This window comes from Polaromonas sp. AER18D-145, from assembly GCF_002379095.1.
Classification (GTDB): Bacteria; Pseudomonadota; Gammaproteobacteria; order Burkholderiales; family Burkholderiaceae_C; genus Polaromonas.
On record NZ_NBZV01000005.1, the window covers coordinates 55,091 to 112,761 of the forward strand.

Consider the following 57,671-nt stretch of genomic DNA (forward strand, 5'->3'; position numbering starts at 1 on the left):
TCACGATCACCACGGGCAATGTGGATGCCGAACTGGCCAAACAGGCCGGCCCGCAACTGGTGGTGCCCATCCTGAATGCGCGTTATGCGCTGAACGCGGCCAATGCGCGCTGGGGCTCGCTGTACGACGCGCTGTACGGCACCGACGTGCTCTCCGAAGACACCGGCGCTGAAAAAGGCAAGGGCTACAACCCGGTGCGCGGCGCCAAGGTGATCGAGTACGCACGTTATGTGCTGGACCGCACCGCGCCGCTGGTCAAGGGCTCGCACATCGATTCGACCGGGTATGCACTTCGGGGCGGCAAGCTGGTCGTCGCCCTCCAGGGCGGCAAAACCACCACACTGGCCGACGCGAGCCAGCTCGTCGGTTACCAGGGCAAGGCCTCGGCGCCGTCGTCGGTGCTGTTGCAGCACAACGGCCTGCACATCGACATCCGCATCGACCGCAGCACGCCGATCGGCAAAAGCGATGCGGCCGGCGTGAGCGACCTGGTGGTGGAAGCGGCGCTCTCCACCATTCTGGATCTGGAGGACTCGGTGGCGGTGGTCGATGCCGACGACAAGGTGCTGGCCTACAGCAACTGGCTGGGCATTCTGCAGGGCACGCTGACCGAAAGCGTCACCAAGGACGGCAAGACCTTCACCCGCGGCCTGAACCCGGACCGCGAGTACACCTCGCCCAAGGGAAAACCCGTCACCCTGCACGGCCGCTCGCTGATGTTTGTGCGCAACGTCGGCCACCTGATGACCAACCCGGCCATCCTCTACACTGCCGCCGACGGCTCGACGAAAGAAATTCCCGAAGGCATCCTCGACGCCGTCGTCACCACGACGATCGCGATTCACGACCTGAAGCGCAAGGGCAAAAAAGGCATCAAGAACTCGCGCAAGGGCTCGGTCTACATCGTCAAGCCCAAGATGCACGGCCCGGCCGAAGTCGCCTTTGCCGCCGAGCTGTTCAGCCGTGTCGAAAAAATGCTGGGGCTGCCCGACAGCACCGTCAAGCTCGGCATCATGGACGAAGAGCGCCGCACCAGCGTCAACCTGAAAGCCTGCATCGCCGCGGCCAAAAGCCGCGTGGCCTTCATCAACACCGGCTTCCTGGACCGCACCGGCGACGAGATGCACACCGCCATGTACGCCGGCCCCATGATCCGCAAGGGCGACATGAAAAGCAGCGCCTGGATTGCGGCTTACGAGAAGAACAACGTGCTGGTGGGCCTGTCCTGCGGCCTGCGCGGCAAGGCGCAGATCGGCAAGGGCATGTGGGCCATGCCCGACCTCATGAAAGCCATGATGGAGCAGAAGATTGCCCACCCCAAAGCCGGCGCCAACACTGCCTGGGTGCCCAGCCCGACCGGCGCGACGCTGCATGCGCTGCACTACCACCAGGTCAAGGTCAGCAAGGTACAGAAAGACCTCGAAAAAGTCGGCGCCAACAAGGAGCGCAATGCCCTGCTGAACGGTTTGCTGCAGGTTCCCGTCACGGCCACGCCCGACTGGAGCGCCGAGGCGAAACAGCAGGAACTCGACAACAACGCCCAGGGCATCCTCGGTTATGTGGTGCGCTGGATCGACCAGGGCGTGGGCTGCTCCAAGGTGCCCGACATCCACAACGTCGGCCTGATGGAAGACCGCGCTACCCTGCGCATCTCCAGCCAGCACATGGCCAACTGGCTGCTGCATGGCGTGGTGACGAAAGCGCAGGTGAAGGAAACCTTTGAACGCATGGCCGCCGTGGTGGACAAGCAGAACGCCGGCGACCCGCTGTACCAGCCCATGGCCGGCCACTTCGACACTTCAGCAGCCTACAAGGCAGCGTGTGACCTGGTGTTCAAGGGCCTGGAGCAACCGAGCGGCTACACCGAGCCGCTGCTGCATGCGTGGCGCCTGAAGGTGAAGGCCGGCAACGCTTGACCCGCTACTGAATCAATAGCTGCCTCCGCTCTATCAGGGCCGGGGCAGGATTTGATACACAAACCCATCTCCACGGCGTCTTCGGACGCCGTTTTTCATTGCAGGGCTGCAACGGGCCCGGACCAACACCCTCCCACCACAGCGCGATGCGCTGTGGTTGTCACCTCACCGCAACCGGCCTCAGCCAGCCACAGCCCGCCGCTGACCGCTCAGCGCACCGTCCGGTCGCGCATCCAGCCGCTGTAGTCCTTGTCGGTTAGCAGCGTCCACAGGGCCAGGACGGCAATGGCCAAGCCGGCCGCCACCGCATTGAGTGTGGCCTGTTCATGCGTGGTGAACCCGAGAACCCAGGGCGAGACGACCAGCCACAAGCCCAGCGCTCCTTCGGTCCACTCCTCCCAGGCGCGCGGGACAAAAATGGCTCCCAGTGCCACGGCGACCAGCGCCGCGCCGACGATGACCGCGTTCAGCATGATCATCCGCTCATCCTGGAAACCCAGCGCCCAGGGTGAAAGAAGGACCCAGAGACCCAACAAGGCATTGACCGGGTCTTGCCAGTGTTTCAGTTGCTCCATGGTGACACCTCCTGACAGCGGGAAAAAAAGCTCCGCTGCAAAAACTTTGACCTCACCCGGCCCGATTTTGTTCCCTGGGGCGGGTCCACGGCGCTGTGAAGATTGACCCTTGAATCCAGCGGGGCATTCCGGGCGTATTCCTTCCAGGCGGACAACACGCTGACGCGCTGTGGCGGATTCCACAGACCAACAACCCTTAACAGGAGTCTCACTATGAAAAAACTACTGATTGCAGCCGGCGTTGCCGTTTTGCTCAGCGCTTGTGCCGGTGGCATGTCCGGCAGCCAGATGTCCGGTGGCCCCTCGGTCATGGTCGGCGGCGCCGCCATGTTCCCGACCAAGGACATCGTTGACAACGCCGTCAATTCCAGGGACCACACGACACTGGTGGCCGCCGTCAAGGCTGCCGGCCTGGTCGACACGCTCAAGAGCCCCGGCCCGTTCACCGTGTTTGCACCGACCAATGCCGCGTTTGACGCCCTGCCGGCCGGCACCGTCGCCACGCTGCTCAAGCCCGAGAACAAGGCCCTGCTGACAAAAATCCTGACGGCCCACGTGGTGCCCGGCAAGCTCGACGCTGCTGCCCTGAGCCAGCGCGTGATGGCCGGCAATGGCCGGGCTACCCTGACCACCGCCAGCGGCGACAGCCTGGTGGTCACGGCCAGCGGCTCCAATGTGATGGTGACCGACGAAAAAGGCGGCACGGCGATGGTCAGCATTGCCAACGTCTACCAATCCAACGGCGTGATCCACGTGGTCAACAAGGTGCTGGTGCCCAACTGATCCCGGGTTGAACCGACCCACGGGCGGGGCTGCCAGGCCGGCAGCGCCGCCCCCCTGCAAAGCCACAACAAACTGCAACGGTTTGTTGTGGCTTTGGCCGTTCGGGCCCGGCCACGCACCAACAGTGAGCGCCAGCCGAAAGGCTGCAGCAACTGCACGGGTTGCCCCCGATTCGCTATGCAAAACATAGCTGCAGGCGACCGTTCCTGTTGGGCTCATGGCGGATTTGCCTGCACACCCCCGCCGCCCGGGTCATCCGCGCGAAAAGCGGCCCCCGGAAGGCACCGGCGGTTGCGGCCAGGCTGTCGGAATGTAAGCAGCGTCTCTTTGCTGCGCAGTGCGTTAGAAATCGTTACAAGATACTTCTGCATTTCCAGCAGCATCCCGCCAGTTCAGACCACACTTCGGGGTCGGGTGAACCGGGATTTCCCCCCCACCATTGACTTGACAGCTCTTCAGGCCCACGCCTCTCTCTTAACCACATCGCCCTCCACCATGGCATCGCAACAAGCCGACGTCTTACTCCGCTGTCTGCAGGAGGCTGCCCAAGCCGCCAAGCCGGCGCTTGAACGTTGTATTGACCACGCGGTGGCGGCGCTGCAGCTGACAGACACCCAAAGCCTGAAAGTCGCTGAGCGCGACGAGGTGGCACTGGCCTGGCGCGAACTGCTGCGCCACCGCGACGGCTGGTGTGCGCAATACCCCGCGGCCCTGCTGGCGGCCTTCCACCAGCCCGCAAAGCCGGCTGCGCAGCCGGTCGCGACGCGCACCCCGGTGCCTGCGCTGGCGGGCGCCGACAGGTTCTCGCTGATTGACGACACCGAGGTCGAGCAAGGCATCGAGTCCGCGCGGCTGCTGCAGCAGGTCGCCCCCACGGTCGAGCAGGTGCTGGCCGAACTGGATGGCCTGATGAGTTCGGCGCAGGGGCTGGTCACTGTCCGCGCGCAGGCCAACCCGGTGCGGCCCGAGGTTTTTGCGCAGACGCTGCGCACCCTGCTGCTGGGCGCGCCGGTGGCGCCCGCGATCAGCACGCTGTGGATCAAGCACCTCGGCGAGCCCCTGGGGCGCGAACTAAAACGCATCTACGAACGCCTGATCAATGTGCTGGAACTGGCCCAGGTGCGGGCCGCCAGTTACCGGGTGCTGCAGACGCCCGCCCGCGCCGGCAAAAAGCCGGGCAGCGCCGCAGCCGGCACCCCTATTGGCGACAACAAGCCCGGCGCCGGGCCAGGCGTGCAAGGCGGTCCCGCCGGCATCGGTTACGCCTCGGACGAACCCTTCACCCGGGTGCCGTCGCAATACGCGGACCTGTCCAACGACGACGTCAAGGACGCGCTGCTCCAGGACTTCCTGTTTCGCGGCGGCAGCAAGGCCGACCATGGGCTGGCGCCGGCCTACTACGCCACCATTGAAGAAGAACTGATCGCGCTGAAGGGCACGCCCGACTCGGCACAGGCGGCGCTGCAGGCCGAGGCCGAAGCTGACGACCGAAGCTACTGCGGCACCCGCAGCGACCCGCGCCGCCCGGCGCTGCCGGCGCAGGACGCCGACGAGGAGCCGGACAACCCGTCACGCATCGTGGACGTGCTGAGCCAACTCAGCTCGCAGGTCTGGGGCGTCTACGGCCGTGCCCGCGAGCGCGCGATGGTGCGCACGCAGCTCCACAAAGACGCCACCCGTGTCGGCCAGGTGCTGGGCATGGAGGTGGTGAAAAAACTCGTGACCCAAGTCGCGCAGGACCCGCGCCTGCTGGTGCCGGTGCGCGAGGCGATTGTGGCGCTGGAGCCTTCGCTGCTGCGCCTGGCCATGGTGGACTCGCACTTTTTCAGCGAGGAAAACCACCCCGCGCGTCGCCTGATGGAACGTGTGGCGCAACGCAGCTTCAAGTACAACGACGAACACAGCCCGGCGTTCGACGTTTTTTTCCATTCGCTGACCGAGGCCTTCAACGGGCTCAACGCCCTTGAGATCGAGGACGCCCGGCCCTTCGGCGCCGCGCTGGGCGAACTGCAGGCGCTGTGGGACGAGCAGGACCAGCACGAGCGCGATCTGCGCGGCACCATGCGCCAGACCATGCAGTTTGCCGAAGAGCGGCAGGCGCAGGCCGACCAGATTGCGCTGGACATGAGCCTGCGCGCCGACCTGGACCAGGTGCCCGGGGTGGTGCTGGACTTCCTGTTCGGGCCGTGGGCGCTGGTGATGGCGCATGCCCGGCTGACCGACACCGCGCGCCAGATCGACCCCCAGGGTTACGGCTCGCTGGTGACCGACCTGCTGTGGAGCGTCAAACGCGAGGCCACGCTCAAGCGCCCGGGCAAACTCATCGCCATGATTCCCGGCCTGCTCGGCAAGCTGCAGGCCGGCCTGGCAGCACTGGGGCTGGACCCGGGCGAGACCGGGGCGTTTTTCGACGCCATGGAAAGACTGCACCACCCGGTGCTCAAGCTGCGCCGCGTCCGCAGCCGGCGCGACGCCGTCGAATCGGACAACGCCCCACTCGAAGTGGGCATGGGCGAAACCGACTTGTCCGACCTGAGCGACCTGAGCGACCTCCTGCCCGCCACCCCCGAGCAGCGCAAAGCCAAGGCGGCCGGCCAGCCCTGGCTGGCGCCGCAGGAACTCGACAAGGCCGGCTTTGACAATACCCTGACGTCCGGCCCGGCAGCGCTGGGCGCCACGCCGGAGGATGACATCCCGGCCTCCGAAGCGCCCGACAGCGGCGCTGCTGACACCCCGGCAGACGCCGCCGGCGATGGCGCGCGCCAGCCCGAAGATATCCTGATGGGCCTGCGCGAAGGCAGCTGGGTGGATATCTACTCCCGGCGCCACTGGCTGCGCGCGCAGCTGATCTGGGCCAGCAACCGCGGCACCCTGTTCATGTTCGTCAGCCACGGCGGCCAGCCCCACTCGATGACCAAACGCAGTTGCGAACGCCTGATCAGGGACAGGCTGATGCGTCCCGTCGATACCCACGGCGTGGTGGCCCACGCGCTGGACCACCTGGTCAAGGACGCCGCGCCGCTGGACCCGCAAGGCCGTGCCGCTTAGCGCAGGCTTGCCGGCCCATCCCGGGCCCCACCCCCGGTACGCTACAAATTCAATAGCACCCTGCGCCCGCCATTTGCGGGCCGGAAGCCGATTTCACAAAAAATCTTGCAGCCAGCGCCGGCGTCGGCGGTTCCCCGCACCATAATGTCCACTGTCATGCTTCTTGCATGGCAGAGGTCCATCTTGTTCAAATTTCTGCTTCGACTCACCGCCAGGGAACGCACGCGCCGCAGCAACCGGCAGTTTGGCGGCATCCTGGCGTTTGTGGCCGGGGCCATCAATGCCGGCGGCTTTCTCGCCGTGCAGCGCTACACCTCGCACATGACGGGCATCGTCTCGTCCATCGCCGACGACCTGGTGGTCGGCAGCATCGGCCTGGCGCTGGCCGGCCTGGTGAGCCTGGCGGCGTTTATCGGCGGGGCCATCACCACCACCTTGCTCATCAGCTGGGCGAGGCGCCAGGAACTGCGCAGCAAGTACGCGCTGGCCCTGCTGCTGGAGGCGGTGCTGCTGCTGATGTTCGGCCTGGTGGGCGCCAACCTGAACTCCTTTGCCACCCTGCTGGTACCGACGGCGGTGCTGCTGCTGTGCTTCATCATGGGCCTGCAAAACGCCATCATCACCAAGATCTCGAACGCCGAGATCCGCACCACCCACATGACCGGGGTCATCACCGACCTGGGCATCGAGCTGGGGCGCCTGATCTACTGGAACCAGTCGAAAAAGGCCAACAGCATCCAGTTTGTCGCGGCCAACACCGACAAGCTATTCATCCATGCCACCCTGCTCGGGCTGTTTTTTTCGGGCGGCCTGTTTGGCGCCGTCGCCTTCAAGGCCATGGGCTTCAGCGCCACCCTGCCGATCGCCCTGCTGCTGGTGGCGATGGCCCTGCCGGCGGTTGCGCTGGACCTGCGCAAGATCGCGAGGTCGCTGTGACACTGGCGTCCGATGATTTTCAGTCGCTGCAGTACGTCAAACCCTTTGTGCGGGAGGACGGCGCATCGAAGTCGCTGCATTTCACGCTGGGTGAGCTGCAAAGCCGCATGCTCATGCACCAGCCCTGGCGGCTGGACCTGGACTACACCCGGACCATGATGGGTTTTCTGCTGTTCCAGCCCGCGCCGGCCCATATCGGCATGATCGGGCTGGGCGGCGGCTCGCTGGCCAAGTTCTGCCACCGGCAGTTGCCGGCCTCGCGCATGACCGTGCTCGAGATCAACCCGCATGTGATCGCCCTGCGGCGCGAGTTCCAGATTCCCGACGACGACGAACGGTTTGCGGTGATCGCCGCCGACGGCGCGCTTTACCTGCAGGCCGCAGCGCCGGCCTTCGATGTGCTGCTGGTCGACGGTTTCGACCAGGACGGCCAGCCTGCGGCGCTGTGCTCCCAGCGTTTTTATGACGACTGCTTTGCCGCCCTGGGCGAGGACGGTGTGCTGGCGGTCAACCTGCACCACGACCACCCCGATTACCCGGTGCTGGCCGGCCGCATCCACCGCAGCTTCAGCGGCAACGCGGTCGAAGTCATGGCCGCAGAAAAAAGCAACGCGATTGTGTTTGCCTCCCGCGGCCCGGCCATTTCACCGCGCCGCGTGAACCTGGCCAGAAGCCTGGCCGGCTTGGACGACGCGGCGCGCCTGCAGCTCAAAGCCGAGCTGGGGCGCATCGCCTGGGAAATGAAAGACCTCGCCGGGGAAGCTTAGGGGAGCCAGGCCGCCGACGGCAGGGCGCGCCCCTGTCCCACGCCAGCGGGTCGGCGTGCAGGCACACTGGAAGCTTCCCGACGGACACGAAGGATCAGGATGAGCCAGAAAACCAATTTTTCGTTTGACATCCACTACCCGGCCGACACCCGCGCCCAAGGCACAACGCACGCAGCTGATGGCCTCGCTGGGTCCGACGCTGCAGGCGCTGTTTGCCGCTGACGACAGCGCGGCCACGGTGGCCGTCAGCGACAGCCACCAGGGCAGCGGCCACAAGATAGTCGAGCTGGTAACCAGCTTGCAGGACAGGCAGATTGCAAGCATCCTGAAGGCGTTTTCCGAACAGCACGGTTTGTCCGTGCAGGCGCTCGAATAGCTGCCCCGGGCCGCATCGGCCAGCCGATCGCTATGAAATCAGGAGCTGCTTGCGTCCACGGATACTGGGCCAGAGCGTTTTTTGATCAGGGCCGGCTTTGCTGCTGGCCCTGATCCTGTCCCTGTCCATCGCCTGCCCCGTCGCGGACGGAAGTCACCACCAGGTGGATGAAATGCAGCTTGGCCACCACTTCGCGCGGCAGCACAAAGGGGTAAAAGTCGGGCTGCCCCATGGCGCGCGACATTTCGTTGAGCAGCGTGGTCAGCCGGGTCCACTGGTTCAGGAAGTCCAGGAACACCTGCGCCCCCGGGTGATCCGGCTGGTACAGCGCATCCAGCGTGAAGGGCGTGAACTCCAGCTGGGCGCTTTCGGCCGACAGGCCAAAACTCAGGGCCGTGTCGACGGTGTCGCGCATGTGCAGGTAGTGGGCCCAGCACTCGGCCCAGTCTTCCCAGGGATGCACGCTGGCGTACGCACTCACGTAGTGCAGCGCCCAGTCCGGCCGCGGCCCCTGCTCGTAATTGGCCTGCAGGCTGGCCAGGTAATCCTGGCTTTCATCGCCGAACAGCGCCCGGAAATCCTGCTGCCAGGACGTGCCGGCAACCAGGCGGTCCCAGTAGTAGTGGCCGACCTCGTGGCGGAAGTGGCCCAGCAAGGTGCGGTAAGGCTCATGCATGGCCTTGCGTGTGGCCTCGCGCGTGGCGTCGTCGGCTTCGTTGAGGTTGAGGGTGATGAGCCCGGTGTCGTGCCCGGTCATGATGTGCGGACCGAAGTCGGGGGAACGCAGGAAGTCGAACATCAGGCCGTGTTCGCTGTCCTCACTCGCCCGCGACGCCACCGGCAGGCCCAGCACCAGCAGCGCCGACACCAGGCGCCGCTTGGACAGCTCGATGTTGCCCCACAGTTCGCCGTTGTCCGGGTGCGCCGGGTCGTTCAGGTCGGGAATCGTGCGGTTGAGGCGACAGGCCTGGCACAGCAGCAGTTGGGGCTGGTCATGGCTGACCGGCACCAGCCAGTTGCAGGCCGCCGGGGTATGCAGGTTGGCGCAGCGGAGGTATACCGCCGCTGTGTCGGGCTGCGCAGCGCCGTCCGGCCCCGGCGCACGGCCGCCCTCGGACTGCCACGCGACCCAGGTGTCGGGCTGCTCGCCCGGCATCAGGGGCAGGAGGCTGGCCTGCGCCGGGTCGTAACCCAGCGCCGTGCCGCAGGCCAGGCAGGTGCTGTTCCTGAAAAACACGGGACAGCCGCACTGGCAGTGGTAGGCACGGCCGGCCAGACGCGGCAGATGGGCGGGGGCGGAGGAAGGGCTGTCGTTGAACAAGGGAATTTCTCGAAGCGCCTGACGCGGTGAACAAGGGCGACAGGCCGGTGGTGCCGGCGGGCCGTTTCCTTTGAAGTTTCCCATGTTCGCCAAGCCGTCCGGGCACCCGCCCGCCTTGTCCTTCTGTCAGTCTTTGCCGACAAAAAATGGCATGCGCCCGCCTGGCTTTTATCATCAGGGCACCGGTTCACATCAATTCAAAGGAAAACCATGCCCACCTACCACGTCGAAATGATGGAAGGCCGCACCATCGAGCAGAAGAAAAAGCTGGTCGCCGAGATCACCCGCGTCAGTGTCGACATCCTGGGCGGCGCGCCCGATTCGGTGGATGTGATCATCACCGACATCAAGCGCGAGAACTGGTCCACCGGCGGCAAGCTCTGGTCCGAACCGCGCGACTGATGCCAGTTCGTTGCGCCGCGGCGGAGCAAAGCCGGTCGTGAGCCGCCCTTCCACGCTGGACGAGATGCAGGCGCGTTACGGCGCGCGTTACCGCTGGCTGCTGCTGCTCTCGGTGATGACAGGCACGATGGCCTCCATCATGTCCTCGACCATCGTCAACGTGGCGATTCCCGACATGAGCCAGCACTTCACCCTGGGCCAGGAGCGGGCGCAATGGGTCACCTCGGGCTTCATGGTGGCGATGACGGTCTCCATGCTGACCACGCCCTGGCTGCTGGCACGTTATGGCTACCGCCGCACCTATGTGGGCACCATGCTGCTGCTGCTGGCCGGCGGCATCGTCGGCGGCTTTGCCAACAGCTTCGCGCTGGTGCTGGGCGCGCGTGTGGCCGAGGGCCTGGCGGCCGGCGTGGTGCAGCCGATTCCGGCCATCATCATCATGCGGGCCTTCGCGCCGCACGAACAGGGGCGCGCCAGCGGCATCTTCGGCATGGGCGTGGTGCTGGCACCGGCCATCGGCCCCAGCCTGGGTGGCGTGCTGGTCGACTTGTTCGGCTGGCGTTCGATTTTTTTCATGGTGATCCCGTTTTGCCTGGCCTCGTTGTGGATGGCCTACCGCTATGTGCCGGTCACCTCGCCAGGCGGCGTCGCGCCGAACCGCAAGGGCGCCACCCTGGACTGGCGCGGCCTGCTGCTGGGCGGCGCCGGCACCCTGTGCCTGCTCAACGGCATGGTGGCCCTGCATGGCGGCTCGGCGCTGCAAGCGGCCTTGCTGCTGGGCGGCGCGGCGCTGGCGCTGGTGGCGTTTCTGGCCTGGCAGCGGCGCATGGCCGCCACCGGGCGCGAACCGCTGATGAATCTGGCGCTGTTCGGCTACCGGACGTTTGCGATGGGCAGCATCGTGGCCTTCATCTACGGCACGGCGCTGTTTGGCTCCACCTACCTGCTGCCGGTCTACATGCAGCTGGGGCTGGGCCTGTCGGCCTCCTATGTCGGCACCATCCTGCTGCCCGCCGGTTTTGTGCTGGCGGTCACGATTGCGCTGGTGGGCCGGCTGGCCGACCGCCACCCCACCTATTTGCTGGTGAGCATCGGGCTGGCGCTGCTGGCCCTGTCGTTTGCGCTGATGCTGACGGTGACGCTGACCAGCGCCATCTGGGTGCTGGTGCTCTGGGCCATCCTGGGCCGCATCGGGCTGGGTTTCATCTTGCCGTCGCTCAACCTCGGCTCCTTGCGGGCGCTCGACCACAGCCTGATTTCACAAGGGTCGAGCGCCATCAACTTCGTGCGCATGCTGGGCGGCGCCATCGGCGTGAGCCTGTGCGGCATCGTGCTGGAATGGCGGCTCGCGGCGCATGGCGATTCGCTGACGCAGGCCGCGACCAGCCCGGCGCGGCTGGCCGCGTTCAACGAGTCCTTCATGATGCTGGCTGCGCTGTGCGCGCTGGCGCTGGTGGCGGCCTGGCGCCTGCGCGAAGTGCCGCTGGCTTCTTCCAACAGGTCCTGAATCATGTGCCAACTCCTCGGCATGAACTGCAACACGCCGACCGACGTGACCTTCAGCTTCAGCGGTTTTGCGCAACGCGGCGGCAACACCGGCGAACACACGGACGGCTGGGGCATCGCCTTTTTTGAAGGCGACGGCAGCGGCGGCGGCAGCGACAAGGGCCTGCGCCATTTTGTCGACCACCAGTCGGCGTGCGCCTCACCCGTGGCCGAACTGATACGGCGCTACCCGATCAAGAGCCGCAACGTCATTGCCCACATCCGCAAGGCCACGCAGGGACGGGTGGCGCTGGAAAACTGCCACCCCTTCGTGCGGGAGCTGTGGGGCCGCTACTGGGTGTTCGCGCACAACGGCGATCTCAAGGATTTTTCACCGCGCCTGCACGGCAGCTTCCGGCCGGTGGGCACGACCGACAGCGAACGCGCGTTTTGCTGGATCATGCAGGAGCTGGCCAAATCCCACGCCGGTGTGCCCAGCGTGGGCGAGCTGACCCTGACCCTGCGCGAACTGGCGGCGCAGATCGCGCCACACGGCACCTTCAACTTTTTACTCGGCAACGGCCAGGCCTTGTGGGCCCATGCCTCGACCAGCCTGTACTACGTGGAACGCAAACACCCGTTTGCCCACGCCACGCTCAGCGATGAAGACCTCAGCGTGAACTTTGCCGAACACACACAGCCGACCGACCGGGTCGCGGTGGTGGTGACGGCGCCGCTGACCACCAACGAGCACTGGGTCGCCTTTGCGCCGGGCGAGCTCAAGGTCTTCGAAGACGGCGCCCTGCGCGCCTGAATTGCTATTTAATCAGGAGCATTGCCGCATGGGCAGCGTGGGCCAGCGCCGTTTTTGCCTGTTTTAGAGGGTGGCTTCGAGCGCATCGACAAACATCGCCGCCACGTCGAAACCGGTCTGGTCGAAAATTTCCTGGAAGCAGGTCGGGCTGGTCACGTTGATCTCGGTCACGCAGTCGCCGATCACGTCGACCCCGGCCAGCAGCAGGCCGCGGCTGTGCAGGATGGGGCCCAGCGCCTCGGCGATCTCGCGGTCGCGCGCCGACAGGGGCAGCGCCACGCCTTTGCCGCCAGCCGCCAGGTTGCCGCGCACCTCGCTGCCCTGCGGGATGCGCGCCAGGCTGTGCGGCACGGGCCGGCCACCGATGATCAGCACGCGTTTGTCGCCCTTGACGATCTCGGGCAGGAACTTCTGCACCATCAGGCTTTGCGCGCCGTGGCGGTTCAGCGTTTCGGTGATGGAGCCCAGGTTCAGGCCGTCGGGCCCGACGCGGAAAATGCCCATGCCGCCCATGCCGTCCAGCGGCTTGAGGATGATGTCCTGGTGTTCGGCGTGGAAACGCTTGATGTCCTCGGGGTCGCGCGTCACCAGCGTGGGGCCGATGAACTGCGGGAACTCCATGATGGCGAGTTTTTCCGGGTGGTCGCGCAGCGCGCGCGGCTTGTTGAAGACCCGCGCGCCGTCGCGCTCGGCCTGCTCCAGCAGGTGGGTGGCGTAAAAATACTCGCTGTCGAACGGCGGGTCCTTGCGCATCAGGATGGCGTCGAAGTCTTTCAGCGCGACCTGGCGCGTGCCGCGCTCGGTGAACCACTCCTGCGTGTCGCCGGTCAGCGTGATGTCGCGCACATGGGCCATCACGGGTGCGCCGCGCTGCCACATCAGGTCCTGCTGTTCGCAGGCGCTGATGCGATGGCCGCGCCGCTGCGCCTCGCGCATCATCGCGAAGGTGGTGTCCTTGTAGATCTTGAAAGAGGCCAGCGGGTCGGCAATGAAGAGAATATCCATGAGCGGGGTCCATCAGTAAAAGGGGTGGTGACTGCTCAGGCAGCGCGCTGCCGGTATTGTTGTACAAATAGCGCCATCGCGCCGGCCACCACGCCCCAGAAGGCCGAGCCGATGCCGGCAATGGCCACGCCCGACAGCGTGACCAGAAAAGTGATCAGCGCGGCCTCGCGGTGCGACTCGTCGCGCACCGCCAGCGCCAGGCCGCTGCCTATCGTGCCCAGCAAGGCGAGCCCGGCAATTGCCACCACCAGTTCCTTGGGGAAAGCCGTGAGCAGGCCGGTCACGGCAGCGCCAAAAATGCCGATCACGACGTAGATGGCGCCACAGGCCACCGCTGCGGTGTAACGCTTGCGCGGGTCCTCGTGCGCTTCGGGGCCCATGCAGATGGCGGCCGTGATGGCGCTGAGGTTCAGCGCAAACCCGCCAAAAGGCGCGAGCAGCAGCGTCACCAGGCCGGTGAGCGTGATGACCTTGGACACCGGGATGCCGCCGTCCGGCGCGTCGGGTCCGTACCCCGCGGCCCGAATGGCCGCCACGCCCGGCAGGTTTTGCGAGGCCATGGTCACCACGAACAGCGGCAGCGCCAGGCTGACAATCGCCGCCAGCGTGAACTGCGGCGCGACAAACACCGGCAGGGCCAATGAAAAGTTCATCGCCGACCAGGCCATCTCGCCGCGCGCGGCCACGAACACAATGGCGCCAAACAAGGTCAGCACCACCGCGTAACGCGGCATGAAACGCTTGCCCAGCAGGTAGATCGCCAGCATCAGCAGCACCAGCGGCAAGGCGGTCTGCGCTGCGGCAAAAGCCTGCAGGCCAAAACGCGCCAGCACGCCGGCCAGCAGGGCCGACGCAATCGCCAGTGGAATGCGGTTCATGACTTTTTCAAACCAGCCGGTCACGCCAAACAGCGTGATCAGCGCCGCACTGACCATGAAGGCCGCCACCGCCTCGCCCATCGAAAACCCGCCCGCCAGCCCCGCCGTGGCAAGTACCGCCGCGCCCGGCGTAGACCAGGCCACCATGACCGGCTTTTTCAGCCACAGCGAAGGAATCGCAGAACACAGCCCCATGCCCCAGCCCAGCGCCCACATCCACGAGCTGATCTGTTCCGGCGTGGCGTTGAAGGCCTGCGCCGCCTGGAAAACAATGGCGACTGAACTCGTGAAGCCGACCAGGACGGCGACGAAGCCTGCGGTGAAGGCGGAGAGGTTGAGGTCTCTGAAAAATTGCATCCGGGGATTTTGGCAGGGTTGCGCAAAAAACATGAGGCATCACGCTGCGTCCGCGGTCTGCCCCGGACAGTAGGACGGACTCCCCACTCCCACCCCTATCCCCTGCCCTCGCCCCGCTGGGCGATGGAGGGGGACTTCATTTGGCCGCGTGTGCTGCGCCCGCGTGCAAACATCACGGCCGCTTGGCTCCGACATGACGCGCAACGCGTGTCATGTCTCCCCGCACCCGCATTTGTTCCTCCACCCGTCGGGCTGGGCCGAGGAGCGCAGCCGAAAGTGGATCAGGGCGAGCGATTGTTTGAGCCGAAGGCGAGTTCGAGCTCGACCCCACTTTCGGCGAGCACCGGAGGTTGCCCCGGAGCGCAGCGCAGGGGACCCAGACCATCGGGTCGCCTTTTCTTTTGCTTACTTTTCTTTTGGCGACGCAAAAGAAAAGTGAGTTGCCGCCGGGCAACCCCCGGCTTGCTGGCAAACCACCGCCCCCGGAATCAACAGACGGCTTCAACCCTTCGACAGGCTCAGGGCAGGCCGAGCTCCGCCCGAACGGTGCGCTACAACGCTATTAATTCAATAGCTGCTTACGCTCATGGGACAAGGGCTGCAACCATAAAATACCAGGGTCAAATCTCGATCTTGCTACCCAACTCCACCACCGAGTTGTTCGGCAAATTGAGGAAGTCCGCCGCGCCGCTGGCGTTGTGGTGCATCTGCGCAAACAGCTTCTCGCGCCACGGCGCCATGCCGCTGCCTATGGTGGGCACCACCACGTCGCGCGAGAGGAAGTAGCTGGTCGTCATGACGTCCAGTTCGCAGCCGCGCGTGCGCATCTGCTCCAGCGCCTTCGGCAGGTCCGGGTCATTCTTGAAACCGTAGTGAATCACCACCTGCCAGCAGTTGTGGCCCAGCGACTCGATCGCGAGCCGCTTGTCCATGCCTATCCATGGCACCTCATGGTTGCGCACCGTGACAAACAGGTTCTGCTCGTGCAGCACCTTGTTGTGCTTGAGGTTGTGCAGCAGCGCATTGGGCACGGCGCCCGGCTCGGCGGTCAGGAACACCGCCGTGCCTTCCACGCGGGCCGGCGGGTTGATGAACACCGCTTCCAGGAAGCTGGGCAGGTCGATCGCATCGGCTCGCAGTTTCTCGTTGAGCAAGGCCCGCCCCTGCTTCCAGGTCATCATCAGGGTGAAGATGATCCCGCCAATGGCCAGCGGGAACCAGCCGCCGGCAAACAGCTTCATCAGGTTGGAGGCGAAGAAGGCGAAATCCACGACGAAGAAGACACCGGTGGCGGCGATACACAGCCACAGCGGGTATTTCCAGGCGTGGCGGATGACAAAGAAAGTCAAAATCGTGGTGATCAGCATGTCCAGCGTGACAGCGATGCCGTAAGCCGCCGCCAGGTTGCTCGACGAGCGGAACATCACCACGGCCAGCACGATGGTGACAAACAGGCCCCAGTTCACCAGGGGAATGTAGATCTGCCCGGTGTCGCGTACGCTGGTGTGCTGGATGTTCAGGCGCGGCAGGTAACCCAGCTGGATCACCTGCTTGGTCACACTGAAGGCCCCCGTGATCAACGCCTGCGAGGCGATCACCGTCGCCATGGTGGCCAGCAGCACCAGCGGCAACAGCGCCCAATCCGGAGCCATCAGGTAAAAAGGGTTTTTCACGGCTTCCGGGTTGCTCAGCAACAGCGCGCCCTGGCCGAAATAATTCAGGGTCAGGGCAGGCATGACCACGGCAAACCAGGCCAGGCGAATCGGCTTCTTGCCGAAGTGGCCGAGGTCGGCATACAAGGCCTCGGCGCCCGTCACGCACAGCACCACCGCGCCGAGAATGATGAAGGTCGTCCCCGGGTTGAACCACATGAACATCACGGCGTAATGCGGGCTCAGTGCCTTGAGAATGATGGGGTTGGTGATGATCTGCGCCGCGCCCAGCACTGCCAGCACGGCAAACCAGACCAGGGTGATCGGGCCAAAAAACTTGCCAATGCCGGCGGTACCGCGCTTTTGCACGGCAAAGAGCGCAAACAGGATCACCAGCGTGGCCGGGATCACGTACTGCTTGAAGGCCGGCGAGATGATCTCCAGGCCCTCGACCGCCGACAGCACCGAGATGGCGGGCGTGATCACGCCGTCGCCGTAAAACAGCGAGGTGCCGAAAATGCCGATGATCAGGAGAACACGCCGCAGCTCCGGCTTGTCCTTGACCGCCTGCGAGGCCAGCGCCAGCATGGCGACCAGCCCCCCCTCGCCGTTGTTGTCGGCACGCAGCACCAGCAACACGTACTTGATCGAAACAATGACGGTCAGCGTCCAGAAGAAGATGGACAGGATGCCGTAAATGTTGTCAGGGGTAAACGCGACGTGCCCGGAGCCGAAGACTTCCTTGATGGCATACAGGACGCTGGTTCCGATGTCGCCGTAGACGACGCCGATGGCGCCCAAAGTCAGCGCCGCGAGAGATGATTTATTACTGGACACAAAAAAATTCCCGCTTGGGCTGGATCAGTCAGGTGCCAGCGGCGGGAAGGGTTGCCATGAGGAACACTATTTTGCGCCTCGTCCGGCACTTGGCAAGTCAGCGCAGACCCCTAATCGCGAGAATGCTGTATTTTGTTGCACTGCAACAACTTGTAACAACGGCGCGAAGCGGCCGGTTTCCTTGCCGGATGGAAAGGGCACGAAATTCGCTTCGTTTTTGATAGCTGCCAGCGCCCGTCCATCAAGGGCTGAAGGCCAAAAAGCCTTCAAGACCCGGATGGGAGGCGCGGGTAGCAACTGCATCTTCCTTTTCCCAGCAGCCGCGGGCAGGCCGGCTTTGCCGGATGCCTCGCGGCGTCCCCTGCAAGAGGAAACGGCACTACACGCAGCGCAGCGAAGTGAGAACGATAGGGGTGAGCTCAGTCATACACCTCGGCGTCCGGGTCGGTGGCTTCCAGCTCGTAACTGGCGGCCAACATGGCCAGCCGGCCAATCACGCCATACATGTAGAAGCGGTTCGGCCCGCTGGAGCCGGGTTGGACGCCAGGTTGCGGCAGGCGGCCGCTTTCGGCAAACGCCAGCGGCACGAAGCTGGCGCCGGGGGCGTTGAGGTTTTCGTCGATGCCGCGGTCGGCGTGCACGCGGTAAAAACCGCCCACCACATAACGGTCCATCATGTAGACCACCGGCTCAGCCACCGCGTCGTTGATGCGCTCATGGGTCTGCACCCCTTCCTGGATGATGACCTCGGACAGCTGCTGGCCGTCCTTGGTGGTGCTCATCTTGTTTTTGGTCTTGCGGCTGAGCTCGTCGAGGTCTTTGACGTCGCGCACCGTCATGATGCCCATGCCGCAGGTGCCGTTGTCGGCCTTGACGATGACAAACGGCTTTTCGTTGATGCCATATTCCTTGTACTTGCGCTTGATCTTGGTCAGCAGCGCGTCGACATTGGTGGTCAGGCAGTCCATGCCCGTGCCTTCGGCGATGTTGACCTCGCCGCACTTGGCAAACATCGGGTTGATCAGCCAGGGGTCCACGCCCAGCAGCTTGCCGAAACGCTTGGACACCTCCTCATAGGCCTGGAAATGGCGCGACTTGCGCCGCACCGACCAGCCCGCATGCAGCGGCGGCAGCAAATACTGCTCGTTGAGGTCTTCCAGCATGCCGGGAATGCCGGCCGACAGGTCGTTGTTGAGCAGGATGGTGCAGGGGTCGAAGTTTTTCAGCCCCAGGCGCCGGTCGGTGCGCACCAGCGGCTCCAGCGTGATCTGCTCGCCGGTGGGCAGGGTCAGCGTGGTCGGCTCGGTGATTTCCGGGCTCAGCGAGCCAAAACGCACGTTGAGCCCGGCCTGGTGAAAAATCCGCTTGAGCTGCAGGATGTTGGCCAGGTAAAAGGTGTTGCGCGTGTGGTTTTCAGGAATGACCAGCAGGTTGCGCGCCTCGGGACAGATCTTCTCGATCGCCGCCATCGCCGCCTGGACCGCCAGCGGCAGCATTTCGGGTGTCAGGTTGTTCCAGCCGGCGGGATACAGGTTGGTGTCCACCGGCGCCAGCTTGAAGCCGGCGTTGCGCACATCGACCGAGCTGTAAAACGGCGGCGTATGCTCCATCCACTCCAGGCGGAACCAGCGCTCGATCGCCGGCGTGGTGTCCAGGATGCGCTGCTCGAGTTCGTTGATCGGGCCGTTCAGGGCAGTGATGAGATGCGGAACCATGGAATCCTCTGGAGAATGGGAAGCAGGGAAAGAGGTTGGGCCGAAATGCGCCGCTTCAAGTTGGACTGTTGCGGCCCGTCAGGGTGGCGAGGCCATCAGCTGAACTTGATGCGGGAAAGGCAGGGGTCACTGCGATGGATCGCAAGAAGGTTGATGCCGACCTGGTGGTGCTGATACCCGTATTTTTCAAGCAGCTGCTTCAGTGCCGCCGCATCAAGCTTGATCGTCTCGACCAGCATCATCGGCTTGTGGGCTTCGATGGACTGGAGGGCGCCGGCCAGCCCCTCCATCTCCATACCCTCAATATCCAGCTTGAGAAAATCCAGCCGGGATAGACCCAGGCCATCGACGGTGATCATGTTCACCGCCTGCCCGCCCGCGGGGGAGTAGTCAATCGCCTGTCCGATAAATTCATTCCTGACACTCTGGCGCAGCTCCAGCGAGCCAAAGCTGGCCGGCTTCAAATAGTCAGGCCTGGGAATGGTGATGCTGCCCGCCTCACCGCCCAACGCTGCGTGGTGCACGGTGGCGTTGAAACAGTTGTTGAGCGCAACATTGCCGGCCAGGGCGTAAAAGACGCGCTCCTGCGCCTCCACGGCAATGACTTGCCCCCAGCCATGCATGTGCCGGGCCCACTCGATGGTGTGCACACCGATATTGGCGCCACCGTCGATGGCAACCACGCCGTCGCCAAACACCTGCCGCCGCAGCGTGAGCATGTCCAGGGCCAGCTGCACTTCCTGGGGGTCGAACCAGGAGCTTTCAAAAATCTGGTGCCCGACGCCATAGCCCCGCTTTTCATCCACCATGCGGTAGTCGTTGCGGTTGACGATCATGGTCCCATGCCCGGAGGACACCAGAACAAAGGGCAAGGGACGGAGAATGCGTGTCAAACCCGCACCTCGCCGTTGCCCAGCACCACGTACTTCAGCGAGGTCAGGCCCTCGATGCCGACCGGGCCGCGGGCGTGGAACTTGTCCGTGGAGATGCCGATCTCCGCACCCAGGCCGAACTCGAAGCCATCAGCGAAGCGGGTGCTCGCATTCACCATGACGCTGGCCGAATCGACTTCGCGCAGAAACTGCTGGGCGTGCATGTGGTCGCGCGTGAGGATGGCGTCGGTGTGGTGGCTGGAGTACTGGTTGATGTGGGCAATCGCTTCGTCCACACCGGCCACCACCTTGATGCTGATCACCGGCGCCAGGTATTCCTCGTACCAGTCCTGCTCGCTGGCGGGCTGAACCACGGCTTGCGGCACGCCTGCAAGAATCGCCCGGGCTTCGGCATCGCAACGCATCTCCACCCCCTTGGCGGCGTAGATGGCGCCGATTTTCGGCAGGAAGTCCGCCGCCACGCCGCGCGCCACCAGCAGCCCTTCGCTGGCGTTGCAAGGACTGTATTTGCTGGTCTTGGCGTTGTCGGCCACGGCCACGGCCATGGCCATGTCGCAGGGGTCGTCCACATAGACATGACAGTTGCCGTCCAGGTGTTTGATGACCGGCACTTTCGCGTCGCGGCTGATGCGCTCGATCAGGCCTTTGCCGCCGCGCGGAATGATCACGTCCACATACTGCGGCATGGTGATCAGGAGGCCGACCGCCGCACGGTCGATGGTGGGAACCAGCTGCACGGCCTCTTGCGGCAGGCCGGCGTCCCGCAGCGCCTGGTGCACCAGGGCCGCCAGCGCCTTGTTCGACTCGATCGCCTCCGAGCCGCCGCGCAGGATGCAGGCGTTGCCGCTCTTGATGGCCAGCGACGCGGCTTCGATCGTGACGTTGGGCCGGCTTTCGTAAATCATGCCGAACACGCCGATGGGCACACGCATCTGGCCGACGCGGATGCCGCTGGGCTGCTGCTTCATGCCGATGATTTCGCCGATCACGTCGGGCATGGCGGCGAGCTGCTCGCACCCCGCGGCCACCGTGGCGATGTCCTTGGCCCCCAGCTTGAGGCGGTCCAGCATCGGACCGGCCAGGCCGGCCGCGGCCGCCCGTTCGAGGTCGCGCTGGTTGGCCGCCTGCAAGGGCGCGATGTTCTGGCGCAGCAAGCCGGCCAGCGCCAAGAGCGCTCTGTTTTTAATAGCAGCCGGCGCCCGCGCAGTCTGGGCCGAGGCCGATTTTGCTTTGGAACCCATGACCGCCATCAGGCCTGCCAGTTCGGGGTCGGCTTGGCCGGTTCGGGCCAGCGTGTTGGAAAGATCAGGCGCGTTCATGGCCCTATTTTGCCCGTATTCATGCGCCGGGGAGCACGGCCGTCACTTCTGGGCGGGCACGCCGCGGCGCTGCATCATGTCCTGGCTCATGGCCTGCAGGGCGTCAGCCGTCAGCGTGGCCTGCGCCGCGGGGTAGGCCAGGTGGTCCTCGTCCGCCAGGTGGCGCACGTACAGTGCGGCAAACCGGTTCAGCGCAGCGGTCCGGGCAGGGTCCAGCGGCGTCCAGTCCGCAGCCGGGCTGTCGGTGATGGCCTGCAGCACGCTGCGCGCCAAAGGCCAGACGGCCTCCATGTCGCGGTGGTCCTGCAGCAGGCGCTGCACCAGGGCGCGCAGGCCGGCGTCCGGCCCGGCCAGCAGCGGCGGGAACACGTGGATCTCCTCGTCCTGGTGGTGCAGGGGCGCGGCGAGGTCGAAGTAACGCATCACGTCACGCGCGGCCTGCCGCGCGGCATCGTCGCAGCCGCGCTCCAGCAGATGCTGCTGCAGGCGTGCCAGCAAGGCCAGCATGCGCTCGACCCGCTCGTGGCAGGCGCCCAGCATCTCGAAAGGCGCTTCAAAACCGGCCCCGGGCGCATGAAAACCGGGCAGGGCCTGCGCCCGCGCACTGCGGCGCACCGTGCCCATGTCAGCCGAACTGCACCGGCTGGCCCTGCGGGTCAAACGGGATGAAAGCGCCAATCTGGCCCTGCTTGATGGACTCGACCATGCGCTGCAGCGGCTCCTCGGCATCTTCGGTGGTGGGCGCGCGGTTCACCGAGCCACCCAGTGCAGCGGCAAACACCAGGCCCCAGTTGTGGCCGAACTGGCTGGACTCCTGCACCAGCGCGGCAAACGAGCTCAGCTCTTCCGGCCGTTTGTCCACACACATCAGCGGCACCAGCGCACCGCCCTGGCCGGCCTCAAAACGTTCGCGCTGCACTGGCGTGCTGTCCTCGGGCAGCTCCACGCCGGTGAACACAAACAGCAGGCGCTGCGGCTCGGGCTGGGCCCGGGCTGCCTGCAGCAGGTCGTCAAAACTCAGAATGTCCATCGGTTGATCCAGTCACAGGGAATAAAAAGAATCCGCCGGTTCGCGCCCCGGCGCGCCCCCGTCGGCAGAAAGGCTGCTTACAAAATCCGGCGGCGCAGGGCGCAGGCGCGCGGGCTTGCGCGACTGGGCCGTGCCGATGCTGACAAAACACAGCGCCTGTTCACCGGCCGCCAGGCCAAACAGGGCGCGCAGGCCGACGGACTTCAGCGCCTTGCCGCTGGTCAATGCCGAACCATACCCCAATGCGGTGGCCATGAGCAGCATGTTCTGGATCGCGCAGCCGGCAGATACGGTGCGTTCGGCCAGGTCAATCTCCGCATCGCCGCGCTGGCCATCGACGACCACCAGCATCAGCAAGGGAGCGCGGTGCGCTTTTTCGCGCGCCTGGGCCAGTTGCTCCGGGGTGGCCTGGGCGTCGCGCGCCATCAGCGCCGCGCCGAACACTTCGGCCAGCCGCGCGCGCGCCGCCTGCGGCACGAGCACCAGGCGCCAGGGTTGCAGTTGCCCGTGGTCGGGCGCCGTGGCCGCCGCGGTCAGGATCATGCCGAGCTGCTTCGCATCGGGACCGGGTGCCAGCAGGCGTTTGGGCAAAATGGTCTGGCGTGACTGCATCAGCGTCACCGCCAGGCTGGCGGGATCATGGTCAGGCGCGGTAGATAGTGGCAACGGGGCCGGAACGGCAAGCAGGTTCATCAGTACCCCCTCAACCGGGCCGCGCGTCAGCACGCAGGCGGCCATACCAGTTGCCCAGCCGCACACCCCACACCCCCATGACACCGGCCCACAACAGCGCGGCCGCCAGCAGCAGCCAGCCCGCAAGTGCCGTTTGCGCGGCAGCCACAATGCGCAACAGCGTCGCGGCCTGCAGCAGCCAGAACAGCGTCCAGATCAGGTTGTCGGCCACCAGCGCACGGCCGCTGTGGCCACAGGACACCCGCGTGACCATGGCCAGCATCAGCGACGCCAGGCAGCCCATGGTCAGCGCATGCAGCGACCCGAGGGCCAGCACCGGCGCGTCCTGTCCCAGGCCCAGCCACTGCGAGAGCCCCCCGAGCACCAGCGCCAGGCCGAGCCAGAAAAATCCGATGTGCAGCATGGCCAGCAAACGGTTCTTGAAGCTTTGCACCAGCCCCCAAACGACAGCGAGCCAGAGCAGCACGCCGCCCGCGGCCAGTTCGAAGGCACCGCGTGCCACCTGCCAGACCGTGCCTGCCGTGCCTTGCAGCGGACCGTCCAGCTCGACCCACACGGCTACCACCTCGGCCGCGGCGACGGCCAGCATCAGCCACAACACCCAGAACGGACGCCAGGCGTCGATGCGCGGCAGGGCACTGGACGTGAAAAACGGAATCATGCGGTGCGCCACCGAGACATAGACCACCACCACAAACCCCCACAACCCGGTGAGGATGCAGGCGCGCGCCACGTCGGGCTCGCCCAGCAGCAGGCTGAGCGCCAGACCGGCCAAGCTCAGGCAGCCCACGATGCAGGCCGCGCCTGCCGTGCGCGCATGCACCTGGTCGTCAGCCTGACTGCGCCGGACCAGCCCCCAGAACAACGCCGTCACCCAGGACAGCCCCGCACAGGCCAGCACCAGCCCGGCCAATGCCGTCAGGCCATGCAGGTGCGCGCCGGCCAGGCACAGCAGCCAGCCTGCTGCATGCAGCAGCAGTGGCACGCGAAGCTGCCGGGGCGTCAGAGGCGGCACGCCCAGCCATTTGGGCCCGGCCGTGAAGAGGAAACCCGAGAAGAACAGAGGAATAAAACCAAAGGTCATGACCGCACCATGGGCCAGCGAGGGCGACAGCGCATAGGGCAGGCTCAGCACGGGACTGACGCGGTCAAGCTGCACCAGCGCCCACCAGCTGCCTGCGGCCACCAGCACCACCATGGCCAGAAAAAAACCCAGCCGGTGCGGCGCCAGCAGCAGATGGCTGGCGCGCCAGCGGCGGTCCACGCTGGCCCGCTCGCTGGCCGTGGGTTTGCCCGGCCTCACCCGCAGGGCGATGACCGGGCGCTCACTCATCCGCAAACGCCCAGGTGGCCGCACTGGGTGCAGTAGTCACAACCGTCCTTGCGGATCACCGCGTGGGCGCCACATTCGCTGCACTTCTTGCCCGCCATCACCGGTGGCGCAAGCGCCATGTCGACTTGGGGCTCCACCACGGTTGCGACGCTGGCAACGCCCTGCTGGGCGCGCCGCGCAATGATGTTCTGCACCGCATAGGCAATGGCTGCAACTTCCGAGTCGTGCCACAGCGGCACGCGTGTGCCGTCGGCCTTCTCATAGGTGCCCAGCCGCACCGGGCCACGGTCCCAGGCCACCTTGCGCATGTCGCTGAGCGCACGCTCGAGGAAGCCGCCGCGCGCGGCCAGCGACAGCATGCGCATGCTGGAGGTGATCCACTGCTGCGACTCGCCGCTTTGTCCCACCGGCATGAAAAACTCGATGGCACGTTCAACCGTGCCCTCGCCGCTGGCCGACGGCACCGGCAGGAAAGACACCACGATGTAGAGCGTTTTGTGGCCTTCCTGCGTCCAGTAGTCGACTTTTTCGGCGACGGCCGACAAGGCGCCCTTGGGTCGGCTCTCGATCACCGTGCGCATCGGATCCATGGGCACCGCCGTGGCCGGCGCGGCGGCGGGCGCATGGGTCTCCAGCACCGAGCCCAGAATCGCATTGGGCCGGTAGGTGGCCAGGCCCTTGAGCTTGGCGCGCCAGGCCTGCTGGTACAGGCTCTTGAAATCCTCGTAGGCGTAGTCGACCGGCACGTTGACGGTTTTGGAGATCGCCGTGTCCACAAAGGGCTGCACCGCTTCCATCATGCCAATGTGGCTGTCCGCCGACATCTCGAGCGCCGAAACAAAGTAACCGGGCAGCTTGTCCACGTCGCCGCCGAGTTCGCGGTACAGGCGCCAAGCATGGTCTTCCACCGCGTATTCGGTGGTGCTGCCATCGGACTCGCGTTTCTTGCGCCGGTACATCCACGAAAACGGTGGCTCGATGCCGTTCGACGCGTTGTCGGCAAACGCCAGGCTGACCGTGCCGGTCGGTGCAATCGACAGCAAGTGGCTGTTGCGGATGCCGTTGGCGCGGATGGCCTGTTGCAGGGCAGCCGGCAAACGGCTGGCAAAGGTGCCTGCGGCAAGATACCCGTCGGCGTCGAACTTCGGAAATGCGCCCTTTTCTTTCGCCAGTGCGACCGAGGCGGCGTAAGCCGCATCGCGCATGGCGACAGCAATACGCGCCGCCATCTCGCGCCCCTCGGGCGCGTCGTAACGCAGGCACAACATGGCCAGCGCATTGCCCAGGCCGGTAAAACCGACCCCGATGCGGCGCTTGGCGGCCGACTCGGCCTGCTGCTGCGGCAGCGGCCAGAAGGTCACGTCCAGCACGTTGTCGAGAGCACGCACCTGGGTGGTCACCGACTTGGCGAAAGCCTCGAAATCAAAGTCCGGCACGCCATTGAAGCCAAAGGGATGGCGCACAAAACGCGTGAGGATGATGGGTCCGAGGTCGCAGCAGCCATAGGGCGGCAGGGGTTGCTCGCCGCAGTTGTGCACGTAAAGACCGTTGGCGTCAAAGGCATGGATGTCAGCCACCGTCACATCGAAAACGTCCTCGCAGCCGTCTTCGGTCAGCGACTCGACCGTGGCTGTGAAGCGCTCGCGGTTGAGGCTGCGGTTGTAGCTGCCCAGCGCATGGTCCAGCCGCTCGGCCTTGTCGGTATCGGCAAACCCGATGCGCTCGGCGTAGATACGCAGGTTGTCCCCGCTGATGACCAGCTCATGCTGTGCTGCCGTTTCGTAGAGCTTGAGGCCGCCTCGCCCGTCGGGCAGGGGTCGCTCTTGCGCCAATCGGCGGTTCTGGTAAATCGTTGAGACGATGCCCAGTCGCAGCAACATGCGCTGCGCCGTCTGGAGCAAAGGCAGATCGCTTTGCGACAGGCGCACACTGACGCCTTTTTCCTGCGAACCCTGAACGGAGCCATCGGCATCGAACAGTCCGCGCAACAGGCCCGCTGCGAACGCTGAAGACGTTTTCTCCATCGTAGGCGTGAGGGTCTTGTGGCCCGGCCGCATTCCCATACCATGCGCGAGCTGGCCCAAGGCGGCAGAAGCCATGCGCGCCTCGCCGCGCCCTGCCACCGGACGCTGAAAGCCGCAGAAATCAGCCCGATGGCACAGCGTGGCCGCAGCCGCTTCGGCCGCCTGCACAATGCCACCTGCGCCGGTTTGGGCGTAAGCCACGGCACCATTTCCGACGACCTTCAACTCGGGCGCCCAGACCGAAATCACGGCCTTTTCGCTATTGAGCGTGCCATCGCCGACCAGCAGCCCCAGCAGGTAGCCTTGCGCCTCGGTGCCGACGCCCTCCCAGCCGCCCACCGAACGGTGATCGTTCAGCAAAATCTCATCGCCGGGCCGCAACTGCCCGGCTTCAACCCACTCGGCTTGCAGCGTGTAACGGGTCCTGCACGCCACGCGCCGTACCCGGTGCTCGGCAGTGAGGTGCAAGGCATGTCCTTCGCGTGTTTTCAAAGCCAGCACGGGTTTATAACCCGTGCTGAAAAACCCTTCGCTCTCCACGGCGTACGCCTTGCCATCGACCACCGCACTGAAGGGCCGCCCCACGAGGTCCAACACCTGTGCCGGTCCATCCGTCGTCATCACCCACGTATCGGCCGTGACGCAGGGATTGGTCGCCGCAATCTCTTCGCAGTAACGCAGGTTGTTGTCCTGGTTGATGTGGTCCAGGAACAGGATGCCGGGCTCGGCGAAGTCGTAGGCCGAATGCATCACGGTGTCCCACAACTCGCGCGCGGCCACGGTCTGGTAGACCCACAGGCCGTCGGCACGCTGGAACGCGCCTTGCGCGATCAGCGGGGCACCGGGTTTGGCCTTGTGCACCAGCTCCCAGGGCTGGTCTTCGGCCAGGGCGTGCATGAACGCGTCCGGCATGCCGACCGACACATTGAAGTTGTTCCAGCGCCCGGGCGTGCGCTTGGCGGTGATGAACTCGTGCACATCAGGATGGTCGATGCGCAGCACGCCCATCTGCGCGCCGCGCCGCGCGCCGGCGCTCTCCACGGTGGAGCAGGACTGGTCAAACACATTGATGTAGCTGCACGGACCGGAGGCCATGGACGCTGTCGCCTTGACCTCGGCGCCGCGCGGCCGGATGCGTGAAAAATCGTAACCCACGCCGCCACCGCGCCGCATGGTTTCGGCGGCTTCGCGCAAGGCCTCGTAAATGCCGGGGTAGCCGCCGTCATCGACGCCCTGGATGCAGTCGCCCACGGGCTGCACAAAGCAGTTGATCAGGGTCGCCTGGATGGCCGTGCCGGCCGCGCTCATGATGCGGCCGGCGCCGATGGCGCCAGCGTGCAGGTTCTCGAGGAACAGGGCCTCGTGTTTGGCGCGCTCCGCTTCGGGTTCGACCGAGGCCAGGGCCCGCGCCACGCGCCGGTACAGGTCTTCCACACCCGACTCGCCGGGTTTGAGGTATTTTTCCTTCAGCACGTCGTGGCTGATGGGCTGGGTGGCCGTCATGTCCTGAGGCCGACCGAATTGATCGCGTTTCATGCTTGTGCTCCTGCGAGGGACGCTGCTGGCCGGATTCCGCCGAGCAGCCACTGCATCAATTCTTGCACCGAACGGATCTGGTCGCCAAACGGCAGGCGGGCAGCACCACGGAAGAAAAGGCCTTTGCGCGTGTTGCCGTCAAACGCATGGCCGAGCTGCTGGTCGATGCAGAACTGGCCCATGCTGGCCACGCCATCGCGCAGGCCGCAGTGGGCCAGGCAGTCAAACGACATGTTGCATTTGGCCTTGACATGGGCCGCCGCCTGGAGTTTGGGCTCAAGCCGGATGTATTTGTCCAGCCACGGCGTGCGCACCGCACGCGCCGGCAGGCCGGCCACACTGACGAACTCCACCATGTCTTCCGGCTTGGCTTCGGCCAGCACCTTCTTGAAGGCGGGATCGGCATCACACTCCTGGGTCACGGCAAACGCCGTTCCCAACTGCACCGCCGAAGCGCCCAGGGCCTGCAGGCGCAGGATGTCGTCCCGGCAGTTGATGCCGCCGGCCGCAATCAGCGGAATTTCGCGCTCGATGCCCGCCGTCTTGAAAAATTCCAGCACCTGCGGGATGACCACTTCGAAATCGAAGCGCGAATCATGCAGGTCCGCGACCTTCGCCGCGCCCAGATGACCGCCCGCCAATCCCGGGTGCTCGATCACGATGGCATCGGGCAGGCGGCCCTTTTTTTGCCACTTGCGCACCAGCAATTGCACGCCCCGCGCATCCGACAGGATGGGGATCAGCGCGACCTTGGGATAGTCACGCGCCAGCTCCGGCAAATCCAGCGGCAGGCCGGCGCCGACCACCAGGGCATCGGCACCGCTGGCCAGCGCCTGGCGCACGTAATCTTCGTAGGCGCCGAGCGCCTTCATGATGTTCACGGCTATCAGGCCACGGCCCTGTGCCAGCTGGCGCGCCCGGCGGATTTCGCGGTCCAGCGCCTCGAGATTGGCCGCATTGATCACGGCTTTCGCATCGGGCTCCTTGTCCAGGTGGCCCGTTTTGGCCATCAGGTCCGGATGCAGGCGCCGCAAGTCCACGGAAGACACCGTGCCGACCCCGCCCAGCCGGGCCACCGCGCCGGCCAGGCCACCGGCCGACACACACACCCCCATGCCGCCCTGCACCACCGGAATCAGGTCCTTGCCGCCCAGCCGCCAGGGCCGCAGGCCCGAATCGTGGGCAAGTGTCTGCAGTATCGCGGCGGCCGCCGCCGAATCGACGCTTGCCTTGACGGCCAGGTCAGTCGCTAATGATTTGTCCATCGTGCTCCACATAAGGTTGATACGGGCCAGTGCCACTGTTGGAGGCTATCGCAGCGGGCACAAAACTTCCTTGCCGTACATCAAAGATGTGGATTTCACCGTCCTCAATCACGTAATGCCAGCCATGCAGCGTCAAAACGCCCTTCTCGACCTCGCGCCGCACCATGGGGTAGGCCATCAGGCGCTCGAGCTGCAGCACCACGAGCCGCTGCTCGGTCCGGCGCAGGGCTTCGGGGCTGGCCTGGACCGGCAGCAAGGCCTCGGTGGCCAGCTTGAGCCAGGCCTGCAGGGCAACGGCTTCCTCGGGCACACCTTCATAGGCGGCCCGGATGGCGCCGCAGTGGCTGTGGCCGCAGACAATGATGCGCTCGACATGCAGGCTGAGCACCGCGAACTCGATCGCCGCCATCGTGCCGTGCAAGCCATGCGAGCCGTCGTAAGGGGGAACAAACGCCCCCACATTGCGCACGATGAAGAGTTCGCCCGGGCCGGCACCGGTCAGCAGGTAAGGCACCACACGCGAATCCGAGCAGCCGATGAACAGGGTCTTGGGATGCTGCCCCTGCGCCACCAGGTCCTGGAAGCGCTGCTGGTGCAGCGGGAAATAATCGGAATGGAAACGCCGCAAGCGAAGCAGCAACTCGTCCGCGCTTGCGACGTCTTCGGTCATTGGACCAGCGGCGAATCAGCCCCTTCCAGGGCAATGCCTTCGACCTCCGCCTCCCCCACCAGCAGGCTCATGTACTGGTGCAGGGCCCGGGCGCGCGACTGCATGGTCAACAGGGCCGCAATGCGCTCGCGCACTTCCTCATAGGCGGGCTGGGTGCCGCTGCGGCGCTCAAGCACATCGATGATGTGAAAACCGAAACGCGTGTGGAACAGGCGCGGATGCACGCCGGTGCCGGTTTGCGCATGCTGGAGGTGAAACAGCTCCGTCGCCAGTTCGGGCGCGCAGTCGTCCGGCGTTATCCAGCCGAGGTCGCCGCCCTGGGCGCTGCTCGGGCAGTTGGACAGTTCGGCGGCCAACTGGGCAAACCGCTCTGGGGACACCCCCTTGTGCGACAGCTCCAGCAAGGCGCGTTCGGCATGCACGGTGAGTGCCTGGACGTTGACACCGGGCGTGACGGCAAACAGGATGTGCCGCACGTGCAGCGCCTGGCCCACCAGAAACTGTGCCTTGTGGGCCTCGTAATAGCGCCGGCCTTCGGCGTCGCTCGGCTGGGGGCTGACCACCTGCCGGTCCACCATGGCCTCGATGATCTCGCGTTCGGCCTGGCCCAGTTCCGGGGTGGTCAAGCCAGTGTGGCGCGGCAGCAGGCCTTGCGACACCGCCTGCTGGCGCAGCAGTTCGGTGTAGGCCAGTTCGCGCAGCGTGGCCGTGTCCGGACGCTGCCCGGGTGCATGCAGGGCGATGCCATTGACGAAGGCCGTGGGCTGAACTGGCTCGGCGGCTGCAGGGCCGCACTGGCAGGAACCACTGCCGCAGCCCTGGGCGGCGGCGGGTGAAGAAAGCGTCTGGGTGGTCATGGAGGGAGCCTCGTTTCTTGCAGTGCTTAACGGGTTAACGGCCGCCGGGCGACTTCGCCCCGGGGACGCCAAGGCGGCGGCTGCGCACGACCTGGTAGGGACGGAACAGGTAAGCGACCGATCCGAAGCCGCTCCACACATGAACCAGGCGGCTGAAGGGGAACAGCAGGAAGATGGTCATCCCGAACACGATGTGAAAACGGTAGGGCCAGGGCAGGACGGCCAGCGCTGCAGAGTCCACCTCGCGCAGGGTCAGAATGCGCTGCGCCCATTCGGCCAGGATCAGCATCACGCTGCCGTCGGCGTGTCCCCACGAATATGGCAAGGTGATCAGGCCCACCACCAGCTGGACCCACAGGATCAGCAGGATCGCGAGATCGGTCTTGTGGCTGGTGTAGCGGATGCGCGGGTCAAACATGCGCCGGTAAATCAGCATCGACAGGCCGATGAAACAGATGAAGCCGGCAATGCCGCCCGCGTAAATCGCCATGCGCTGCTTGGTCGCGGCGTCCATGAAAAAACCATACACCGCGTGGGGTGTCAGCAGGCCGACCAGATGGCCGAAGAACAGGAACAGGATGCCCACGTGGAACAGGTTGCTGCCCCAGCGCAGCAGCCCGGTGCGCAGCAGCTGCGAGGAGTCGCTTTTCCAGGTGTACTGGTCGCGGTCGAAGCGGATCAGGCTGCCGAGCAAAAACACGGTCAGGCAGATGTAGGGATAAACACCAAAAAGAAATCCGTGAAGTCCGGGGCTCATGCTTGTACTCCTTGGGTGGGCCGTGCCTTGCGCACGTGAGGCACGATGTGGATGGGTTGCGGCTGGTCCGGCCTGGCCTGGCCCTTGGACGAGCAGCCATCAAAGACGACCGGCTCTTCCCAGACCGCGTCGATAGCTTCTTCCGCCGCGATCTGCACCGGCTGGGCCTTCTCCCCGGCCAGCTCCAGCAAGGCACCCAGCACGGAGGCGTAGGCACTTTCGCGCTGCTGCAGCGCCGCGAAAATCGCATTGAAGATATGCGCCATCTCGGCCAGAAACTCGCGCGCCTCGCGCGGCGGCTGGGTCGAGGTGAATTCGAGCACCACCGGCAGGAAGTCCGGCATCTCGCCTTCCGCCAGATACATGCCGGCCTTCTCGTAGGTCTGCGCCAGGTCAATCATGGCCGGCCCGCGATCGCGCGAGTCACCGTGTACATGTTCGAACAGGTGCAGCGAGGTGGCGCGGCCCCGGTCGAACAACTCGACATAAGCCGCCTCGGTCTCGAGCGCCGGGGCAAGCGCGAGCGCCTCGATCAGGGCATCCAGCTCGGCCAGCCGCAGCGGCTCCAGCGCACGCTCTTCGTGCAGTGCCTCGCGCAGCGCGCCCAGATGGCTGCGCAGCTCGGCATCGGGATAAGCAAGCAGCCGGGCCAGCACACGCAGGCTCTTCGAAGCCACAGCGGGGGTGTTGTTGAAAAGTGTCATGGTTCAGACCTCCACCTTGATGGGAATAGTGCGTTTCTTGTTGCCGCCGAACAGGCTGACGTCGCTGGCGCCGTCGGAGCAACCATTGCCGAAGGTAAAGCCGCAGCCGCCGCGCATGTCGAATGCGTTCTCGGCGTATTCGCGGTGGGTGCTCGGGATCACGAAGCGGTCTTCGTAGTTGGCAATCGCCATGATGTGGTACATCTCCTCGACCTCGGCCACAGTGAGCCCGGCTTGCTCCAGCACGGCCAGGTTCTGCACCTGGTCCACATGTTTGCTGCGCTGGTAGGACCGCATCGCCAGCATGCGTTGCAGTGAACGGATCACCGGTGCCGTGTCGCCCGCGGTCAGCAGGTTGGCCAGGTACTGCACGGGAATGCGCATCTGCGCGATGTCGGGCAGCTCGCCGTTGATGCCGATCTGGCCGGCGTTGGCCGCCGAGGTGATCGGCGACAGCGGCGGGACGTACCAGACCATGGGCAAGGTGCGGTACTCGGGGTGCAGCGGCAGTGCCACCTTCCATTCCACCGCCATCTTGTAAACCGGGCTGCGGCGGGCGCCTTCCAGCCAGGCGTCGGGAATGCCGTCCTTGCGCGCCTGTTCAATCACTTTCGGATCGTTCGGGTCCAGGAAGATGTCGAGTTGTGCCTGGTACAGGTCCTTGTCGTCTTCCACGCTGGCCGCTTCCTGGATGCGGTCGGCGTCATACAGCACCACACCGAGGTAACGGATGCGGCCCACGCAGGTTTCGCTGCAGACGGTGGGCTGGCCGGCTTCAATGCGCGGATAGCAGAAGGTACATTTCTCGGCCTTGCCGCTTTTCCAGTTGTAATAAATCTTCTTGTACGGGCAGCCCGAGACACACATGCGCCAGCCGCGGCACTTGTCCTGGTCGATCAGCACGATGCCGTCTTCCTCGCGCTTGTAGATCGAGCCCGAAGGGCAGGACGCCACACAGGCCGGGTTCAGGCAATGCTCGCACAGGCGCGGCAAATACATCATGAAGGTGTTTTCGAACTGGCCCACCATGTCTTTCTGGACCTGATCGAAGTTCGCCAGGTTGGCGTCCTTGCTGCGCTTGGAAAATTCGCCGCCGAGGATCTCTTCCCAGTTCGGACCCCACTCGATTTTTTCCATGCGCTTGCCGGTGATCAGGCTGCGCGGCCGCGCCGTTGGCGTGGCCTGCATCTCTGGCGCCGACTGCAGATGGTCGTAGTCGAAGGTGAAGGGCTCGTAGTAGTCATCGATCTGCGGCATGTTCGGGTTGGAGAAGATGCGCATCAGCAGCTTCCACTTGCCCCCCTGGCGCGGCTCGATGGAACCGTCGGCCTTGCGTACCCAGCCGCCGTTCCATTTGTCCTGGTTTTCCCACTCCTTGGGGTAACCGATGCCGGGCTTGGTTTCGACGTTGTTGAACCAGGCGTATTCCATGCCGGGACGGCTGGTCCAGACGTTTTTGCAGGTGACCGAACAGGTGTGGCAACCAATGCACTTGTCCAGGTTCAGCACCATGCCGATTTGCGCGCGTACCTTCATGCTGCCTCTCCCATTTGTTGCACGGCGAATGCTCGCTCGTCGTCGCGCGGCGTGTCCAGCCAGTCCACCTTGTCCATCTTGCGCACCACGACGAATTCGTCGCGGTTGGTGCCTATAGTTCCGTAGTAGTTGAAGCCGTAGGAAAGCTGCGCGTAGCCGCCAATCATGTGCGTCGGCTTGAGCACGATGCGCGTGACCGAGTTGTGGATGCCGCCGCGCTGGCCAGTGATCTCCGAACCCGGGGTGTTGACGATTTTTTCCTGCGCGTGGTACATCATCACCATGCCGGGCTTGACGCGCTGGCTGACGACAGCCCGCGCGGCAATCGCGCCGTTGACGTTGTAGGCCTCGATCCAGTCGTTGTCTTCCACGCCGATGAGCTTGGCGTCATCTTCACTGAGCCAGATGATGGGCCCGCCCCGGCTCAGCGTCAGCATCAACAGGTTGTCGGTGTACGTCGAGTGGATGCCCCACTTCTGGTGCGGCGTGATGAAGTTCAGCAATATCTCGGTGTTGCCATTGGTACGAATACCGTGCACCCCGGCGGTGGCCTTCAGGTTCACCGGCGGCCGGTAGCTGGCCAGGCCCTCGCCGAAAGCCAGCATCCACGGGTGGTCCTGGTAGAACTGCTGGCGGCCCGTGAGGGTGCGCCATGGGATCAGTTCATGCACATTGGTGTAGCCGGCGTTGTACGACACGGTTTCCGATTCGATGCCGCTCCAGGTCGGCGAGCTGATGATCTTGCGCGGTTGCGCCTGGATGTCGCGGAAGCGGATTTTCTCGTCCTCGCGGTGCAGCGCCAGATGGGTGTGCTCACGGCCGGTCTGCTTACCCAGTGCCGCCCAGGCCTTGACCGCCACGTGGCCGTTGGTTTCGGGTGCGAGTTGCAGCACCATTTCGCAGGCGTCGATGTCGCTGTTGATGCGCGGCATGCCCTGGGTCACGCCGGGCTCGGTCACCAGGCCGTTGAGTTCGCCGAGCTGCCGCACTTCGGTTTCGGTGTTCCAGGCAATGCCCTTGCCGCCGTTGCCCACCTTGTTGAGCAGGGGGCCGACGGCCGTGAAACGTTTGTAGACGTTGGGATAGTCGCGTTCGACCACCTGCATCTGGGGCGCCGTCTTGCCGGGCACCAGTTCGCACTCGCCACGTTTCCAGTCCTTGACGTCAAACGGCTGGGCCAGCTCGCCCGGCGAGTCGTGCATCACCGGGGTGAGCACCATTTCCTTCTCGACACCAAGATGGCCTTCGCACAGCTCGCTGAATTTTTTCGCGAAGCCCTTGTAGATTTCCCAGTCGCTTTTCGATTGCCACACCGGGTCCACCGCGGTCGACAGCGGATGGATGAAGGGGTGCATGTCGCTGGTGTTGAGGTCGTTCTTTTCGTACCAGGTTGCGGTCGGCAGCACGATGTCGGAGTACAGGCAGGTCGTGCTCATGCGGAAGTCAAGCGTGACCAGCAGGTCCAGCTTGCCCTCGGGCGCCTTGTCGTGCCAGACCACTTCCTCGGGCTTGCCTTCTTCGGCGCCGAGGTCTTTGCCCTGAACACCGTTGTCTGTACCCAGCAGATGCTTGAGGAAGTACTCATGGCCCTTGCCCGACGAACCGATGATGTTGGAGCGCCAGACAAACATGTTGCGCGGCCAGTTGTCGGGATGGTCCGGATCCTCACAGCTCATCTTGAGCGAGCCATCCTTGAGCGACTTGACGACATAGTCCTTGGCATCCAGGCCCGCGGCCTGCGCATCCTTGACCACCTGCATGGGGTTGGTCTGCAATTGCGGCGCGCTCGGCAACCAGCCCATGCGCTCGGCGCGCACGTTGTAGTCGATCATGCTGCCGCCGTAGAGCTTCTTGTCTGCGAGTGGAGACAGCACCTCGTCCACGCCAAGCTTCTCGTAACGCCACTGGTCGGTGTGCGCATAAAAGAAGCTGGTCGAATTCATCTGCCGGGGTGGGCGGATCCAGTCGAGCGCGAAGGCCAGCGGCGTCCAGCCGGTCTGCGGCCGCAGCTTTTCCTGGCCCACGTAGTGCGCCCAGCCGCCACCGCTCTTGCCGATGCATCCGCACATCATCAGCATGTTGATGACGCTGCGGTAATTCATGTCACTGTGGTACCAGTGGTTCATGCCGGCGCCGATGATGACCATGGACCGGCCCTCGGTCTTCTCGGCATTGTCGGCAAACTGGCGCGCAACGGCGATCACCTGGTCGCGCGGCACACCAGTGATCTGCTCCTGCCAGGCCGGGGTGTAGGGGGTGTTGTCGTCAAAGTCGGCGGCAGCCAGTTCACCGGGCAAGCCGCGGGGAATGCCGTACTGCGCGACCTGCAGGTCGAACACCGTCGCCACCAGGGCCGAGCGCTCCTCACCGGCCTTGCCGAGTGAAATGCGCTGCACCGGTACCGTACGCACCAGAACATCACCTTGCTCGTTGTTCTGGAAATGGTCATGGTGGATGCCGCCGAAGTACGGAAAGCCGACCTTGGCGCTGTCGGCGCTGGGTGCCTCACCCTCCATCACCGACAGCTTGAGCGTGACCTCGTCACCCTGGCGCGCCTCCTTGGACTCCAGGTTCCACTGCCCGGCGTCGGCACGGCCATCCGGGCCCCAGCGAAAGCCGATGGCACCGTGCGGCAGCACGACCTTGCCCTGCGCGTCGAAGGCCACGGTTTTCCACTCGGGGTTGTTCGCCTGGCCCAGCTTGCCGTTGAAGTCGGATGCACGCACATAACGGTCCGGCACCAGGACGGTCTCGCCATTTTCCAGCTGGTGCTCCTTGAGCATCACCAGCATGGGCAGGTCGGTGTAGCGGCGTGCATAGTCGTCGAAATAGGCCGAACGCGGCTTGCCGTTGCCGCCGAAATAGAAGTCCTTCAGGATCACATGCCCCATGGCCATGGCGACCGCAGCGTCGGTGCCCTGCTTGGGGTGCAGCCACAGGTCGGAGAGTTTGGCGACCTCGGAATAGTCGGGCGTGATCGCCACGGTCTTGGTGCCCTTGTAACGGACTTCGGTGAAGAAGTGCGCATCGGGGGTGCGCGTCTGCGGCACGTTGGAGCCCCAGGCAATGATGAAACCCGAGTTGTACCAGTCGGCCGACTCCGGCACGTCGGTCTGCTCACCCCAGACCTGCGGACTCGACGGAGGCAGGTCGCAATACCAGTCGTAAAAACTCATGCACACGCCGCCTATCAGCGACAGGTAGCGCGAACCGGAGGCGTAGCTGACCATGGACATCGCCGGGATCGGCGAGAAACCGATGATGCGGTCGGCGCCGTGCTTCTTGATCGTGTGGACATTGGAGGCCGCAATGATTTCGTTGACCTCGTCCCAGCTGGAACGCACAAAACCGCCGAGGCCGCGCACGCTCTGGTAGTCGCGCCGCTTGGCGTCGTCCTGCACCACGGCCGCCCAGGCCTCCACCGGCGGCAGCGTCAAGCGCGCTTCGCGCCAGTGCTTGAGCAGGCGCGCACGCACCATGGGGTACTTGACGCGGTTGGCGCTGTACAGGTACCAGCTGTAGCTGGCGCCGCGCGAGCAGCCGCGCGGCTCGTGGTTGGGCATGTCCCAGCGCGTGCGCGGGTAGTCGGTCTGCTGGGTTTCCCAGGTGACAATGCCGCCCTTGACATAAATCTTCCACGAGCATGATCCGGTGCAGTTCACGCCATGGGTGCTGCGCACAATCTTGTCGTGTGCCCAGCGGTTGCGGTAGGCGTCTTCCCAGGTCCGGTCTTCGGCGGTGGTGACGCCGTGCTCCCCGGAGAACGACTCCCTGGGGTTGGAAAAGTGGCTCAGTCGATCAAGAAAATGACTCATTTGATTCTCCGGTAAAGCGGTAAAAGCGGGCCCAGCGGTGGCTCAGGGGTTTTTGATTTCGGCGCCGCGGCGCAGGTAAAACCACCAGTTCAGCACCAGGCACAGGGCGTAGAAGATGGCAAAGCCGTACATGGCGTTTTCCGGCGTGCCGGCCTTGATCTGCGCACCGATGACCACCGGGGCGATGAAGGCGCCGTAGGCGGCAATGGCCGAGGTCCAGCCCAGCACCGGGCCGGCCTGCTGGCGGTCGAAGATGACGCCAATCGTGCGGAAGGTGGAGCCGTTGCCGATGCCGCTGGCCGCAAACAGCAAGACGAACAGCACCATGAAGACCAGGAAGTACTGCTCGGGCGTGGCCGACTTGTAGGCCAGCAGCATGACGTAACCCACGGCCACGGAGGCCACCACCATGACGGCAGAGATGATCTGCGTCACGATGGAGCCGCCAACCTTGTCCGAGACCCAGCCGCCCACGGGCCGGATCAGCGCGCCGACAAAGGGGCCGATCCAGGCAAAGGTCAGCGCCGACGGTGCGTTCGGGTTCTTCAGCGTGTGCTGCATGACGCCGGCGGCGTCGGGCACATGGCTGATGCCGAAGATCACCGTGATCGCCAGCGGCAGGGCCATCGAAAAACCGATGAAGGAACCGAAGGTCACGATGTAGAGCAGGGTCAGCGACCAGGTGTGCTTGTTGCTGAAAATGGAGAACTGTTTGGCAATGGCTTCCTTCATCGGACCGAAGGCCGTCACCTTGAGCACCATCAGGGTGCTGACCACGATCAGCGGCATGGCGATCCACATGTTGAGCAGGCCCAGCCCGGTGGGCTTGGGCAGGTAGAGATAGAGCCCGACACCGGCCGGCACAAAGGACAGGGTGTAGAGCCAGATGATCTTCAAGAAGGCCGGGATCGTGCCGCCGATGGCGGGCGAGACGGTGGTCAGGTTGTTCATGCCGAAGAAGCAGATGACCGACAGCGGCACCAGCGACAGCAGCCAGGCGAAGCCGGCGTTCTGGATCCAGGTGGGTGTTCCGGCCGTGATTTTTCCGAGGATCCAGCCGCTGTCCTTGACCAGCGTCATCGATTCGCCACCGAAACTGCCGAAGAGGCCGACGGTCATCACCAGAGGAATCACGACTTGCATGGCAGTGACGCCGAAGTTGCCCAGGCCTGCATTGAGGCCGAGCGCTGTGCCCTGCAGCCGCTTGGGAAAGAAGGTGCTGATGTTGGACATCGAACTGGCGAAGTTGCCGCCCCCCACGCCCGACCACAGCGCCATCAGCTGGAAGGACCACAGTGGCCACTCGGGGTGTTGCAGCACGATGCCGGTGCCGATGGCCGGCGCCAGCAGCATGGACGTCGTCAGGAAGATGGTGTTGCGCCCGCCGGCCAGCCGGATCAGGAAGGAGGCCGGAATGCGCATGGTGGCGCCGGCCAGGCCCGCAATGGCCGTCAGCGTGAAGAGTTCGGCCTGGGTAAACGGGAAACCCAGGTTGAGCATCTGGACGGTGATGATGCCCCACATGCCCCAGACGGCAAAGCCGCACAGCAGGCTGGGCACGGAGATCCAGAGGTTGCGGTAGGCAATGCGCTTGCCGGTGCTCTCCCAGAACTGCTCGTCCTCGGGACGCCAGTCGGTGATGTCAACGCTGGAACTGGTTTTGGTATTCATGGTGCTTCCTCGAAAAAGGGGTCTGTTTCAGGTTTCATGCCTGTGCGCCGGACGCGTTCTTGCCCATGACTTCGGTGCGGCGCACCTCGGTCCAGTACATCCAGATCAGCGAGACCCAGACGACGCCGTACATGAACATGAAGGCGCTGGAGCGGATGCCGGTCAGGTCCATCAGGCCGCCGAAGATGATGGGCAGCACAAAACCGCCCAGGCCGCCGGCCAGCCCGACAATGCCGCTGATCGCGCCGATGTTGGCGCCGTAGTCGTCGCTGATGTATTTGAAGACGCTGGCCTTGCCGAAGGCCCAGGCGATGCCCAGGATGAACATCAGCGCGGTGAAGGTGTAGACGTTCAGGCCGATGTGGAAGGTCGCGGGCCCGTTGACCGTGAGAATGGTGAAGTCGGTCTGCGGGTAGGACAGCAGGAACAGGCAGACCCAACTCACCCACATCACCCACCAAGTCACGCTGTGTGCGCCGTATTTGTCGGACAGGATGCCGCCAAAGGCGCGCAGCACGCCACCGGGCAGCGAGAAACACGCCGCCAGCAGCGCTGCCACGCGAATGTCGAGGCCAAATTCGCCCACGTAGTACTGCACCATCCAGAGGGACAGGGCCACATAGCCGCCGAACACAATGCTGTAGTACTGGCAGTACTTGAGGACTTTCGGGTCCTTCAAGGCCTTGAGCTGGTCGCTGAACTTGACGTGGCTGGGCACCAGGTGCGACGGGTCGCTGTAGCTGAACAGCCAGAACAGCACCAGCGCAGCCAGCATGATGACCGCATACACCTGCGGCACCATGGCCCAGCCAAAGGCCACCAGCAACACCGGCGCCACAAACTTGTTGACGGCGGCACCCGAGTTGCCGGCGCCGTACACACCCATCGCCATGCCCTGACGATTTTTCGGGAACCAGCGCGCCACATAGGGCGTGCCCACCGAGAAGGAGCCACCGGCCAGGCCGACAAACAGGCCGATCACCAGGAAGTGCCAGTAGGCCGTGGCGTAACTCATGAGCCAGATCGCGGGCACGGTGATGGCCATCAGGATCGCCATGACGATGCGGCCGCCGTAGCGGTCGGTCCAGATGCCCAGCGGGACGCGGATCAGGGAGCCCGTCAGCACCGGCGTGGCCGCGAGCAGGCCGAACTCGGTGGCATTGAGGTTGAGCATCTTCTTGATCGGGATGCCGATCACGCCGAACATCATCCAGACCATGAAGCAGACGGTGAACGCCAGCGTGCTGACAATCAGCACCGACCATGCTTTTCTTGAATTGCCCAGTTCAGAGGCCATGTTGTTTCTCCAGACACATGGCATGACTGTCGGCCTTTTCCGCCCCCTTGAATATCCTCCTTTGGAACGTGGTGAAGAGGCCGGAAAAGCAATGGCGGCCCGCGCCGCCATCGTTCTGAAGAACTAGGGCCGGGTCAAGCTGCCCCGGGCTTGATCTTTGTCAACCGAGCTCCCGGCCAGCCGCGTATACAGCCGCTTGCACCCGCGAACTGAGCTGCAGCTTGCGCAGGATGTGCTGGACGTGAATCTTCACCGTCGTCTCCGCGATGTCGAGCTTGCGGGCAATCACCTTGTTGCTGTCGCCGCACGCGATCAGCGCCAGCACCTCGCGCTCGCGCGCCGACAGCAGCGCGATGGCCGAAGCCTCCTGCAGGCCCGGCACCGGGAGCTCCCCGTTACGGCCGCCATTCACCGCAGCGACCTCGCCATTGGCGGTCGGCGGGGCCTTGGACCGAAAAGCAGCCACCAGCTTGGTCATCATTTCGGGGCTGACCACCGACTCCCCGTCCAGCACCTTGATGATGGATTCCGACAGGCGATCGAGTTCCACGGTTTTCAGCAGGTAGCCGTCGGCGCCGGCCTGCAGCGCGGCAGACAGGTCGTCCTCGTTCTCGCTCACCGTCAGCATCAGGATGCGGGTGCCGGGCGCCGCGTCCTTGAGCGTCGCGATGCCGTCCACGCCCAGCACACCAGGCAGGTGGTTGTCCAGCAGGATCAGGTCCGGCTTGCTGCGTTCCACGCAGCGCAACGCCTCGCCGATGTCGCCGGCCTCGCCCGCCACATGGAAACGTCCGTCCTGCGAGAGCAGCGCAACGAGACCGCGGCGAAACAGGGTGTGGTCGTCAACCACCAGCAGGGCAATGGGCATCGTCATGTCTTGTCCTCAGTCGCCGCCCGCGCCAGCCACCAGGGCCGCGACGGCCGGGGTCTTGGCCGCGACGCCGCTACCGACCACCGGGTGCGGCGGCAGCGTCAGTGTCACGGTGGTTCCCTGGCCCGCCCTGGAAACGATCTCGACCTCGGCGCCTATGCGCCCGGCCCGCTCGCGCATGATGGTGAGGCCGACATGGGACTGTCCGGGGTGCTTGTCGGTGTCGAAGCCGGCGCCGTTGTCGCGCACCACAAAACGCCAGCGCGCGCCCTTGTTCACGTCGAGGCCGACCTGCGTGGCGCTGGCATGCTTTCGTATGTTGGACAGGGCTTCCTGGAGCACATGCAGCACCTGCACCTGCACGTCGGAAGGCAGGGGCAGGCCCTGCCCCTGCACCTGCAACTGGGCTGGCAAACCCGTCTGGCTCTGGAACTTCTGCAGGGTTTCCTGCAGGGCCTGCTCGATGTCATCGGTGTTGGTGCGCGTGCGGAAATGCACCAGCAACTCCCGGACATCGCTGATGCTTTCGCGCAGGCCGACGTCCAGCTCGTCCAGCGCACCCTGCACCTGGGGCGCCTGCTCCTTCTGCACGGCTGTCCGCAGCAGCTGCACCTGGATCTTGAGAAAGGCCAGGGATTGCGCAATCGAATCATGCAGGTTGCGCGCCAGCAACGCACGCTCCTCCGCCACCGCCGCCTCCCGGTCCAGGGCGTCGGCGCGCAAACCTTCCAGCGAACTGGCCAGGTGGCTGGCCAACGCATCCAGCAGTTCGATCTCATCGGCACTCAGCAGGACGGGCGTGCGAAAGAACAGGTTGAACTCGCCGAGCAGGCGCTGCTGCAGGCGTATCGGCACCGTGACGACGCTTTCGTAGCCGACCTTGGCGCAGTGGCGCACCGGCGCTTCGTCGTGGCTGAGGATGGGAATCACGCGGGTGCGCGCGTCCGGCCGCAGGTTGCCGCAGGCGCAGGCGCCGGCCAGCAGGCTGCGCTCTTCCTCCACCAGCTCCTGCGGGAAACAGTCGGAAGCCAGCATCAGGTAGCGCTGGTTGGCATCATCGGACCAGCGGACAACGGCGGCGTCGGCCTTCATCACGGCGCGCACGCGCTGGGCAAAGCCGCGTGCCAGCTCGTCAATGCTGCCGGCCTGGGCCAGAAAGGCGCTGACCTTGTACAGCGCCTCCAGCCGCGCGCGTTGCGCCTCGATGCGCCGCGTCTTGGCCTCGACCTTGGCTTCCAGCCCCTCATACAGCGACTGCAGGGTGATGGCCATATGGTTGAAACCGGCCGCCACCTGGCCGAACTCGTCCACGGTATCGACCTCGATGCGTGTCCTGAAATCGCCGGACTCCAGCTTGCGCAAGCCCTGCCGGAGCTGTGCCAGGGGGTTGATCACATACATGTAGCCGGTGAAAAGCATGATGACTGCCCCGCCAATGGCCAGCGCCAGCATCAGGAACTGGAACAGGTTCAGGATGGCGGTCAGCCGGGACAGGTGCTGCTCGATCACCAGCACCAGCCGGTCACTGGCGTCCACAAACGCGCCCCCGGCCTTCAGCAGCTCCTGCGCCGCCGGCGCCGGCTCGGCCAGCCATAGCGCCCGCTGGGTGCGCCACAGCGACTCGACATCATTGAAACGCGCCCGCACCTGATCGTCCCAGGGCACAAACAGCGGCCGGGAGGCGTCGCCCTCGCGCAGCAGGGCCAGGCTCTCGTCGAACCGGGCTACCAGCGCCTGCAGTTCGGCGCGTTCCACGCCGGCCTGCACGGCGCTGGCCAGGCGCCAGGTCTGCATGCGCATGCGCCCGGCTTCGTTGACGGCCGCGGCGCCGCCTTCGATCTGCCAGGTCACCCACAGGGTCAGCCCGATGGAGACCAGGGCCACCACCAGCAGGCTGGCCCCGATGCGCATGAGCTTTTTGGAGAGCGAGGCGGTGTGCTGCATGCGCTAGTAGGCTGAATCAGTGAAATCGCTGGCAAGCGGCTGCCCAGCGGTGTGCCAGGCAAGGCGCAAAGCACAGACGGGCCCGCAGGCCCGGCGCGCATTTGCAACGCCGCATGGTGCGACGAGGGGCGGTCGAGTGACAGTGAATTTCATGGATTCAGCCTACCCGGGCCTGTTCACAGTCTGGCGTGCGCCGCGGGCGGTGGCTGTGGGCGCCGTGCAGGCGCCGCACACCATGCCGGCCAGGCGCTGCAGCGCCTGCCAGCCGTCGGCCGGCCAGTCGGGCTGCTTCAGGCCTTTGACGATGCCGTCGACCTTGTGGGCGGCATGCAGCAAATTGGCCAGCGTGGTGTCGCCCATGTGGGGCAACACCCGCTCGAACAGTTTTTCCTTGACGCCCCAGACGCGGTTTTCGCGCAGGGCCATCGGCATGGGCCGGCCCGTGCCCAGCGCGTCCTTGACCCGCTTCATGCTGCGGATGTCCTCGCTCAGGGCCCAGTGCACCAGCACCTCGGATTCGCCCTCGGACTGCAGGCCGTCGAGCATGCGCTGGACGCGCAGCGCCTGGCCGCCGAGCACCGCTTCGGACAACTTGAACACGTCGTACCGCGCGACATTGAGCACGGCGTTTTCGACCTGGTCGAAACCCAGTTCTGCCGACGCCTCCCCGCCGGGGGGATACAGCAGGCCCAGCTTCTGGATCTCCTGGTGCGCAGCCAGCAGGTTGCCTTCCACCCGGTCGGCAAAAAACTGCAGTGTGCGCTGGCCCTCCTCGCCTTGCGCCACGCGCTGGCCCTGCTGCTGCAGGCGCTGCGCGATCCACTGCGGCAGGTTGCGGCGGTCAATCGGGTCGAACTTGACCGTGGTGCCAAAACTTTCCAGCGCGCCAAACCACGCACCCTTGGTCGTCATGCTGTCCAGGCGGGGCAGCAGCACCAGGGTCAGCGTGCTGTCGTCGCCCTGCGCGCGTTCGGCAATCTGCTGCAGCGCGACCGAGCCGTCCTTGCCGGGCTTGCCGCTGGGGATGCGGATCTCCACGATCTGTTTGTCGGCAAACAGGCTCAACGAGCCGCCGCTGGCCAACACCTCGCTCCAGTCGAAATGGGCACCGGCCACCGTGTGCACCGTGCGCTCGGTGTAACCCTGGGCCCGCGCGGCTGCGCGCAGCGCGTCAGCGAACTCCTGCACCAGCAGCGGCTCGTCGCCGTGCAGGGTGTACAGGCTTTTGAGCCCGCGCTTGAGGTGGTCGGAAAGTTGGGCGGGCGCCAGGTTCATGGTGACCCAAGTTTAGCGGCTGGGGGTTTTGCATCAAGTCCTCCTGGCCTGGCAGACGCGGCTTGGGGGCGGCATACTGCTTCCCATGACACAACGCATTCGCCTGATTGGCGCGCCCACCGACATTGGCGCGGGTACCCGCGGCGCCTCCATGGGGCCTGAGGCGCTGCGCGTGGCCGGCCTGCAGGCCACGCTGGAAGGCCGCGGCCTGCAGGTGAAGGACGACGGCAACCTGGGCGGCCCGCCCAACCCGTGGCAAGCGCCGGTTCGGGGTTACCGCCACCTGGCCGAAGTGGCCGCCTGGAACCGCTCGGTGCATGAGGCCGTGTTCTCGGCCCTCAGCGAGGGCGACCTGCCCCTCCTGCTGGGCGGCGACCACTGCCTGGCCATCGGCTCCATCAGCGCCGTGGCACGCCGCTGCCGCCAGACCGGCCAGGCGCTGCGTGTCCTGTGGCTGGACGCGCACGCCGACTTCAATACCGACAGCCTGACCCCCACCGGCAACACCCACGGCAACACCCACGGCATGCCCGTGGCCGTGTTGTGCGGGCACGGCCCGTCCGAGCTGACCGGCATCGGCGGTGTGGTTCCGGCGATCCCGGCCTCGGCCGTCCGGCAGATCGGCATTCGCAGCGTCGACGAAGGCGAAAAACACTTGATCCGGCAGTCGGGCCTGGAAGTGTTCGACATGCGTTACATCGACGAGCAGGGCATGCGGCACACCATGGAAGCGGCGCTGGCCGGTGTCGATGCGCAGACCCACCTGCATGTGAGTTTTGACGTGGATTTCCTCGATGCGATGATTGCGCCCGGTGTGGCCACGGCCGTCAAGGGCGGCCCGACTTACCGCGAAGCCCAACTGTGCATGGAGATGATCGCCGACACCGGCCGCCTGGCCTCGCTGGACGTGATGGAACTCAACCCGGCCCTGGATGTGCGCAACGGCACGGCCGAGGTGGTACTGGAACTGGTCGAAAGCCTGTTCGGCAAAAGCACGCTGATGCGCTGATCTTCAAGAGATCGGGTCGCACCGGCGTCGTTCGCGCTACTGAATTAATAGCTGCTTGCGCCCGCAGTTATTGGGCTCGCGCCCGATTTCATGACATATTCCGGCCTGCGGCGCAGGCCCGCCGCGTCAGATCTCCTTGACGGCAGCCAGACGGCGCAGGATCTGCTGGACGATGTCGCTCTGCATGTCGCGGTACAGCAGCGCCTCCTCGGTTTCCTTGGCCAGCACCGCGGACTCGTTGAAGCTGATGTCGCGCTGCAGCACGATTTCGGCGGGGGGGATCAGCAACTTGCCCTTGAGCGTGCGCAGCTGGAACCTGAACCGCGTGCGCAGCTGGAACTCGCGCACCTGCCCAGAAGCATTGATGCCCACCACGGTTTTTTCGCGCTGGTCGAGCAACACATCGAGAATCACGTCCGCCTGAGCGATCAGGCGGGCGTCGCGGATCACCTTCACCGTTCCGCCGGCTTCCAGGTTGCGGTTGAGCTCGGTCCCCAGCGTCGAGGTTTCGGCCGCACCGCTGTATATGGTCTTGAACGCATAGTTGGGGGCCTTGCGCAAGGCAAAACCGCAGGCACTCAGGCTCCAGGCCGCCGCAGCGGACAACAGGAAAACGCGACGTTGCATGGTGGCTTCCTTCAGACGACGATGTTGACCAGGCGGCCCGGCACAACGATGACTTTTTTGGCCGGGGCGCCGGCGGCCTGCTTGACAAACGCGTCGCAGGCCAGCGCCGCCGCCTCGATCGCGGCCTTGTCGGCGCCGGCGGGCACGGTGACCGAGCCGCGCAGCTTGCCGTTGATCTGCAGCACCAGCTCGATCTCGTCCTGCACCAGGGCGGATTCATCAACCTCGGGCCAGGGCGCATCGAGCAGGCCGCCATGGTCTTTGGCAAAACCGAGATCCTCCCACAGGGCGTGCGCCACATGCGGCGTCGCAGGGTAAAGGCAACGCAGCAGGATGCCCATGCCGTCGCGCAGGGCAAACGCCGCGCCGGCCGACATCTGGCCCTTGAAGTCTTCCAGCGCATTGAGCAGCTTCATGCTGCCCGACACCACGGTGTTGTACTGCATGCGCTGGTAGTCGTAGTCGATCTGCTTGAGCACCGTGTGGATCTCGCGCCGCAGCGCCTGCGTTTCCTTGTCAAATACGGCCCCAGCCTTTTTGGGACGGGCGCCGGCAGCTCCTAATTGCATAGCATCGAGCTTGACGCCGAAGTTCCAGACGCGGCGCAGGAAACGGTAGGAGCCCTCGACGCCCGCGTCGTTCCACTCCAGCGTGGCTTCCGGCGGGGAGGTGAACATGGTGTACAGGCGCGCGGTGTCGGCGCCGTATTTCTCGATCAGGTCCTGCGGATCGACGCCGTTGTTCTTGCTCTTGCTCATGGTGCCCACGCCTTCGTAGGTGACCATGGAGCCGTCCTTCCTGAGCTTGGCGCCAATGACCTTGCCCTGTTCGTCGTGCACGTCGTCCACATCTGCCGGCCAGAAGTACTCGACGCCGCCTTTCTCGCCCTTGCGCGAGTAGATGTGGTTGAGCACCATGCCCTGGGTCAGCAGTTTGGTGAAGGGTTCGTCCACCTTGACCAGGCCCATGTCGCGCATGACCTTGGTCCAGAAACGCGCATACAGCAGGTGCAGGATGGCGTGTTCGATGCCGCCTATGTACTGGTCCATCGGCATCCAGTAGTTGGCGCCCTCCGCGACCATTTTTTCCTCGTTCTTCGGGTCGCAGTAACGCATGTAATACCAGGACGAATCAACGAAGGTGTCCATGGTGTCGGTCTCGCGCCGCGCCGGCTTGCCGCAGACCGGGCAGATCACGCCGGCATGGAAACCTTCATGCTTGTGCAGCGGGTTGCCCGAGCCATCGGGCACGCAGTCCTGCGGCAACACCACCGGCAGGTCTTTTTCCGGCACCGGCACCGCGCCGTGTTCCTCGCAGTGAATGATCGGAATTGGCGTGCCCCAGTAACGCTGGCGGCTCACACCCCAGTCGCGCAGGCGCCAGGTGGTTTTTTTCTCGCCCAGGCCCTTGGCGGCCAGGTCGGCGGCCACGGCATCGACCGCCGCCTTGAAGGCCAGGCCGTCGTATTTGCCGGAGTGGATCGCGACGCCCTGCTGCTTGTCGCCGTACCAGTCGGCCCAGGCCTCAAGGCTGTAGGTCTTGCCGGGGACATCCGTGACCTGCTTGATGGGCAGCTTGTATTTCTTCGCGAACTCGAAGTCGCGTTCGTCGTGCGCGGGCACACCCATGACCGCACCGTCGCCGTAACTCATGAGCACGTAGTTGCCGACCCAGACTTCCACAGCCTCGCCGGTCAGCGGGTGGGTGACAAACAGGCCGGTGCGCTCGCCTTTTTTTTCCTGCGTGGCCAGTTCGGCCTCGGTGGTGCCGCCGGACTTGCATTCCTCGATGAAGGCCGTGAGTTTCGGGTTAGCCGCCGCCGCGTGGAGCGCCAGCGGGTGTTCGGGCGCCACGGCGCAGAAGGTCACACCCATGATGGTGTCGGCGCGCGTCGTGAAGACGTACATCTTCCCGTCGCCGATCAGTGCACCGTCTGCGCCCTGGATGTCGTGCGTGAACGCAAAACGCACGCCTTCGCTTTTGCCGATCCAGTTTTCCTGCATCAGCTTGACGCGTTCGGGCCAGCCCGGCAGCTTGTTGCTGACGCTGTCGAGCAGTTCTTCGGCGTAGTCGGTGATCTTCAGGTAGTAGCCGGGGATCTCGCGCTTTTCAACCACGGCGCCGGTGCGCCAGCCCTTGCCGTCGATCACCTGCTCGTTGGCCAGCACGGTCTGGTCCACCGGGTCCCAGTTGACGACCTGGGTCTTGCGGTAGGCAATGCCCTTATCCAGCATTTTGAGGAACAGCCACTGGTTCCACTTGTAATAACTCGGGTCGCAGGTGGCGACCTCGCGGCTCCAGTCGATCGCCAGCCCCATCGCCTGCATCTGCTTTTTCATGTAGGCGATGTTGTCGTAGGTCCACTGCGCCGGTGGCACGCCGTTTTTCATCGCGGCGTTTTCGGCCGGCAGGCCGAACGCGTCCCAGCCCATGGGCATGAGCACGTTGTAGCCCTTCATGCGCAGGTAACGCGTGAGCATGTCGTTGATGGTGTAGTTGCGCACATGGCCCATGTGCAGCTTGCCGCTGGGGTAGGGCAGCATGGAGCAGGCGTAATACTTCTTTTTGGACGGGTCTTCGGTGACGCGGTAGGCATCCGCGGCGGTCCAGTGGGTTTGCGCACTGCGCTCAACGTCGAGGTGGTTGTATTTGTCTTGCATGGCGCACGGAAGATGGAAAAGGATGAAGCAGCCTCTTGCTGCCGGTTGCAGGGATTTTAGGCGCTGGACCGGGCTTGCCCCGCTGGAGCGCCTTCAGGGCCGGGTCGCAGGGGCTGGCGTCGCGGTGGCGGGGGCGTTCGCCACGAAGCCGATGCGGTTCAGGCCGGCTTTTTGCGCGATGCCCATAACCTCGACGATGCGGCCATAAGGCACGGCCTCGTCGGCACGCAGTTGCACTTCGGTGTCGGGGTTCAGCGCAGCGCTTTGCCTGAGGCGCTGGTCCAGCTGGTCGCTGGAGACCGGCTGGTCATTCAGAAAAGCCTGGCCGGCCTTGTCGACCACCAGCGTGACGTATTTCGGCGCCTCGTTTGGCCGCGCGGCGTCACTTTTGGGCAGGTCCAGCTTGATCGAGCTGGCCAGCAGGGGCGCGGTGATGATGAAGATCACCACCAGCACCAGCATCACGTCCACCAGCGGGGTGACGTTGATCTCGCTCATGGGCTGGGCGCCCTGGGTGCGTTCAAGGCGGCCGAAGCTCATGACAAATGGCCCCCACGCTTGTCGCTTCGCGTACTGCGCTGCCCCCCGAGGGGGCGCTGCGCCTGCGGCCCGGCGAAGCCGGTTCCGCGGCCCCGGCTGGTGGAGAGGGAACTCCCACGCTTGTCGCTTTGCGTACTGCGCTGTCCCCCGAGGGGGCCGTCATATTCCTTGGGACGGCCCGGCGGAAAATGGCCTTCCGCGCCGGGTACTTGGCAGGCAATGGTGCACATGGTCAGTCTTTGCGACTGAGTAACAGCTCGCGCAAATCATAGGCAAACCCTTCCAGGTCAGCCTCGATGCGGCCGATGTTGCGGCCGAAGATGTTGTAGGCCAGCACCGCCGGGATGGCCACGGCCAGGCCGGCGGCGGTCATGATCAGCGCCTCGCCGACCGGGCCGGACACCTTGTCAATGGTGATCTGGCCGGCCGCGGCAATGCCGGTCAGCGCGTGGTAAATGCCCCAGACGGTGCCCAGCAGGCCGACAAAGGGCGCGGTGGAACCGACGGTGGCAAGCAGGACCTGGCCGTACTGCAGCTTGTGCAGCACCGCGTGCAGCGCATCGCGCAGGACCCGCGTCAGCTGCTGGGACCTGTCGCCGGCCGAGGCCAGCGTGCCGCCGGCCTGCAGCCTAGTGGCGGCGATCAGGGGCAGCACCAGTGCCTCGCGGTCGAAAGCAGCCACCTTGGGCTGGGCCTCCTCGACAGAGGCGGACTGCCAGAACACCGCCGTGCTGCGCGCCACATCGCCGGCTGCCCGCTGGAGCAGCCAGGTTTTCCAGACAATCACGACCCAGCTGGCCACCGACATCGCCAGCAACAACACTGCCACGAGCCCGGTCACGGCATCGCCCTGGGTGATCAGCGCGAGCACGTTCATGGGTTCACTTCAAACTGAGCACATCGAACATGTCGAACAGGCCAGCCGATTTGCCGGCCAGAAAACGCGCGGCCCGCAGGCTGCCCTGGGCGTAGGTGGCGCGGCTGGAGGATTTGTGGGTGATTTCAATACGTTCGCCGGTACCGGCAAACAGCACGGTGTGGTCACCGACAATGTCGCCGCCGCGAATCGTCGCAAAACCGATGGACGAGGGGTCACGCTCGCCGGTCACGCCTTCGCGGGCGTACACCGCGCAGTCCTTGAGGTCGCGACCCAGCGCGCCGGCGATCACCTCGCCCATTTTCAGCGCGGTGCCGGACGGCGCATCGACCTTGTGCCGGTGGTGGGCCTCGATGATTTCGATGTCGTAGCCGGTGTTCAGGGCTTTGGCGGCCATTTCGAGCAGCTTGAGCGTGACGTTCACCCCCACACTCATGTTGGGCGCCATGACGATGGCGATGTCCCTGGCGGCAGCGGCGATGTCGGCTTTTTGCGCGTCGGAAAATCCGGTCGTGCCGATCACCAGCTTGACGCCGAGTTCGCGGCATTGGGCCAGGTGGGCCATTGTGCCTTCGGGGCGGGTGAAATCGATCAGCACCTGGGCGCCGCCCAGACCGGCGGCCAGGTCGGCGGTGATCATGACGCCGCTGGCCTGTCCGAGGAAGGCCGCGGCATCGCTTCCCAGAGCCGGGCTGGTGGCCACATCCAGCGCGCCGCTCAGCTGGCAGTCGCCGCTGGTGCGCACCGCCTCGACCAGCATCTGGCCCATGCGGCCGCTGGCGCCGGCCACCGCGATGCGCAGAGGGGCCTGCTGCAGTACGCTCACCGGGCCGGGCTTTCCAGCGGAGGGTAGCTGGCGGCCGACGGCGCGGACACGGCGGGTGTTGGCGGGGTGGTGGTGGCCGTCGCGGCCGGCTTCTTTTCGGCGGCCTTGAGCTGCTCTTCGGTCAGCTCCAGCACCGGCACCTTGCCGAGCTTGCGGCGGGAGTCCAGCTTGGCGACGAAATCCGACTCGCTGGGCATGGTGTCGCCCTCGAACCGCTCGAGGGCCTCACCCTTGAAAAAGACCGTGAGCCTGAGTGCCTGCGGCTCCACGCCCTGGCGCTTCAGGGTAAACACATAGTCCCATCGGTCCGCATGGAACACGCTGGCCAGCAGCGGTGTGCCCAGCACCTGGCGCACCTGGTCGCGGGACATGCCGGGCTTGAGCAGCTCGACCTGTTCCCTGGAGACGAAGTTGCCCTGGACAACCTCGACCTTGTAGGGCGTGATCCAGTTGACGGGGTTGATTTTGCTTTCGCTCAAGCCCCCGGTCACGCCCTTGCTGCTGCCGCAGGCAGCCAGTCCGGCGCAGGCCAGGACGGCGAAAGCGGTGTGGAGGCCGCGACGGTAATTTGCACGCATGGCTGACATAGTAGGGAGGTGTAGCGATATGATTGGCCATTGTAGCGGCAGGGTGCCGCCGCGTACGCGCCTCCCGCCCCTGAATGCCGAGCCTGCACAGGCCCCGACTGCGGCCCCTTTTCCTCAGGAAGCCTCCCCCATGAGCAACATCGACGAACTCAAGAACACCGGACTGAAAGCCACCCTGCCGCGCCTGAAGATCCTGGAGATTTTCCAGGCCGGCAAGCAGCGGCACATGACGGCGGAAGATGTTTTCCGGGTGCTGCTGGAAGACCGGTCCGACATCGGGCTGGCCACGGTTTACCGCGTGTTGACCCAGTTTGAGCAGGCCGGCCTGCTCAACCGCAGCAATTTCGAATCCGGCAAGGCCGTCTATGAAATCAACGAAGGCCAGCACCATGACCACCTGGTGTGCCTCGATTGCGGCAAGGTCGAGGAGTTTTACGACGCGGAAATCGAAAAGCGCCAGCACGCGGTCGCCAAGGCCAAGGGTTTTGCGATCGCCGACCATTCGCTGTCGATGTATGCCAACTGCACCAAGGACAAGTGCCCGAACCGTCCCGTGTCGCCACGGCATCCGCACCACGGCTGATTTTTGATGGAAATGGGCGGCAGCCCCTGACTGGCGGGTGCAAACAGCTATTAATTCAATAGCAAAATATGAGGCGAGGGTTTCGCGCCGGGCCGCTCACGAAGTGGGCGAGCGCAGGTGCTCTCAATTCAAGCAGGGGCCGCGGAACCGGCCTTGGCCTGTCCTGAGTTTGTCGAAGGGCCGGGCCGCAGGCGCAACGGCCCCCTCGGGGGGCAAGAGAGCTACACGCAGTGAGCGACCGTGGGGGCTATTCAGCCGCCCCGCTCCATGGCCTGGCGGTGGCGTTCGACAAACTCCTGGTAGGTGTCGATGCCGCGCAGCTGCAGGATGACATTGCGCACCGCGGCCTCGACCAGCACCGCGATGTTGCGCCCGGCCACCACCTGGATGATCACCTTGCGCACCGGAATGCCCAGCACGTCCTGGGTCAGCGGCTCATAGGGGATGCGCTCGTACTCGCGCTCCAGCGTTTCGCGCCGCACCAGGTGCACGATGAGCTTGAGCCGCATCTTGCGCCGCACCGCCGTCTCGCCAAAAATCGCCTTGATGTCGAGCAGGCCGATGCCGCGCACTTCGAGCAGGTTCTGCAGCAGTTCCGGGCAGCGGCCCTCGATGGTGGTCTGGTTGATGCGGTACAGGTCCACCGCGTCATCGGCCACCAGGCCGTGCCCGCGCGAGATCAGCTCCAGGCCCAGCTCGCTTTTGCCGAGACCCGATTCGCCGGTGATCATCAGGCCCACGCCGAGGATGTCCATGAACACGCCGTGCATGGAGGTCCGGTCGGCAAAATGTTTGGACAGGTAGGCCCGCAGCACGTCGATCACAAACGCAGCCGATTCCTTCGTGGCAAACATGGGTATCTGGGCGCGCTCGCACATGGACAGCAGCGTGTCGGGCGCCACCTGGCCGTCGGCAATGATCAGTACCGGCGGCTCCAGGGTGACGATGCGCGCAATGCGGCGGGCGCAGTCTTCGGGGGAGCCCCGGCTCAGGTAGGCCACTTCGCGCTCGCCGAGCAGCTGCACCCGGTAGGGGTGGATGTAATTGAGGTAGCCGACCAGGTCGGCGCCGGAACGGGCCGCCCGCACGGCGACCTCGTCGAAGCGCCGTTCCGAGGCGCCCAGCCCGGCCACCCATTCCCACTTCAGCGCGGCGCGGTGGTCCTCAAACAGGACGTCGGCGCTGACGACGGTGGGCTTCATGCCGCGGGGGAGGGGAAAATCTGCGTCACGGTCACGCGGGCGGGTCAGGGGCTGACAGCGTGGCTGGACCGCCAGGAGGCAATCAGCTGGTGCAGCGCAGCCGCGTCGGTGCTGGCTTTGAGCCGCTCGCGCAGGGCGCTGTCGCTGAGCAGTTCGGCGATTTCGGACAGAATCTCGAGGTGTTTCTGGGTGGCCGCTTCGGGCACCAGCAGGAAAATCAGCAAGCCCACGGCCTGCTCGTCAGGCGCGTCAAAGCCGATCGGGGCGTGCAGCTGGAACACCGCCGCCATCGGGGCTTTCAGGCCCTTGATGCGTCCGTGCGGAATCGCCACGCCATGGCCCAGCCCAGTCGAGCCCAGACGCTCACGCGCGAAGAGGCTGTCGGTGATCAGCGCCCGGTTCAGGCCATGCAGGTTTTCAAACAGCAGGCCGGCTTCTTCAAAAGCACGCTTCTTGCTGGTGGCCTCGACACTGACCAGAACCTGGGTAGGGGGCAATATTTGCGAAAGACGGTTCATAACAAGGTTAGAGTCGCCGAATTATGCACTTTCGTGTGCATGGCGGCCATCCGGCCCATAAAAAAGCCGCCTGAGGGCACAGGCGGCCTTCCGGAGGGGGATCTGGAGGCAGCACGGGGTGGCATTTTCCGCCAGCCGCCGCCTGCGGCGTCGCTCACATCTCCCGCTTGGCAGTCACATGGTGGTGATCCTGGGTTTTGGTCTTGTAGCGGCCGACCTGGCGGTCCAGCTTGTCAGCGAGTTCATCAACCGCTGCATACAGGTCAGCATGCGAACTTTCGGCGAACAGGTCACGTCCCTTGACATGCACATTGCACTCGGCTCTCTGGCGCAACTCCTTTTCCTTCATGTTATCCACCGTCAACAGGACCTTCACATCCACCACCTGATCAAAATGCCGCGTAATCCGATCCAGCTTGCTGGTCACGTAACCGCGCAAGGCGGGGGTAACTTCAAGGTGGTGACCGCTGATCGTCAAATTCATAAAGAGACTCCTTTTCCATGGCTGGAGGGGGGTTAAAAACACCGCTTTGGCAGGCCTGCCGGGCGGCGGACGGACAACTCTCTTGTTTTCACTATGCGCCCGAACCGGGGTAAACGCAACCGTGCATCACAACAAAAAATGAAACGGTCGGAAAAGGTCCTTGCCCCCCGGCGGGAACCTGGCGGTGGGCCGGAACAGGTAGTGAAATCCGGGCCAAAATGCCATAATCGCAGCTTGGTCAATACGGAGAAATCCTTGGAAAGCAGCCCCAGTCGCTAGCTTTCAGCACCGCAGACTGACGCCAGCGTCATCCCGGGGTTGAAAGCGATGCCACCATCCACAACCCCGCCAACGCCGGGCAGACGCCTGCCCGGTGCCGGCGCCCCCAAACCGATTGGGAGCCAGTCATGCTCAATATTTTCACGCTCGCCAACGGGCGCCTGTTCCAGGAAGAGATCGAATCGCTGGAGGAGCTGTCCCGGTTCCAGCCGATCTGGGTGGACCTGGAGTCACCCACGCTGGAAGAAAAACGCTGGATCAAGCAGTATTACGGCCTGTCGATTCCCGAAGACGTGATGGACGAGGACATCGAGGAGTCGGCGCGCTTTTACGAAGAAGACAACGGCGAGCTGCACATCCGCTCGGACTTCCTGATTGCCGACGACGAGGAGCCCCGCACCGTGCGGGTGGCCTTCATCCTGAACCTGGTCAATGACAACCTCAAGAGCAAGGGGGTGCTGTTTTCGATCCACGACGAGGACGTGCCGGTGTTCCGCCTGCTGCGCATGCGCGCGCGCCGGGCCCCGGGCCTGATCGAGGACGCCAAGGAAGTGCTGCTCAAGCTGTTCGACGCCGATGCCGAATACTCGGCCGATACCCTGGAAGGCATTTACATCGACCTTGAAAAGGTCAGCACCAAGGTGTTGTCCGGCGATGTGACGGACGTGATGGCCGGCGAGGTGCTGGGCGCCATCGCCCGCCACGAGGACCTGAGCGGGCGCATCCGCCGCAATGTGATGGACACGCGCCGCGCCGTGAGCTTCATGATGCGCAGCAAGATGCTCAACAGCGAACAGTTCGAGGAGGCGCGCCAGATCCTGCGCGACATCGACTCGCTGGACTCCCACACGGCTTTTCTTTTCGACAAGATCAACTTCCTGATGGACGCCACGGTCGGTTTCATCAACATCAACCAGAACAAGATCATCAAGATCTTCTCGGTGGCCAGCGTCGCCCTGCTGCCGCCCACGCTGATCGCCAGCGTGTACGGCATGAACTTCAAGCTGATGCCGGAACTCGACTGGGCGCTGGGTTACCCGTATGCGCTGGTCCTGATGGCGGCGAGTGCGGTGGTGCCGATGTGGTACTTCCGGCGACGCGGCTGGTTGAAATAGCCCCCACGGTCGCTCACTGCGTGTAGCTCCCTGCCCCCGAGGGGGCCGCCGCGCCTGCGGACTGGCAGAGCCAGATCCGCGGCCCCTGCTGGTCTGAAGAGTCCACACGGCTGCTCGCGGCAGTCCGTCCGGCGCTTGCCAGTTAAATCGGCAGCAATCCCTTGCGTGACGGGCGCCACCAGCTACTTTATTGATAGCGAAAGCAGAAACCGCTCAACAATGGCCTGCGCGTAATGGCTGGCCACCTGGTCCACAAAGCGGGAGAAATCCACATGGGCGCTGTCATCGGCCCGGTCTGAAATCGTGCGCATGGCGGCAAAAGGCACGCCGTAATCCAGGCAGACCTGGGCCACGGCGGCGCCCTCCATCTCGACGGCCAGCACCGCGTGCCCGGCGCCGGCCAGCACGGCCTGCAGGGCCTGCGACTCGGCGGAACCCGAGACAAACCGGTCACCGCTGGCCAGCAGGCCCTGGTGGACGCGGGCCTGCGGAAAGCGCTGCGCGGACCGGTCCGCGTCCACCGGGGCCAGCGCGGCGCAGGCCGCCGCGTAGAGCAGCGCGGTCAGGGCCGTGTCACCGTCGAACCGGGCTTTCCCGTAAAACGGCACCTCGTAGCGCGGAAAAAGCGGCGAGACGTCGAGGTCGTGCTGCAGGAAATCGGTCGCCACCACCACATCACCGACCTGCACGCCCTCGCCCAGCCCGCCGGCCACGCCGGTGAACACCACGCGGCCCACACCGAAACGCTCGATCAGCGCCGTCGCCGTGGTGGCAGCGGCCACCTTGCCAATTTTTGACAACGCCAGCACCACGGGCTGGCCATGCAGCTCACCCTGCCAGAAGTCGCGGCCGGCATGGCGGATTTTCTGCGGCCGCTGCAGCAGCTCCAGCAGACCCCGCTGTTCTTCGGCGAGGGCGCTCAGGATGGCGGTAGGTTTCATGGCTGCAAGTTTGCCCGAACGGGTGCCCGTCCATATGGCCGCACCAGAAAAAAGGCAGCCGGAGCCGCCTTTTTTCACCTGCCGGGCCTGCGCTACTTCTTGTCGCGCAATTCCCGGCGCAGGATCTTGCCGACCGGAGTTTTCGGCAGTTCGGTGCGGAACTCGACCACCTTGGGCTGCTTGTAACCGGTCAGGTTGGTCTTGCAGAACTCGCGCACCTGGGCTTCGGTCAGGTCCGGGTTCTTCTTGACGATGACCAGCTTGACGGCCTCGCCCGACTTGTCGTCCGCCACCCCGACGCAGGCGCACTCCATCACGCCGTCCATGCCGGAGACCACGTCTTCGACCTCGTTCGGGTAGACATTGAAACCGCTGACCAGAATCATGTCCTTCTTGCGGTCCACGATCTTGAAGAAGCCGCGCTCGTCGACCACACCGATATCGCCCGACTTGAAGTAACCGTCCGGCGTCATGACCTTCGCGGTTTCGTCAGGGCGCTGCCAGTAGCCGGCCATGACCTGCGGGCCCTTGATGGCGATCTCGCCGGGCTGGCCGGGCGGCACCTCGTTGCCGTCGTCGTCGAGCAGCTTGAAATAAGTACTGGGAATCGGTACACCAATGGTGCCGGTGAAGACCTTGCTGTTGGTCGGGTTGCAACTGGCCGACGGCGAGGTTTCCGAGAGGCCGTAGCCTTCACAGATCGGGCAACCGGTTTTTTCCAGCCAAAGCTTGGCCACCGCGCTTTGCACCGCCATGCCGCCGCCCAGCGACACCTTCAGGTGCGACCAGTCCACGGTGTTGAAGTCGGGATGGTTGGCCAGGCCGTTGAACAGCGTGTTGACCGCCGGGAAGCTGTGCACCTTGTGTTTGGACAGCTCCTTGAGCACGGCCGGCAGGTCGCGCGGGTTCGGGATCAGGATGTTCTTGCCGCCGGTGCGCATGCCCAGCATCATGTTCACGGTGAACGCGAAGATATGGTACAGCGGCAGCGCGCAGACATAGGTCGGCTGCACACCCGCCTCCATGCCGGCCATGGCCGGGCCGTTCCAGGCTTCGGACTGAAGCA

The 57,671-nt window shown here is 64.9% G+C and carries 49 protein-coding genes (2 of these 49 running past the window's edge); 12 read left to right on the plus strand and 37 right to left on the minus strand.

The window, feature by feature from the left end; genetic code table 11:
• Positions 1 to 1,916, plus strand: the 3' portion of a protein-coding gene (locus B7G52_RS04695; protein ID WP_096696490.1) for a malate synthase G. Its footprint begins 301 nt before the window's first position; only the last 1,916 of its 2,217 coding nucleotides appear in the window; the start codon falls outside the window, past its left edge; its stop codon occupies positions 1,914 to 1,916.
• A gap of 209 nt (positions 1,917 to 2,125) precedes the next feature.
• On the opposite strand, the gene B7G52_RS04700 is transcribed toward B7G52_RS04695, so the two are convergent.
• Positions 2,126 to 2,491, minus strand: a complete 366-nt coding sequence (locus B7G52_RS04700) for an SPW repeat protein (RefSeq protein WP_096696491.1) — start codon at positions 2,489 to 2,491, stop codon at positions 2,126 to 2,128.
• Between the two features lie 213 nt (positions 2,492 to 2,704).
• Between B7G52_RS04700 and B7G52_RS04705 the strand changes: the two genes are divergently transcribed.
• The 5 genes from B7G52_RS04705 (at position 2,705) to B7G52_RS04725 (ending at position 8,401) form a co-directional block, all read left to right on the plus strand.
• The gene (locus B7G52_RS04705; protein WP_096696492.1) at positions 2,705 to 3,274 is read left to right on the plus strand and encodes a fasciclin domain-containing protein; all 570 of its coding nucleotides are present in this window, start codon (positions 2,705 to 2,707) and stop codon (positions 3,272 to 3,274) included.
• Positions 3,275 to 3,769: 495 nt separating this feature from the next.
• Complete coding sequence (locus tag B7G52_RS04710) at positions 3,770 to 6,322, plus strand: DUF1631 family protein (protein ID WP_096696493.1); 2,553 nt, start codon at positions 3,770 to 3,772, stop codon at positions 6,320 to 6,322.
• Positions 6,323 to 6,505: 183 nt separating this feature from the next.
• Positions 6,506 to 7,258, plus strand: a complete 753-nt coding sequence (locus tag B7G52_RS04715) for a YoaK family protein (RefSeq protein WP_371328992.1) — start codon at positions 6,506 to 6,508, stop codon at positions 7,256 to 7,258.
• Positions 7,255 to 8,025, plus strand: a complete 771-nt coding sequence (locus tag B7G52_RS04720; RefSeq protein ID WP_096696494.1) for a fused MFS/spermidine synthase — start codon at positions 7,255 to 7,257, stop codon at positions 8,023 to 8,025. The genes B7G52_RS04715 and B7G52_RS04720 overlap by 4 nt, the downstream gene beginning before the upstream one ends.
• A 124-nt stretch (positions 8,026 to 8,149) precedes the next feature.
• Positions 8,150 to 8,401 (plus strand): hypothetical protein, encoded by a 252-nt coding sequence (locus tag B7G52_RS04725; protein WP_141397382.1) that lies wholly within the window; start codon positions 8,150 to 8,152, stop codon positions 8,399 to 8,401.
• Between the two features lie 85 nt (positions 8,402 to 8,486).
• On the opposite strand, the gene B7G52_RS04730 is transcribed toward B7G52_RS04725, so the two are convergent.
• The gene (locus B7G52_RS04730; RefSeq protein WP_240523320.1) at positions 8,487 to 9,722 is read right to left on the minus strand and encodes a putative zinc-binding metallopeptidase; all 1,236 of its coding nucleotides are present in this window, start codon (positions 9,720 to 9,722) and stop codon (positions 8,487 to 8,489) included.
• Between the two features lie 210 nt (positions 9,723 to 9,932).
• Here B7G52_RS04730 and B7G52_RS04735 point away from each other — a divergent pair, with 210 nt between their 5' ends.
• Genes B7G52_RS04735 through B7G52_RS04745 form a run of 3 tightly spaced genes read left to right on the plus strand, consistent with a single transcriptional unit; the run spans position 9,933 to position 12,423 of the window.
• A complete protein-coding gene (locus B7G52_RS04735; protein WP_096667635.1) occupies positions 9,933 to 10,124 on the plus strand; it encodes a 4-oxalocrotonate tautomerase in 192 nt (63 codons plus the stop codon).
• A gap of 37 nt (positions 10,125 to 10,161) precedes the next feature.
• Positions 10,162 to 11,631, plus strand: coding sequence for an MFS transporter (locus B7G52_RS04740; protein ID WP_371328993.1), 1,470 nt, complete (start codon positions 10,162 to 10,164; stop codon positions 11,629 to 11,631).
• 3 nt (positions 11,632 to 11,634) lie between these two features.
• The gene (locus B7G52_RS04745; protein ID WP_096696497.1) at positions 11,635 to 12,423 is read left to right on the plus strand and encodes a class II glutamine amidotransferase; all 789 of its coding nucleotides are present in this window, start codon (positions 11,635 to 11,637) and stop codon (positions 12,421 to 12,423) included.
• Between the two features lie 63 nt (positions 12,424 to 12,486).
• Here B7G52_RS04745 and gshB read toward each other — a convergent pair whose 3' ends face one another.
• From gshB to holA, 24 genes are all read right to left on the minus strand, one after another.
• Positions 12,487 to 13,428, minus strand: coding sequence for a glutathione synthase (gene gshB / locus B7G52_RS04750; RefSeq protein ID WP_096696498.1), 942 nt, complete (start codon positions 13,426 to 13,428; stop codon positions 12,487 to 12,489).
• Positions 13,429 to 13,463: 35 nt separating this feature from the next.
• A complete protein-coding gene (locus B7G52_RS04755) occupies positions 13,464 to 14,663 on the minus strand; it encodes a benzoate/H(+) symporter BenE family transporter (RefSeq protein WP_096696557.1) in 1,200 nt (399 codons plus the stop codon).
• Between the two features lie 620 nt (positions 14,664 to 15,283).
• The gene (locus tag B7G52_RS04760) at positions 15,284 to 17,152 is read right to left on the minus strand and encodes a potassium transporter Kup (RefSeq protein ID WP_096696499.1); all 1,869 of its coding nucleotides are present in this window, start codon (positions 17,150 to 17,152) and stop codon (positions 15,284 to 15,286) included.
• A gap of 66 nt (positions 17,153 to 17,218) precedes the next feature.
• Positions 17,219 to 17,455 carry a hypothetical protein gene (locus tag B7G52_RS23220; RefSeq protein ID WP_141397383.1) on the minus strand — a complete coding sequence of 79 codons (237 nt, stop codon included), beginning with the start codon at positions 17,453 to 17,455 and terminating at the stop codon, positions 17,219 to 17,221.
• Between the two features lie 116 nt (positions 17,456 to 17,571).
• Positions 17,572 to 18,867 carry a glutamate--cysteine ligase gene (gene gshA, locus B7G52_RS04765; RefSeq protein WP_096696500.1) on the minus strand — a complete coding sequence of 432 codons (1,296 nt, stop codon included), beginning with the start codon at positions 18,865 to 18,867 and terminating at the stop codon, positions 17,572 to 17,574.
• A gap of 95 nt (positions 18,868 to 18,962) precedes the next feature.
• Positions 18,963 to 19,760: an FkbM family methyltransferase gene (locus B7G52_RS04770; RefSeq protein WP_240523321.1), complete on the minus strand. Its 798-nt coding sequence runs from the start codon at positions 19,758 to 19,760 to the stop codon at positions 18,963 to 18,965.
• Entirely contained in the window at positions 19,757 to 21,010 is a 1,254-nt protein-coding gene (locus B7G52_RS04775; protein ID WP_170954680.1) for a glutamate-5-semialdehyde dehydrogenase, read from the minus strand. The genes B7G52_RS04770 and B7G52_RS04775 overlap by 4 nt, the downstream gene beginning before the upstream one ends.
• A 111-nt stretch (positions 21,011 to 21,121) precedes the next feature.
• On the minus strand, positions 21,122 to 21,619 hold the full coding sequence (locus B7G52_RS04780) for a hemerythrin domain-containing protein (protein WP_096696559.1): 498 nt from the start codon (positions 21,617 to 21,619) through the stop codon (positions 21,122 to 21,124).
• 85 nt (positions 21,620 to 21,704) lie between these two features.
• Positions 21,705 to 22,109 (minus strand): ribonucleotide reductase subunit alpha, encoded by a 405-nt coding sequence (locus B7G52_RS04785; RefSeq protein WP_096696502.1) that lies wholly within the window; start codon positions 22,107 to 22,109, stop codon positions 21,705 to 21,707.
• 12 nt (positions 22,110 to 22,121) lie between these two features.
• A complete protein-coding gene (locus tag B7G52_RS04790) occupies positions 22,122 to 22,802 on the minus strand; it encodes a nitroreductase (protein ID WP_096696560.1) in 681 nt (226 codons plus the stop codon).
• A gap of 10 nt (positions 22,803 to 22,812) precedes the next feature.
• Entirely contained in the window at positions 22,813 to 24,135 is a 1,323-nt protein-coding gene (locus tag B7G52_RS04795; RefSeq protein WP_096696503.1) for an NnrS family protein, read from the minus strand.
• Positions 24,132 to 27,695, minus strand: a complete 3,564-nt coding sequence (locus B7G52_RS04800) for an LAGLIDADG family homing endonuclease (protein WP_096696504.1) — start codon at positions 27,693 to 27,695, stop codon at positions 24,132 to 24,134. Before B7G52_RS04800 ends, B7G52_RS04795 begins: the two co-directional genes overlap by 4 nt.
• Positions 27,692 to 28,960: a nitronate monooxygenase family protein gene (locus B7G52_RS04805; RefSeq protein ID WP_096696505.1), complete on the minus strand. Its 1,269-nt coding sequence runs from the start codon at positions 28,958 to 28,960 to the stop codon at positions 27,692 to 27,694. Before B7G52_RS04805 ends, B7G52_RS04800 begins: the two co-directional genes overlap by 4 nt.
• Complete coding sequence (locus B7G52_RS04810) at positions 28,938 to 29,630, minus strand: carbonic anhydrase (protein WP_096696506.1); 693 nt, start codon at positions 29,628 to 29,630, stop codon at positions 28,938 to 28,940. The genes B7G52_RS04805 and B7G52_RS04810 overlap by 23 nt, the downstream gene beginning before the upstream one ends.
• A complete protein-coding gene (locus B7G52_RS04815; protein ID WP_096696507.1) occupies positions 29,627 to 30,487 on the minus strand; it encodes a peptidylprolyl isomerase in 861 nt (286 codons plus the stop codon). Before B7G52_RS04815 ends, B7G52_RS04810 begins: the two co-directional genes overlap by 4 nt.
• Before the next feature lie 34 nt (positions 30,488 to 30,521).
• Positions 30,522 to 31,244 (minus strand): respiratory nitrate reductase subunit gamma, encoded by a 723-nt coding sequence (narI, locus tag B7G52_RS04820; RefSeq protein ID WP_096696508.1) that lies wholly within the window; start codon positions 31,242 to 31,244, stop codon positions 30,522 to 30,524.
• Positions 31,241 to 31,948, minus strand: coding sequence for a nitrate reductase molybdenum cofactor assembly chaperone (narJ, locus tag B7G52_RS04825; RefSeq protein WP_096696509.1), 708 nt, complete (start codon positions 31,946 to 31,948; stop codon positions 31,241 to 31,243). The genes narI and narJ overlap by 4 nt, the downstream gene beginning before the upstream one ends.
• Before the next feature lie 3 nt (positions 31,949 to 31,951).
• The gene (gene narH, locus B7G52_RS04830; protein WP_096696510.1) at positions 31,952 to 33,484 is read right to left on the minus strand and encodes a nitrate reductase subunit beta; all 1,533 of its coding nucleotides are present in this window, start codon (positions 33,482 to 33,484) and stop codon (positions 31,952 to 31,954) included.
• Entirely contained in the window at positions 33,481 to 37,299 is a 3,819-nt protein-coding gene (locus B7G52_RS04835; RefSeq protein WP_096696511.1) for a nitrate reductase subunit alpha, read from the minus strand. Before B7G52_RS04835 ends, narH begins: the two co-directional genes overlap by 4 nt.
• Before the next feature lie 42 nt (positions 37,300 to 37,341).
• Positions 37,342 to 38,970, minus strand: a complete 1,629-nt coding sequence (locus tag B7G52_RS04840) for an MFS transporter (protein ID WP_096696512.1) — start codon at positions 38,968 to 38,970, stop codon at positions 37,342 to 37,344.
• A gap of 34 nt (positions 38,971 to 39,004) precedes the next feature.
• Entirely contained in the window at positions 39,005 to 40,267 is a 1,263-nt protein-coding gene (locus tag B7G52_RS04845; RefSeq protein WP_096696513.1) for a nitrate/nitrite transporter, read from the minus strand.
• 160 nt (positions 40,268 to 40,427) lie between these two features.
• The gene (locus B7G52_RS04850) at positions 40,428 to 41,141 is read right to left on the minus strand and encodes a response regulator (protein ID WP_096696514.1); all 714 of its coding nucleotides are present in this window, start codon (positions 41,139 to 41,141) and stop codon (positions 40,428 to 40,430) included.
• A gap of 9 nt (positions 41,142 to 41,150) precedes the next feature.
• Positions 41,151 to 43,082, minus strand: coding sequence for a type IV pili methyl-accepting chemotaxis transducer N-terminal domain-containing protein (locus B7G52_RS04855; protein ID WP_096696515.1), 1,932 nt, complete (start codon positions 43,080 to 43,082; stop codon positions 41,151 to 41,153).
• A 162-nt stretch (positions 43,083 to 43,244) separates the two neighbouring features.
• Positions 43,245 to 44,357, minus strand: a complete 1,113-nt coding sequence (gene holA, locus B7G52_RS04860; RefSeq protein ID WP_096696516.1) for a DNA polymerase III subunit delta — start codon at positions 44,355 to 44,357, stop codon at positions 43,245 to 43,247.
• Positions 44,358 to 44,442: 85 nt separating this feature from the next.
• Here holA and rocF point away from each other — a divergent pair, with 85 nt between their 5' ends.
• The gene (gene rocF, locus B7G52_RS04865; RefSeq protein WP_096696517.1) at positions 44,443 to 45,366 is read left to right on the plus strand and encodes an arginase; all 924 of its coding nucleotides are present in this window, start codon (positions 44,443 to 44,445) and stop codon (positions 45,364 to 45,366) included.
• Between the two features lie 126 nt (positions 45,367 to 45,492).
• Here the strand turns inward: rocF and lptE are convergent, their stop codons facing one another.
• From lptE to B7G52_RS04895, 6 genes are all read right to left on the minus strand, one after another.
• On the minus strand, positions 45,493 to 45,993 hold the full coding sequence (lptE, locus tag B7G52_RS04870; protein ID WP_096696518.1) for an LPS assembly lipoprotein LptE: 501 nt from the start codon (positions 45,991 to 45,993) through the stop codon (positions 45,493 to 45,495).
• 11 nt (positions 45,994 to 46,004) lie between these two features.
• Positions 46,005 to 48,653 carry a leucine--tRNA ligase gene (leuS, locus tag B7G52_RS04875; RefSeq protein ID WP_096696519.1) on the minus strand — a complete coding sequence of 883 codons (2,649 nt, stop codon included), beginning with the start codon at positions 48,651 to 48,653 and terminating at the stop codon, positions 46,005 to 46,007.
• A gap of 93 nt (positions 48,654 to 48,746) precedes the next feature.
• Complete coding sequence (locus tag B7G52_RS04880; protein ID WP_096696520.1) at positions 48,747 to 49,193, minus strand: biopolymer transporter ExbD; 447 nt, start codon at positions 49,191 to 49,193, stop codon at positions 48,747 to 48,749.
• A gap of 232 nt (positions 49,194 to 49,425) precedes the next feature.
• Positions 49,426 to 50,070, minus strand: coding sequence for a MotA/TolQ/ExbB proton channel family protein (locus B7G52_RS04885; protein ID WP_096696521.1), 645 nt, complete (start codon positions 50,068 to 50,070; stop codon positions 49,426 to 49,428).
• A 4-nt stretch (positions 50,071 to 50,074) separates the two neighbouring features.
• A complete protein-coding gene (gene dapB, locus B7G52_RS04890; protein WP_371328994.1) occupies positions 50,075 to 50,896 on the minus strand; it encodes a 4-hydroxy-tetrahydrodipicolinate reductase in 822 nt (273 codons plus the stop codon).
• Positions 50,893 to 51,474, minus strand: coding sequence for an outer membrane protein assembly factor BamE (locus tag B7G52_RS04895; protein WP_096696522.1), 582 nt, complete (start codon positions 51,472 to 51,474; stop codon positions 50,893 to 50,895). The genes dapB and B7G52_RS04895 overlap by 4 nt, the downstream gene beginning before the upstream one ends.
• Before the next feature lie 139 nt (positions 51,475 to 51,613).
• Here B7G52_RS04895 and fur point away from each other — a divergent pair, with 139 nt between their 5' ends.
• The gene (gene fur, locus B7G52_RS04900; protein WP_096696523.1) at positions 51,614 to 52,066 is read left to right on the plus strand and encodes a ferric iron uptake transcriptional regulator; all 453 of its coding nucleotides are present in this window, start codon (positions 51,614 to 51,616) and stop codon (positions 52,064 to 52,066) included.
• Between the two features lie 251 nt (positions 52,067 to 52,317).
• Here the strand turns inward: fur and hprK are convergent, their stop codons facing one another.
• The 3 genes from hprK to hpf form a co-directional block, all read right to left on the minus strand.
• Positions 52,318 to 53,268: an HPr(Ser) kinase/phosphatase gene (gene hprK, locus B7G52_RS04905; protein WP_096696524.1), complete on the minus strand. Its 951-nt coding sequence runs from the start codon at positions 53,266 to 53,268 to the stop codon at positions 52,318 to 52,320.
• A gap of 44 nt (positions 53,269 to 53,312) precedes the next feature.
• Complete coding sequence (gene ptsN, locus B7G52_RS04910; RefSeq protein WP_096696525.1) at positions 53,313 to 53,786, minus strand: PTS IIA-like nitrogen regulatory protein PtsN; 474 nt, start codon at positions 53,784 to 53,786, stop codon at positions 53,313 to 53,315.
• 154 nt (positions 53,787 to 53,940) lie between these two features.
• On the minus strand, positions 53,941 to 54,270 hold the full coding sequence (gene hpf / locus B7G52_RS04915; RefSeq protein ID WP_096667575.1) for a ribosome hibernation-promoting factor, HPF/YfiA family: 330 nt from the start codon (positions 54,268 to 54,270) through the stop codon (positions 53,941 to 53,943).
• 407 nt (positions 54,271 to 54,677) lie between these two features.
• Between hpf and corA the strand changes: the two genes are divergently transcribed.
• A complete protein-coding gene (gene corA / locus B7G52_RS04920; RefSeq protein WP_096667574.1) occupies positions 54,678 to 55,664 on the plus strand; it encodes a magnesium/cobalt transporter CorA in 987 nt (328 codons plus the stop codon).
• A gap of 182 nt (positions 55,665 to 55,846) precedes the next feature.
• Here corA and B7G52_RS04925 read toward each other — a convergent pair whose 3' ends face one another.
• Positions 55,847 to 56,605 carry a 5'-methylthioadenosine/adenosylhomocysteine nucleosidase gene (locus B7G52_RS04925; RefSeq protein WP_096696526.1) on the minus strand — a complete coding sequence of 253 codons (759 nt, stop codon included), beginning with the start codon at positions 56,603 to 56,605 and terminating at the stop codon, positions 55,847 to 55,849.
• Positions 56,606 to 56,697: 92 nt separating this feature from the next.
• Positions 56,698 to 57,671: the 3' portion of a long-chain-fatty-acid--CoA ligase gene (locus tag B7G52_RS04930; protein WP_096696527.1), read on the minus strand. The gene runs 715 nt beyond the window's last position; the window shows 974 of its 1,689 coding nt (coding positions 716-1,689); the start codon falls outside the window, past its right edge; the stop codon is at positions 56,698 to 56,700.

Bases quoted from the DNA above. Each gene is read 5' to 3' on its own strand.
- B7G52_RS04700 (WP_096696491.1), bottom strand. From the start codon at position 2,491: ATGGAGCAACTGAAACACTGGCAAGACCCGGTCAATGCCTTGTTGGGT.
- B7G52_RS04705 (WP_096696492.1), top strand. From the start codon at position 2,705: ATGAAAAAACTACTGATTGCAGCCGGCGTTGCCGTTTTGCTCAGCGCT.
- B7G52_RS04710 (WP_096696493.1), top strand. From the start codon at position 3,770: ATGGCATCGCAACAAGCCGACGTCTTACTCCGCTGTCTGCAGGAGGCT.
- B7G52_RS04735 (WP_096667635.1), top strand. From the start codon at position 9,933: ATGCCCACCTACCACGTCGAAATGATGGAAGGCCGCACCATCGAGCAG.
- B7G52_RS04745 (WP_096696497.1), top strand. From the start codon at position 11,635: ATGTGCCAACTCCTCGGCATGAACTGCAACACGCCGACCGACGTGACC.
- gshB (WP_096696498.1), bottom strand. From the start codon at position 13,428: ATGGATATTCTCTTCATTGCCGACCCGCTGGCCTCTTTCAAGATCTAC.
- B7G52_RS04755 (WP_096696557.1), bottom strand. From the start codon at position 14,663: ATGCAATTTTTCAGAGACCTCAACCTCTCCGCCTTCACCGCAGGCTTC.
- B7G52_RS23220 (WP_141397383.1), bottom strand. From the start codon at position 17,455: ATGCAGTTGCTACCCGCGCCTCCCATCCGGGTCTTGAAGGCTTTTTGG.
- gshA (WP_096696500.1), bottom strand. From the start codon at position 18,867: ATGGTTCCGCATCTCATCACTGCCCTGAACGGCCCGATCAACGAACTC.
- B7G52_RS04775 (WP_170954680.1), bottom strand. From the start codon at position 21,010: ATGGCGGTCATGGGTTCCAAAGCAAAATCGGCCTCGGCCCAGACTGCG.
- B7G52_RS04780 (WP_096696559.1), bottom strand. From the start codon at position 21,619: ATGCTGGGCGCCTGCCACGAGCGGGTCGAGCGCATGCTGGCCTTGCTG.
- B7G52_RS04785 (WP_096696502.1), bottom strand. From the start codon at position 22,109: ATGGACATTCTGAGTTTTGACGACCTGCTGCAGGCAGCCCGGGCCCAG.
- B7G52_RS04790 (WP_096696560.1), bottom strand. From the start codon at position 22,802: ATGAACCTGCTTGCCGTTCCGGCCCCGTTGCCACTATCTACCGCGCCT.
- B7G52_RS04795 (WP_096696503.1), bottom strand. From the start codon at position 24,135: ATGAGTGAGCGCCCGGTCATCGCCCTGCGGGTGAGGCCGGGCAAACCC.
- B7G52_RS04800 (WP_096696504.1), bottom strand. From the start codon at position 27,695: ATGAAACGCGATCAATTCGGTCGGCCTCAGGACATGACGGCCACCCAG.
- B7G52_RS04805 (WP_096696505.1), bottom strand. From the start codon at position 28,960: ATGGACAAATCATTAGCGACTGACCTGGCCGTCAAGGCAAGCGTCGAT.
- B7G52_RS04810 (WP_096696506.1), bottom strand. From the start codon at position 29,630: ATGACCGAAGACGTCGCAAGCGCGGACGAGTTGCTGCTTCGCTTGCGG.
- B7G52_RS04815 (WP_096696507.1), bottom strand. From the start codon at position 30,487: ATGACCACCCAGACGCTTTCTTCACCCGCCGCCGCCCAGGGCTGCGGC.
- narI (WP_096696508.1), bottom strand. From the start codon at position 31,244: ATGAGCCCCGGACTTCACGGATTTCTTTTTGGTGTTTATCCCTACATC.
- narJ (WP_096696509.1), bottom strand. From the start codon at position 31,948: ATGACACTTTTCAACAACACCCCCGCTGTGGCTTCGAAGAGCCTGCGT.
- narH (WP_096696510.1), bottom strand. From the start codon at position 33,484: ATGAAGGTACGCGCGCAAATCGGCATGGTGCTGAACCTGGACAAGTGC.
- B7G52_RS04835 (WP_096696511.1), bottom strand. From the start codon at position 37,299: ATGAGTCATTTTCTTGATCGACTGAGCCACTTTTCCAACCCCAGGGAG.
- B7G52_RS04840 (WP_096696512.1), bottom strand. From the start codon at position 38,970: ATGAATACCAAAACCAGTTCCAGCGTTGACATCACCGACTGGCGTCCC.
- B7G52_RS04845 (WP_096696513.1), bottom strand. From the start codon at position 40,267: ATGGCCTCTGAACTGGGCAATTCAAGAAAAGCATGGTCGGTGCTGATT.
- B7G52_RS04850 (WP_096696514.1), bottom strand. From the start codon at position 41,141: ATGACGATGCCCATTGCCCTGCTGGTGGTTGACGACCACACCCTGTTT.
- B7G52_RS04855 (WP_096696515.1), bottom strand. From the start codon at position 43,082: ATGCAGCACACCGCCTCGCTCTCCAAAAAGCTCATGCGCATCGGGGCC.
- holA (WP_096696516.1), bottom strand. From the start codon at position 44,357: ATGAACCTGGCGCCCGCCCAACTTTCCGACCACCTCAAGCGCGGGCTC.
- rocF (WP_096696517.1), top strand. From the start codon at position 44,443: ATGACACAACGCATTCGCCTGATTGGCGCGCCCACCGACATTGGCGCG.
- lptE (WP_096696518.1), bottom strand. From the start codon at position 45,993: ATGCAACGTCGCGTTTTCCTGTTGTCCGCTGCGGCGGCCTGGAGCCTG.
- leuS (WP_096696519.1), bottom strand. From the start codon at position 48,653: ATGCAAGACAAATACAACCACCTCGACGTTGAGCGCAGTGCGCAAACC.
- B7G52_RS04880 (WP_096696520.1), bottom strand. From the start codon at position 49,193: ATGAGCTTCGGCCGCCTTGAACGCACCCAGGGCGCCCAGCCCATGAGC.
- B7G52_RS04885 (WP_096696521.1), bottom strand. From the start codon at position 50,070: ATGAACGTGCTCGCGCTGATCACCCAGGGCGATGCCGTGACCGGGCTC.
- B7G52_RS04895 (WP_096696522.1), bottom strand. From the start codon at position 51,474: ATGCGTGCAAATTACCGTCGCGGCCTCCACACCGCTTTCGCCGTCCTG.
- fur (WP_096696523.1), top strand. From the start codon at position 51,614: ATGAGCAACATCGACGAACTCAAGAACACCGGACTGAAAGCCACCCTG.
- hprK (WP_096696524.1), bottom strand. From the start codon at position 53,268: ATGAAGCCCACCGTCGTCAGCGCCGACGTCCTGTTTGAGGACCACCGC.
- ptsN (WP_096696525.1), bottom strand. From the start codon at position 53,786: ATGAACCGTCTTTCGCAAATATTGCCCCCTACCCAGGTTCTGGTCAGT.
- hpf (WP_096667575.1), bottom strand. From the start codon at position 54,270: ATGAATTTGACGATCAGCGGTCACCACCTTGAAGTTACCCCCGCCTTG.
- corA (WP_096667574.1), top strand. From the start codon at position 54,678: ATGCTCAATATTTTCACGCTCGCCAACGGGCGCCTGTTCCAGGAAGAG.
- B7G52_RS04925 (WP_096696526.1), bottom strand. From the start codon at position 56,605: ATGAAACCTACCGCCATCCTGAGCGCCCTCGCCGAAGAACAGCGGGGT.